The sequence below is a fragment of the Weizmannia sp. CD-2023 genome (genome assembly GCF_036225245.1).
In the GTDB taxonomy this organism is placed as follows: domain Bacteria; phylum Bacillota; class Bacilli; order Bacillales; family Bacillaceae_C; genus Weizmannia; species Weizmannia faecalis.
In genome coordinates, this window is record NZ_JARTJQ010000082.1 from 1 (window position 1) to 49,984 (window position 49,984).

General features: G+C 48.6%; 49 protein-coding genes, 1 tRNA gene and 1 riboswitch. Of the genes, 44 read left to right on the forward strand and 6 right to left on the reverse strand.

The window, feature by feature from the left end; all coding sequences use genetic code 11:
* Nucleotides 1-190: 190 nt before the first annotated feature.
* Nucleotides 191-1,126 (reverse strand): ribonuclease HIII, encoded by a 936-nt coding sequence (gene rnhC, locus P9687_RS12110; protein WP_026684053.1) that lies wholly within the window; start codon nt 1,124-1,126, stop codon nt 191-193.
* Nucleotides 1,127-1,226: 100 nt separating this feature from the next.
* On the opposite strand from rnhC, the gene zapA reads away from it, so the two are divergent.
* From zapA to P9687_RS12170, 12 genes are all read left to right on the forward strand, one after another.
* Complete coding sequence (gene zapA, locus P9687_RS12115) at nt 1,227-1,517, forward strand: cell division protein ZapA (RefSeq protein WP_013859878.1); 291 nt, start codon at nt 1,227-1,229, stop codon at nt 1,515-1,517.
* Nucleotides 1,504-2,040 carry a CvpA family protein gene (locus tag P9687_RS12120; protein WP_080738175.1) on the forward strand — a complete coding sequence of 179 codons (537 nt, stop codon included), beginning with the start codon at nt 1,504-1,506 and terminating at the stop codon, nt 2,038-2,040. The genes zapA and P9687_RS12120 overlap by 14 nt, the downstream gene beginning before the upstream one ends.
* Nucleotides 2,041-2,318: 278 nt before the next feature.
* Nucleotides 2,319-4,037 (forward strand): DNA polymerase/3'-5' exonuclease PolX, encoded by a 1,719-nt coding sequence (polX, locus tag P9687_RS12125; protein ID WP_168986085.1) that lies wholly within the window; start codon nt 2,319-2,321, stop codon nt 4,035-4,037.
* A gap of 75 nt (nt 4,038-4,112) precedes the next feature.
* Nucleotides 4,113-6,473: an endonuclease MutS2 gene (locus tag P9687_RS12130; RefSeq protein ID WP_168986084.1), complete on the forward strand. Its 2,361-nt coding sequence runs from the start codon at nt 4,113-4,115 to the stop codon at nt 6,471-6,473.
* 236 nt (nt 6,474-6,709) lie between these two features.
* Nucleotides 6,710-8,407: an AMP-binding protein gene (locus P9687_RS12135; RefSeq protein ID WP_168986083.1), complete on the forward strand. Its 1,698-nt coding sequence runs from the start codon at nt 6,710-6,712 to the stop codon at nt 8,405-8,407.
* A gap of 141 nt (nt 8,408-8,548) precedes the next feature.
* Entirely contained in the window at nt 8,549-9,142 is a 594-nt protein-coding gene (locus P9687_RS12140; RefSeq protein ID WP_014097804.1) for a TetR/AcrR family transcriptional regulator, read from the forward strand.
* 33 nt (nt 9,143-9,175) lie between these two features.
* Entirely contained in the window at nt 9,176-9,949 is a 774-nt protein-coding gene (locus P9687_RS12145; RefSeq protein ID WP_328220565.1) for an enoyl-CoA hydratase, read from the forward strand.
* A 62-nt stretch (nt 9,950-10,011) separates the two neighbouring features.
* A complete protein-coding gene (locus tag P9687_RS12150) occupies nt 10,012-10,785 on the forward strand; it encodes an electron transfer flavoprotein subunit beta/FixA family protein (protein ID WP_035188319.1) in 774 nt (257 codons plus the stop codon).
* 30 nt (nt 10,786-10,815) lie between these two features.
* Nucleotides 10,816-11,796, forward strand: a complete 981-nt coding sequence (locus tag P9687_RS12155; protein WP_014097807.1) for an electron transfer flavoprotein subunit alpha/FixB family protein — start codon at nt 10,816-10,818, stop codon at nt 11,794-11,796.
* Nucleotides 11,797-11,982: 186 nt separating this feature from the next.
* Nucleotides 11,983-12,297, forward strand: a complete 315-nt coding sequence (gene trxA / locus P9687_RS12160; protein ID WP_014097808.1) for a thioredoxin — start codon at nt 11,983-11,985, stop codon at nt 12,295-12,297.
* 105 nt (nt 12,298-12,402) lie between these two features.
* On the forward strand, nt 12,403-14,175 hold the full coding sequence (gene uvrC / locus P9687_RS12165) for an excinuclease ABC subunit UvrC (RefSeq protein WP_014097809.1): 1,773 nt from the start codon (nt 12,403-12,405) through the stop codon (nt 14,173-14,175).
* Nucleotides 14,176-14,277: 102 nt separating this feature from the next.
* Nucleotides 14,278-14,455, forward strand: a riboswitch (Lysine riboswitch).
* A gap of 136 nt (nt 14,456-14,591) precedes the next feature.
* Nucleotides 14,592-15,821, forward strand: coding sequence for an aspartate kinase (locus tag P9687_RS12170; protein ID WP_014097810.1), 1,230 nt, complete (start codon nt 14,592-14,594; stop codon nt 15,819-15,821).
* Between the two features lie 32 nt (nt 15,822-15,853).
* On the opposite strand, the gene P9687_RS12175 is transcribed toward P9687_RS12170, so the two are convergent.
* Entirely contained in the window at nt 15,854-16,318 is a 465-nt protein-coding gene (locus tag P9687_RS12175; RefSeq protein WP_014097811.1) for a YslB family protein, read from the reverse strand.
* Between the two features lie 428 nt (nt 16,319-16,746).
* Between P9687_RS12175 and P9687_RS12180 the strand changes: the two genes are divergently transcribed.
* The 14 genes from P9687_RS12180 to P9687_RS12245 all read left to right on the forward strand — a co-directional run bounded on the left by P9687_RS12180 (nt 16,747) and on the right by P9687_RS12245 (nt 27,363).
* Nucleotides 16,747-17,355, forward strand: coding sequence for a succinate dehydrogenase cytochrome b558 subunit (locus P9687_RS12180; protein WP_035184462.1), 609 nt, complete (start codon nt 16,747-16,749; stop codon nt 17,353-17,355).
* A gap of 71 nt (nt 17,356-17,426) precedes the next feature.
* On the forward strand, nt 17,427-19,178 hold the full coding sequence (gene sdhA, locus P9687_RS12185) for a succinate dehydrogenase flavoprotein subunit (RefSeq protein ID WP_017551099.1): 1,752 nt from the start codon (nt 17,427-17,429) through the stop codon (nt 19,176-19,178).
* 72 nt (nt 19,179-19,250) lie between these two features.
* Nucleotides 19,251-20,018, forward strand: coding sequence for a succinate dehydrogenase iron-sulfur subunit (gene sdhB, locus P9687_RS12190; RefSeq protein WP_014097814.1), 768 nt, complete (start codon nt 19,251-19,253; stop codon nt 20,016-20,018).
* Nucleotides 20,019-20,115: 97 nt separating this feature from the next.
* The gene (locus tag P9687_RS12195) at nt 20,116-20,592 is read left to right on the forward strand and encodes an acyl-CoA thioesterase (RefSeq protein WP_014097815.1); all 477 of its coding nucleotides are present in this window, start codon (nt 20,116-20,118) and stop codon (nt 20,590-20,592) included.
* 359 nt (nt 20,593-20,951) lie between these two features.
* Entirely contained in the window at nt 20,952-21,176 is a 225-nt protein-coding gene (locus tag P9687_RS12200) for a helix-turn-helix domain-containing protein (protein WP_014097816.1), read from the forward strand.
* 285 nt (nt 21,177-21,461) lie between these two features.
* Nucleotides 21,462-21,647 (forward strand): hypothetical protein, encoded by a 186-nt coding sequence (locus P9687_RS12205; RefSeq protein ID WP_035184465.1) that lies wholly within the window; start codon nt 21,462-21,464, stop codon nt 21,645-21,647.
* A gap of 266 nt (nt 21,648-21,913) precedes the next feature.
* On the forward strand, nt 21,914-22,213 hold the full coding sequence (locus P9687_RS12210) for a DUF1648 domain-containing protein (RefSeq protein ID WP_026684041.1): 300 nt from the start codon (nt 21,914-21,916) through the stop codon (nt 22,211-22,213).
* A 12-nt stretch (nt 22,214-22,225) separates the two neighbouring features.
* Complete coding sequence (locus P9687_RS12215) at nt 22,226-23,314, forward strand: DUF2157 domain-containing protein (RefSeq protein WP_014097818.1); 1,089 nt, start codon at nt 22,226-22,228, stop codon at nt 23,312-23,314.
* The gene (locus P9687_RS12220) at nt 23,307-23,831 is read left to right on the forward strand and encodes a GDYXXLXY domain-containing protein (protein WP_328228517.1); all 525 of its coding nucleotides are present in this window, start codon (nt 23,307-23,309) and stop codon (nt 23,829-23,831) included. The genes P9687_RS12215 and P9687_RS12220 overlap by 8 nt, the downstream gene beginning before the upstream one ends.
* A gap of 441 nt (nt 23,832-24,272) precedes the next feature.
* Nucleotides 24,273-24,725, forward strand: coding sequence for a MarR family winged helix-turn-helix transcriptional regulator (locus P9687_RS12225; protein WP_013859856.1), 453 nt, complete (start codon nt 24,273-24,275; stop codon nt 24,723-24,725).
* A 10-nt stretch (nt 24,726-24,735) separates the two neighbouring features.
* Nucleotides 24,736-25,545, forward strand: a complete 810-nt coding sequence (racE, locus tag P9687_RS12230; protein ID WP_017551093.1) for a glutamate racemase — start codon at nt 24,736-24,738, stop codon at nt 25,543-25,545.
* A 91-nt stretch (nt 25,546-25,636) separates the two neighbouring features.
* A complete protein-coding gene (locus P9687_RS12235; RefSeq protein WP_014097822.1) occupies nt 25,637-25,852 on the forward strand; it encodes a hypothetical protein in 216 nt (71 codons plus the stop codon).
* Nucleotides 25,849-26,217 carry a spore coat protein gene (locus P9687_RS12240; protein WP_014097823.1) on the forward strand — a complete coding sequence of 123 codons (369 nt, stop codon included), beginning with the start codon at nt 25,849-25,851 and terminating at the stop codon, nt 26,215-26,217. The genes P9687_RS12235 and P9687_RS12240 overlap by 4 nt, the downstream gene beginning before the upstream one ends.
* 9 nt (nt 26,218-26,226) lie before the next feature.
* On the forward strand, nt 26,227-27,363 hold the full coding sequence (locus tag P9687_RS12245; RefSeq protein WP_017551092.1) for a zinc-dependent alcohol dehydrogenase: 1,137 nt from the start codon (nt 26,227-26,229) through the stop codon (nt 27,361-27,363).
* A 146-nt stretch (nt 27,364-27,509) separates the two neighbouring features.
* Here the strand turns inward: P9687_RS12245 and P9687_RS12250 are convergent, their stop codons facing one another.
* Together P9687_RS12250 and P9687_RS12255 are read right to left on the reverse strand one after the other, a co-directional pair.
* Nucleotides 27,510-27,812, reverse strand: coding sequence for a spore coat protein (locus P9687_RS12250; protein ID WP_014097825.1), 303 nt, complete (start codon nt 27,810-27,812; stop codon nt 27,510-27,512).
* Nucleotides 27,809-28,009 carry a hypothetical protein gene (locus P9687_RS12255; protein ID WP_014097826.1) on the reverse strand — a complete coding sequence of 67 codons (201 nt, stop codon included), beginning with the start codon at nt 28,007-28,009 and terminating at the stop codon, nt 27,809-27,811. Before P9687_RS12255 ends, P9687_RS12250 begins: the two co-directional genes overlap by 4 nt.
* 143 nt (nt 28,010-28,152) lie before the next feature.
* Here P9687_RS12255 and P9687_RS12260 point away from each other — a divergent pair, with 143 nt between their 5' ends.
* From P9687_RS12260 to P9687_RS12275, 4 genes are all read left to right on the forward strand, one after another.
* Complete coding sequence (locus P9687_RS12260) at nt 28,153-29,193, forward strand: GerMN domain-containing protein (protein ID WP_328228516.1); 1,041 nt, start codon at nt 28,153-28,155, stop codon at nt 29,191-29,193.
* 107 nt (nt 29,194-29,300) lie between these two features.
* Nucleotides 29,301-29,909: an XTP/dITP diphosphatase gene (locus P9687_RS12265; RefSeq protein WP_014097828.1), complete on the forward strand. Its 609-nt coding sequence runs from the start codon at nt 29,301-29,303 to the stop codon at nt 29,907-29,909.
* The gene (locus tag P9687_RS12270; protein ID WP_014097829.1) at nt 29,906-30,415 is read left to right on the forward strand and encodes a metallophosphoesterase; all 510 of its coding nucleotides are present in this window, start codon (nt 29,906-29,908) and stop codon (nt 30,413-30,415) included. The genes P9687_RS12265 and P9687_RS12270 overlap by 4 nt, the downstream gene beginning before the upstream one ends.
* 243 nt (nt 30,416-30,658) lie before the next feature.
* Nucleotides 30,659-30,732 (forward strand) — tRNA-Arg (locus P9687_RS12275).
* 221 nt (nt 30,733-30,953) lie between these two features.
* On the opposite strand, the gene P9687_RS12280 is transcribed toward P9687_RS12275, so the two are convergent.
* Complete coding sequence (locus P9687_RS12280) at nt 30,954-31,250, reverse strand: hypothetical protein (RefSeq protein WP_061086562.1); 297 nt, start codon at nt 31,248-31,250, stop codon at nt 30,954-30,956.
* A 134-nt stretch (nt 31,251-31,384) separates the two neighbouring features.
* Between P9687_RS12280 and P9687_RS12285 the strand changes: the two genes are divergently transcribed.
* The 7 genes from P9687_RS12285 (at nt 31,385) to yihA (ending at nt 40,921) form a co-directional block, all read left to right on the forward strand.
* Nucleotides 31,385-31,828 carry a YndM family protein gene (locus P9687_RS12285; protein WP_061577107.1) on the forward strand — a complete coding sequence of 148 codons (444 nt, stop codon included), beginning with the start codon at nt 31,385-31,387 and terminating at the stop codon, nt 31,826-31,828.
* Between the two features lie 139 nt (nt 31,829-31,967).
* Complete coding sequence (locus tag P9687_RS12290) at nt 31,968-32,960, forward strand: tetratricopeptide repeat protein (RefSeq protein ID WP_026684037.1); 993 nt, start codon at nt 31,968-31,970, stop codon at nt 32,958-32,960.
* Between the two features lie 163 nt (nt 32,961-33,123).
* On the forward strand, nt 33,124-34,410 hold the full coding sequence (tig, locus tag P9687_RS12295) for a trigger factor (RefSeq protein ID WP_035188299.1): 1,287 nt from the start codon (nt 33,124-33,126) through the stop codon (nt 34,408-34,410).
* Between the two features lie 368 nt (nt 34,411-34,778).
* Nucleotides 34,779-36,047, forward strand: coding sequence for an ATP-dependent protease ATP-binding subunit ClpX (gene clpX, locus P9687_RS12300; RefSeq protein ID WP_014097835.1), 1,269 nt, complete (start codon nt 34,779-34,781; stop codon nt 36,045-36,047).
* Nucleotides 36,048-36,337: 290 nt separating this feature from the next.
* Nucleotides 36,338-37,975: an ATP-dependent protease LonB gene (gene lonB, locus P9687_RS12305; RefSeq protein WP_168986076.1), complete on the forward strand. Its 1,638-nt coding sequence runs from the start codon at nt 36,338-36,340 to the stop codon at nt 37,973-37,975.
* Between the two features lie 40 nt (nt 37,976-38,015).
* On the forward strand, nt 38,016-40,340 hold the full coding sequence (gene lon / locus P9687_RS12310) for an endopeptidase La (protein WP_168986075.1): 2,325 nt from the start codon (nt 38,016-38,018) through the stop codon (nt 40,338-40,340).
* A complete protein-coding gene (gene yihA / locus P9687_RS12315; RefSeq protein WP_014097838.1) occupies nt 40,337-40,921 on the forward strand; it encodes a ribosome biogenesis GTP-binding protein YihA/YsxC in 585 nt (194 codons plus the stop codon). Before lon ends, yihA begins: the two co-directional genes overlap by 4 nt.
* A gap of 176 nt (nt 40,922-41,097) precedes the next feature.
* Here yihA and P9687_RS12320 read toward each other — a convergent pair whose 3' ends face one another.
* Nucleotides 41,098-41,592: a LiaI-LiaF-like domain-containing protein gene (locus P9687_RS12320; RefSeq protein ID WP_014097839.1), complete on the reverse strand. Its 495-nt coding sequence runs from the start codon at nt 41,590-41,592 to the stop codon at nt 41,098-41,100.
* Nucleotides 41,593-41,777: 185 nt separating this feature from the next.
* Here P9687_RS12320 and hemA point away from each other — a divergent pair, with 185 nt between their 5' ends.
* From hemA to P9687_RS12355, 7 genes are all read left to right on the forward strand, one after another.
* Complete coding sequence (gene hemA, locus P9687_RS12325) at nt 41,778-43,109, forward strand: glutamyl-tRNA reductase (RefSeq protein ID WP_168986074.1); 1,332 nt, start codon at nt 41,778-41,780, stop codon at nt 43,107-43,109.
* Between the two features lie 15 nt (nt 43,110-43,124).
* Complete coding sequence (ccsA, locus tag P9687_RS12330; protein ID WP_168986073.1) at nt 43,125-43,949, forward strand: cytochrome c biogenesis protein CcsA; 825 nt, start codon at nt 43,125-43,127, stop codon at nt 43,947-43,949.
* Between the two features lie 12 nt (nt 43,950-43,961).
* Nucleotides 43,962-44,894 (forward strand): hydroxymethylbilane synthase, encoded by a 933-nt coding sequence (gene hemC / locus P9687_RS12335; protein WP_168986072.1) that lies wholly within the window; start codon nt 43,962-43,964, stop codon nt 44,892-44,894.
* Nucleotides 44,891-45,679, forward strand: a complete 789-nt coding sequence (locus P9687_RS12340) for a uroporphyrinogen-III synthase (protein ID WP_168986071.1) — start codon at nt 44,891-44,893, stop codon at nt 45,677-45,679. Before hemC ends, P9687_RS12340 begins: the two co-directional genes overlap by 4 nt.
* Nucleotides 45,680-45,914: 235 nt before the next feature.
* The gene (gene hemB, locus P9687_RS12345) at nt 45,915-46,892 is read left to right on the forward strand and encodes a porphobilinogen synthase (protein ID WP_168986070.1); all 978 of its coding nucleotides are present in this window, start codon (nt 45,915-45,917) and stop codon (nt 46,890-46,892) included.
* Nucleotides 46,893-46,907: 15 nt separating this feature from the next.
* Nucleotides 46,908-48,197, forward strand: coding sequence for a glutamate-1-semialdehyde 2,1-aminomutase (hemL, locus tag P9687_RS12350; protein ID WP_168986069.1), 1,290 nt, complete (start codon nt 46,908-46,910; stop codon nt 48,195-48,197).
* 378 nt (nt 48,198-48,575) lie between these two features.
* Nucleotides 48,576-49,984 (forward strand): stage VI sporulation protein D (locus tag P9687_RS12355; RefSeq protein ID WP_328228899.1); only part of this gene is annotated, 1,409 nt, incomplete at its 3' end.

Consider the following 49,984-nt stretch of genomic DNA (forward strand, 5'->3'; position numbering starts at 1 on the left):
CTTAACATAGAGCGCGTCTACGTTAAGGAAGCAAGCAAAAACGAAGTCCCTCCTTCCCATAGCCCCCGTCTACGTTAAGATGCACGGGAAAATTCATCCGTTTCCGTTTCCTTCGCTTAACGTCCCTCCTCGTTCGCCTTTCCTTCAAAATTTATCGCCTATCGTCACCCCATGTCTTTCCCACCATCCTTTATTTCACGCCCGCGATCCGCTTTGCTTTTTCCGTATTGGCAAAATGCAGTTTGACAAAATGTGGCAGCGCGGCCATGCCTTTTTCCTTGATGAGCCGTGCGGCAGCCCGGTCCACCTGTGCACCGGCGCCCCTTGGCAAAACAAATCCGGCTTCTTTGCTCAAGTTTTCAAACTCCCGGACAAAAGCATAGCGTGCGAGAATTGAAGCGGCCGCAACCGCAAGATGGACGCTTTCCCCTTTTGTGCTAAAATAGACGCCGTCACGCATGACGATTTTTTCGTTCTGCAAATACCGATAATAAGTGGACGCTTCTGCGAACTGATCAATTAAAATTGCATCCGGTTTTGCCGGCGCAATTTTTTGGGCGGTATTGTACAAAGCCCGGTTATGGAGCAATGCTTTGATTTTTCCTTGCGACATGCCCGATTGCTGGAGCCGGTTGTATTTTTCGTTCGGTAAAATGAGTAGGCTGTACGGAACAAAGGTGAGCAGTTCTTTCGCTAATCCGGCAATCTGACTGTCTGTTAATCCTTTTGAATCTTTTACGCCCAGTTCTTTTAAAAGCGGGAGCTGTTTCTTTTCAACGTAACAGCTGACGACCGTCATCGGCCCGAAAAAGTCGCCTGTTCCGACTTCATCCGATCCAATGACGGAAAGCTCTCCGATATCAGGAGGCAGCGGGTTGCCGGAAGATTTTGCGCTCCGGGCGGCATCCGGCTTCTTTTCCAGCGGCTGTCCCCATTTTGACGCTTCCGTTTCTGCGGCCGGCCCTTGAAATAAAACTTTTCCGGACTTATAGCCGGTAATGGAGCAGCCTGGTATTTTTGCGGCAAAAACGGCGCAGGACGGAACTTTTCCTGACAGGCTGTTTTGATAAGATTGTTTCATTTTTTGCATGGTTGAAGCTGAAACGAGAATGACAGTATTTGACATTTTGATTCCTCCGGCAGTTTCAGGATCTCCTTGAATTTGTTCGACATTGTTAGACAAAGGCTTTTCCGTCATGCTATGATAGAGAATAGGATTCTTACAAATGGGGAGGCAGGCAACATTGGAAAAAACCCGAATTACTGTTGGCATATACGGACAGCAATATACCATAATCGGAACGGATCCGGCAAGCCATATTCGCCTGGTTGCCTCGATGGTTGATGAAAGAATGCGGGAAATAAGCGCGAAGAATCCTTCATTAGATACTGGCAAAGTGGCTGTGCTGACAGCCGTAAATGCTGTCCATGATTATATAAAACTGAAAGAGCAGTATGAGCTGCTTGAACAGCACTATTTACAATTGTTGAAAAAGGATGAAGATGAAAATGGTTAATTTGATCATCATCATTTTGCTTATGCTTGGATTCCTGAACGGGAAGCGGAAAGGATTTATATTGCAGGCTGTCCACCTTACAGGGTTTGTAATTGCCTCCGCAGTTGCGTACATATTGTATGATGACCTGGCGGAAAAATTGAAGCTAATGATTCCGTATCCTTCTTTTAACAGCGACAGCTCATTTGCCCTTCTGATGCACGAGGGCAATATGGAAACGGCATTTTACCGGATCATTGCGTTTGCCATCCTTTTCTTTGCCGTTAGGATACTTCTAAATATTGTCGGGTCATCCCTTACCTTTTTGGCCCAGCTCCCGGTACTCAAACAAGTCAATGGATGGGCGGGCGGCATCCTCGGGTTTGCCGAGCTGTACTTGATCATTTTTATCGTTTTATATATTGGATCCTTGCTGCCGGTGGATGAGATCCAATCCGCGCTCAAGGCATCCGCAGTCGCAGAAGGCATGATTAAAAATACACCTTATATTTCAGCTCTTGTGGCGTCATGGTGGGTGAAATAGAAACCCGGGCGGCACGTTTACCATTTGCAAACGGGTTGAAAATGGGTTTTTCAAAACAGCACTTCTCGCGACGGGGGAGTGTTTCTTTATGGAGGGGATCGCCCGTGTACATGCTGGTTTTTTCCGGACGGGGCTTGAATGCCGGGCACGGATTCAAATACTTCCCATGCTGCTGGAAAAAATGTGCGGCCATTGGAAGGGCGCTTTCCCAATCATCGTAGCGGGAAAACGGTAAAAACCCGATCCTTCACTTAATAAGTTAAAAAGGGGGCAGGCGAATGCGGACAAATAAACGCAGTGTCATCCGGCTGCTGGAACAAATTGCGGTTTACTTGGAATTGAAAGGCGAAAACCATTTTAAAATCGCGGCTTACCGCAGGGCTGCATCTGCCTTGGAAGCGGATGGGCGTGACTTGTCAGAAATCAGCCGTTTTACGGATATTCCTCATATTGGAAAAACAACCGCTTCCGTCATCGAAGAGTTCGTGGAAACAGGGCGGTCCACCCTGCTTGAACAATTAAAAGACGAAGTCCCAAAAGGGCTGGTTCCGCTCATGCAGATACAGGGCCTTGGTGCCAGAAAAATATCAAGGCTTTACAGGGAGCTCGGCATTACAGATGCGGATTCTTTACGAAAGGCTTGTGAAGAAGGAAAAGTTGAAAGGTTAAAAGGGTTTGGAAAAACGACGCAGTCCAATATTTTGCACGCGCTTGACCAGCTTTCGGGGAAACCGGCCTATACCATCGGCCGGCTGCTGCCGGTTCTTCTGCTGATCGAAGAAACGCTGTCCGGAAACAGGAAAATAGAAACCTATTCGCGCGCCGGCAGCATCCGCCGGTTTGAAGAAAGAATAGAAGAACTTGATTATGTCATCTCCACATTCGATCCAAAATCGGTTGCGGAGGACATTCTTCAAATGAACGAAGTCGTGGAAGCTGTTTCTATCCGGAGTTTAAAAGTGACGGCTAAATTAAAAGGGGAAGCCGGCTTACGGATCAATTTCCGGATCGCAAAGCCCGACCTGTATGCGTTGACGCTTATTCTTTCAACAGGGCCGGATGCGCATCTGGAAAAAATGCAGCAGATTGCCGGCCTTCATGGCGAGCGGCTGACACAATCCGGCGTCAAAATCCCGAAGACAGGCGAATTGCTCCGTTTTCCGAGCGAGGCTTCGTTCTATCATCATTATGGGCTGCCTTACATCCCCCCGGAAATCCGCGCTGACGGCAGCGAAGTGGAAACCTATAAGGGGACGCCTTTTGTCCAGCTTGATGATATAAAGGGCGACCTGCACATGCACACTGTCTGGTCGGACGGGAAAGATTCGCTTGAAGACATGGTCAATGCATGCAGAAAAAGAGGGTACGAATATATCGCGATCACGGACCATTCCAAATATTTAAAAGTGGCCGGCGGGCTTTCACGTGAACGTTTGATCAGGCAAATGAATGAAATCCGCCGGTTAAATGAGAAATATCCGGATATCCTGATTTTATCCGGCATTGAGATGGACATTTTGCCGGATGGGACTTTGGATTTTGATGATGATGTGCTGTCAGGCCTAGATTTCGTCATTGCTTCCATCCATTCGGGTTTTGGGAACAGCCGCGCGCAGATCATGAAACGGCTGCACAGCGCTTTATTCAACCCGCATGTGGACATGATTGCCCATCCGACCGGAAGATTAATCGGCAAAAGGCAGGGGTACGATGTTGATTTGGACCTGCTCTTCCAATGGGCAAAAGAAACCGGCACGATCCTTGAATTAAGCGGCGATCCCGCCCGATTGGACCTGTCCGCGGCCCGTGCACGAGAAGCGCAGGCGGCCGGTGTGAAAATCGCGATTAACACCGATGCACACGCAACCGCGGAACTGGGCAATATCGCTTTTGGTGTCGGGACCGCGAGAAAAGGCTGGATTGAAAGGAAAAATGTGGTCAATACGTATACGAAAGAACAACTCCTTGATTTTTTAAAACAGAAACATCAGCACTGACCCATTCCCGTTCTGCAATGAAAAGAGGGCAGTTTTCCGGAACGCTGGAATCCGGAATGCATGGAGGACGAATAGATGCAACATAAAATCATCAAAACACTCGAGTTTGATAAAATTAAAAATCTGCTGCTTGCGCACGCTTCTTCACCGCTTGGGGCCGAAAAAATTAAGGCCCTTTTCCCCTCCTCTTCCTACGAAGAAGTGGTCCGGATGCAGGAAGAGACGGATGAAGCGGCACAAGTACTGCGTTTAAAAGGGCATGTGCCGCTTTCAGGCATTTATGACATCCGCCGCCACCTGAAAAGAGCGGCGATCGGCGGCAGGCTGAACCCGCAGGAACTGGTGCAGATTGCGAGCACCATCCATGTCAGCCGTACGATGAAACGGTTTATTGAAGGAATCGCGGAAGAAGAAACAGCGCTGCCGATCTTAACCTTAACAAGCATGGCGGACAGAATTGCGGTCCTTACTCCGCTTGAACATGACATCCGGAATGCGGTGGATGAAAACGGGGAAATACTGGACACTGCAAGCGAAACGCTGCGCCAAATCCGCCACGGGCTGCGCGGCACGGAACGGCGCATCCGTGAAAAACTGGAAGGCTATATTCGCGGCAAAAATGCGGCGAAAATGCTGTCGGACGCGATTATTACGATCCGGAATGATCGCTATGTCATCCCGGTAAAACAGGAATACCGGGCAAATTACGGGGGAATCGTCCATGACCAGTCTTCTTCCGGGCAGACTTTGTTCATTGAGCCGCAATCGGTCGTGGACTTGAATAACCAGCTGCGTGAATGGCATTTAAAAGAACAGCAGGAGATTGAAAGGATTTTAAGTGAATTGTCCGCCGCAGTGGCAGCAGCCGGCGGGGAGCTTAACACTATCGTCGAAATTCTCGCCGATTTTGACTTTATGTTTGCCAAAGCTTTATACGGCCGGTCCATTAAAGGTTCGAAACCGGTGATCAACAACCACGGCGCCATCCGTATGTTCAAAGCCCGCCATCCGCTGCTTCCGGCTGATAAAGTGGTGCCGAATGATATTACGCTCGGGCAGGATTATACGACAATTGTAATAACCGGCCCGAATACAGGCGGAAAAACGATTACGCTGAAGACAATCGGGCTGTGCACGCTCATGGCGCAGGCCGGGCTGCAAATTCCCGCCTTGGACGGTTCGGAAATGGCTGTTTTTAAAGAAGTATTTGCCGATATCGGTGATGAACAGTCGATTGAGCAAAGCCTTAGCACCTTCTCCTCCCATATGACAAATATCGTTGAAATCCTGAAACGGGTCGACGATCAGTCGCTCGTCCTGTTTGATGAGCTCGGCGCCGGCACCGACCCGCAGGAAGGGGCTGCCCTTGCGATTTCAATTTTGGACGAAGTGTACAAAAGGGGGGCCCGCGTTGTCGCCACCACCCACTACCCGGAACTGAAGGCATACGCCTACAACCGCGAAGGTGTCGTCAATGCAAGCGTCGAGTTTGATGTGGAAACATTAAGCCCGACATACCGGCTTTTAATCGGCGTTCCCGGCCGGAGCAATGCGTTTGAAATCTCAAGGCGCCTCGGGCTCTCCCCGTCCGTTATTGCACACGCCCAATCATTAATCGGCGCGGACACGAACGAGGTCGAAAATATGATTGCCGCGCTCGAATCGGCGAGGCGCGAGGCGGAAAAAGAACGGCAGGAAGCGCAGAAACTGTTGGAGGATGCCGAGGGGCTGCACCATGATTTGCAAAAACAAATGAGACAGTTTTATGCCCGCCGCGATGAGCTGTATGGAAAAGCGGAGAAAAAAGCGGCAAAAGTGGTGGAAGAGGCAAAGGAAAAAGCGGAAGAGATTATCCGCGATTTGCGGAAAATGCAGCTTGAATCCAAAGCCAATGTGAAAGAACATGAACTGATTGATGCAAGAAAACAGTTGGAGGAACTGGCGCCGAAACTGGACCGCAAACCGGCGGCAAAGGCAAAGAAACAGCATGTCTACCAGCCGGGCGACGAAGTCAAAGTGCTCAGTTTCAACCAGAAAGGCACGCTGCTTGAACAAACGGCAGGCGGCGAGTGGCTCGTGCAAATGGGCATTTTGAAAATGAAAGTAAAAGAATCCGACATGGAATATATCCGGCCGCCGCAACAAAAACAGCCGGAGAAGCACCTGGCAACGGTCAGGGGGCGCGATTCCCATGTCAGCCTGGAACTCGACTTGCGCGGGGAGCGTTATGAAGATGCGCTCTTAAAAGTTGAAAAATATATTGATGATGCGCTTTTAGCTGGGTATCCGCGCGTTTCGATCATCCACGGGAAAGGAACAGGGGCGCTCCGGAACGGGGTACAGGAATTTTTGAAACATCACCGCGCCGTAAAACACATCCGCCTTGGGGAACCGGGCGAAGGCGGCAGCGGCGTCACGATTGTAGAATTCAAGTAATCTTCAAGGGCAAGGGGGAGGGCCTTTTGTTTCTCGAAAAGCTGGCAAAGGTTTTGCTTGTTTGCTGTGCTGTTTTTGCATTGCTTGGCGTCATTTATTTGTTTGTTGCAGATTAGCCCGTAACAAGGAGAAGGAGCGTATCCTTCTCCTGTTTCGGCTGCAAACAATTGTCAACGCTTTCAATTTTCGTTATAATAAAATAAGTCAATAAAAAATGCAAAATGGAGTTGATGCAAATGACAGACAGGCCGTGGCTGTCCCAGTATCCGCCGGAAATACCCGTTTCCCTTACGTATCCGCGAAAACCGGTTTGTGCATTTTTAACCGAAGCAGCTGAACAGTATCCTGACAAAAAAGCGCTCCATTTTATGGGGAAAGAAATGACATACCGTGAAGTGTATGAAGCGGCGCTCAAATTTGCCGGGTATTTAAAAAAACTCGGAGTGGAAAAAGGCGATAGGGTTGCCGTGCTGCTCCCGAATTCCCCGCAGGCCGTCATCGGTTTTTACGGCATCCTTTACACGGGCGGGATAGCCGTCATGACGAATCCGCTATATACGGAAAGGGAACTGGAATATCAGCTGAAAGACTCCGGCGCGAAGGCCATCCTGACAGTTGATTTCCTGTACCCGACAGTGGCAAAAGTATTTGAGAAAACCGATCTCGAACATATTATTGTAACCGCCATCAGCGAGTATTTGCCTTTTCCCAAAAACGTCATCTACCCGTTTCTGCAGAAAAAGCAAACGGGCGTCACAGTACGGGTTCAGCACGGCGGGCACCATCACTTGCTAAAGAACATCATGAAGGAAGAAATTCCGGAACCGCTTGACACGCCGTTCGATATCGAAGAGGACCTTGCGATTCTTCAGTACACCGGTGGCACAACCGGCGTGCCAAAAGGCGTCATGCTGACACATCTCAATTTGATTGCAAACGCGACAATGTGTGATGCCTGGATGTACAGGGCCAAAAAAGGGGAAGAAGTGGTGCTCGGCATGCTTCCGTTTTTCCATGTGTACGGCATGACGACCGTGCTGATTCTTTCTGTGATGCAGGGCTTTAAAATGATTTTAATTCCGCGCTTTGATGCGGAGTCACTGCTGAAGACGATTGAAAAACAGCGGCCAACTTTGTTTCCGGGTGCGCCAACCATTTATATCGGGCTTTTAAACCACCCGAAAATTAAGGAATATGATTTGTCATCGATTGAAGCATGCATCAGCGGTTCTGCCCCGCTGCCGGTAGAAGTTCAGCAGAAATTTGAAGGGGTGACCGGCGGCAAGCTTGTGGAAGGGTATGGCCTCAGTGAATCTTCTCCTGTCACCCATGCCAATTTTGTATGGGGAAAACGCGTCAAAGGCAGTATCGGCGTGCCATGGCCGGATACGGACTGCGAAATCCGCTCGCTCGAAGACGGCAGGCAGTTACCGCCCGGTGAAGTCGGCGAGCTGGCGGTAAAAGGGCCGCAAGTGATGAAAGGTTACTGGAACCGCCCGGAAGAAACGAAGGAAGTGCTAAAAGACGGGTGGCTATTTACGGGGGATTTGGCTTATATGGATGAAGAAGGTTATTTTTATATTGTCGACCGGAAAAAAGACATCATTATTGCAGGCGGCTATAATATTTATCCGCGTGAAGTCGAAGAAGTGCTGTATGAGCACCCTGCCGTTCAGGAAGCCGTGGTTGCCGGCGTGCCACACCCGTACCGCGGGGAAACCGTCAAAGCCTATATTGTGCTGAAAGACAATATGACAGTAACGGAAGAAGAACTGGACCGGTTTGCACGCCAATATCTGGCGGCATATAAAGTCCCGCGCATTTACGAATTCCGGGATGAACTGCCGAAAACGGCCGTTGGGAAAATTTTGCGGCGCTCATTGGTTGCAGAAGAAAAAGAAAAGATGGAAAATGGAGGAGAGAAGATCGGGTAAGGAAATTTTTTTATAAACAGGACTTGACAAATGCTGCATTCCTGTATAATATGAAAATATGAATGAATGGTCATTCATTTTCCGACCGTTCCAAACCGGTCGGCCAAATTGACAGATCATGAGATTGAAAGGTGATAGCCCGTGAGGAAAAACAGGCCAAAGTACAAACAAATTATTGATGCAGCAGTGGTGGTTATCGCACAACACGGCTATCATCAGGCACAGGTTTCAAAAATTGCAAAACAGGCGGGCGTAGCGGACGGCACGATTTATTTGTATTTTAAAAACAAAGAAGATATCCTGATTTCTTTGTTTGAAGAAAAGATGCAGCTGTTTATCGAAAAGGTTTCCGAATATATTGCAGGGGACCTTTCCCCTTCCGAAAAGTTGCTCAAGATGATCGAAAACCACTTCAAAGTCCTTGCCGCCGATCACCATTTGGCGGTCGTGACCCAGCTGGAACTGCGGCAGACCAATTTAGATCTGCGGCTTAAAATCAACAGCGTGCTGAAAGAATATTTGACGCTCGTTGACCAAATCATCCGCGAAGGCATGGAAAAAGGTGAATTCGATTCCGGGCTTGACGTCCGGCTCGTCCGGCAGATGATTTTCGGGACAGTCGATGAAACGGTAACGACATGGGTGATGAATAAAGAAAAATACGACCTCGTTTCACTGGCTGCTCCCGTCCACCAATTGATCATTAACGGCTGCGGCAAAAAAACGGCGGTTTAATGCCGCAGCTTTCACAAGGGGGTTTGAGACGGGATGGAATTTATTACGATCAAACGGGAAAATGCGGTCGCCTGCATTGAAATGAACAGGCCGCCTGCCAACGCGCTTGCGCAGGCCCTTTTAAAAGAACTTGCGCAAGCGTTTAGCCAGCTTGAAAACGATCCTGAAATCAGGGTCGTACTCCTTTACGGGAAAGGAAGATTTTTTTCGGCAGGAGCGGATATTAAAGAATTTGTCCAATTAAGGGAATCGGGCGGCTCCGATGCGCTTGCGGTTTCCGGTCAGGAATTATTCGAAAAAGTGGAAGCGTTCCCGAAACCGGTCATCGCCGCAATCCACGGCGCGGCACTTGGCGGCGGGCTCGAACTTGCGATGGCGTGCCATATCCGTCTTGTCACAGAAAATGCAAAACTCGGCCTCCCGGAACTGAGCCTCGGACTCGTGCCGGGTTTTGCCGGAACGCAGCGGCTGCCAAGGTATGTCGGACGCGGCAAAGCGTTTGAAATGCTGTGGACAAGCGAACCGCTGACCGGAACGGAGGCCGTGCAGCAGGGGCTTGCAAACCATGCTTATAAGGAAGAGGAATTGCTCCCGAAAGCAAAGGCGCTGGCTGAAAAAATTGCAAAGAAAAGCCCGCTGGCCCTGAAAGCCTCTATTGAACTCGTCAATTATTCAAAAACAAACGATTACGAAAAAGGCTTGGAGCAGGAATCCGCACGTTTTCTTGAGCTGTTCGGCTCAAAAGATGCAGAGGAAGGCATCAAAGCTTTTATTGAAAAAAGGGAACCGCGTTTTACAGGGGCCTAACATTTTTTGATTTGTATGCGCTTAAAAGATTTTATTTTTTAACGATTTAGGGAGGGAACGGCATGAATATCTTCGTATTATTAAAACGGACTTTTGACACAGAAGAAAAGATTGCGATTGCAAACGGCCGCATCCAGGATGACGGGGCAGAATATATCATCAACCCGTACGATGAATACGCCGTTGAAGAGGCCATCCAGGTACGCGATGCCCAGGGCGGCGAAGTCACAGTTGTCACAGTCGGCAATGAAGAAGCCGAAAAGCAATTGCGGACGGCACTTGCGATGGGTGCGGATAAAGCAGTCCTCATTAATATTGAAGACGATGTGGAAGCAAGCGACCAGGTCACAACGGCAAAAGTGCTCGCCGCTTATTTAAAAGAGCAGGAACCGGATCTCATTATCGGCGGGAATGTCGCCATTGACAACGCTTCCGGACAAGTCGGCCCGCGGGTGGCGGAGTTGCTCGGTATCCCGTATGTCACGACGATCACCAATCTGGAAATTGATGGCGACAAAGCGACGGTCACAAGAGATGTCGAAGGGGATTCCGAAATCATTGAAACGACCCTTCCGCTGCTCGTCACAGCGCAGCAGGGCTTAAATGAGCCGCGTTATCCTTCGCTCCCGGGGATCATGAAAGCGAAGAAAAAACCGCTTGAAGAGCTGGAACTGGATGACCTTGACCTTGAAGAAGAAGACGTGGAGCCGAAAACCAAAACGATCGAGGTTTACCTGCCACCGAAAAAAGAAGCAGGAAAAGTGCTTGAAGGCGAAATTGCCGACCAAGTAAAAGAACTTGTCCAATTATTGCATACCGAAGCAAAAGTGATTTAAGCGAAGAAACCGGAAATGGAGGGGATCAGCATGAGTCGAAAAGTATTAGTAGTGGGGGAAGTCCGTGACGGATCGCTCCGCAATGTATCATATGAAACCATTGCCGCCGGAAAAACGGTAGCAGAAGGCGGGGAAGTGGTCGGCGTTTTGATCGGGGACGCTGTGAAAGATTTGGGGAAAGACATGATTCAATACGGTGCTGACCGTGTTGCCGTGGTGGAAGACGAGAAGCTGAAAAGCTATTCTTCAGACGGTTTTTCCCAAGCATTGCTTGCGATTGTCGAATCTGAAAAGCCGGATGGCATCTTAATCGGCCATACGGCGCTTGGCAAAGACCTGGCCCCGAAAGTAGCGGCTAAATTGGATGCCGGCCTGATTTCGGACGCAACCGCAGTGGAATCAGCCGGGGAACATGTCGTCTTTACCCGCCCGATTTACTCCGGCAAGGCGTTTGAGAAAAAGATCGTAACAGACGGGGTCATCTTTGCGACCATTCGGCCGAACAACATCAGCCCGCTTGAAAAAGACGAATCGCGGACAGGGGACATTGAAACCGTCGAAGCGGAAATTAAAGATTTACGCACGATCATCAAAGAAGTGGTCCGGAAAGTAAGTGAAGGGGTTGACCTTTCGGAAGCGAAAGTCATCGTTTCAGGCGGCCGCGGCGTGAAAAGCGCGGACGGCTTCAAACCGCTGAAAGAGCTTGCCGATGTGCTCGGCGGCGCGGTTGGGGCTTCGCGCGGCGCATGTGACGCCGGCTACTGCGATTATTCCCTGCAAATCGGGCAGACGGGCAAAGTGGTTACACCGGATTTGTATATCGCATGCGGTATTTCCGGCGCCATCCAGCATTTGGCCGGCATGTCCAACTCAAAAGTGATTGTGGCCATTAACAAAGACCCGGAAGCGAACATCTTCAACGTGGCGGATTACGGCATCGTCGGCGACCTGTTCGAAGTGGTCCCGCTTCTCACAGAGGAAATCAAAAAACTAAAAGTCACATCGGCGTAATCCCGGGCCCGGACGAAAAAAATTCGTTCCGGGCCTGTTTTCTGTTGGATATTCGTGAAAAAAGGGTATAAAATAATAAAATCATTACTGCTTTTTCCGGACCGGACAAATTGTTCGCAACATATGATAAAGGATGATATACTTATCCCAAGCAGTAATAGTTTGATTTAGGAGGGTTCTTTCAATATGGCAATTACACATGCTACCGACGCGACTTTCGAGCAGGAAGTCAGCCAAGGTTTGGTATTAACGGATTTTTGGGCAACATGGTGTGGTCCGTGCAAAATGATTGCACCGGTACTTGAAGAAATTGATGCTGAAATGGGCGACAAGGTGAAAATCGTCAAAGTAGACGTGGATGAGAATCAGGAAACGACCAGCAAATTCGGCGTCATGAGCATTCCGACCCTTGTTCTCATGAAAGATGGCAAACCGGTCGACAAAGTGATCGGTTACCAGCCGAAAGAAGCTTTGCAAGAATTAGTGAACAAACATTTATAATACAATAAATGCGCGGCTTCAAGCCGTGCGCAAATGCATTTTAAAATCCGGGCCGGCTGTGGTCCGGGTTTTTTACAGAACGCAGGATTTTGAGGTGAAGAGAAATTGAACGAGACGATCCGCAATAAACTTGCCCTCCTGCCCGCCCAACCCGGCTGCTATTTAATGAAAGACAGACAGGGGACCATCATTTATGTCGGGAAGGCCAAAATTTTAAAAAACCGTGTCCGCTCTTACTTTTCCGGTTCGCATGACGCAAAAACGCAGCGGCTTGTCAGCGAGATCGAAGACTTTGAGTATATTGTCACTTCTTCCAATATTGAAGCCCTTATTCTTGAAATTAATTTAATCAAAAAGCATGACCCGAAATACAACATCATGCTGAAAGATGATAAAACATACCCGTATATTAAGCTGACCCATGAACGCCACCCGCGTCTGATCACCACCCGGAAAGTGAAAAAAGATAAAGGCAAATATTTCGGCCCGTATCCAAACGTGCAGGCGGCCAATGAAACAAAAAAGCTGCTGGACCGGTTGTATCCTTTGCGGAAATGCACCAATATGCCGGACCGCGTCTGCCTTTATTACCATTTGGGCCAGTGTCTTGCGCCGTGCGTCAATGAGGTGAAAGAAGAAACATACAAAGAGATCACCGATCAAATTACCCGCTTTTTGAACGGGGGTTACACGGAAATCAAAAAAGAACTGGAAGAAAAAATGCATGAGGCTGCAGAAAAGCTTGAATTTGAGCGGGCAAAAGAATACCGTGACCAGATCGCCAATATTGAAATGACGATGGAAAAACAGAAAATTACAATGACGGATTTTACGGACCGCGACATTTTCGGCTACGCAGTGGATAAAGGCTGGATGTGCGTCCAGGTCTTTTTCATGCGCCAAGGAAAGCTGATCGAACGGGATGTCTCGCTATTTCCGTCTTACGATGAGCCGGAGGAGGAATTTTTGAGCTATTTGGGGCAGTTTTACGCCAAACCGGAACATATTAAGCCGAAAGAAGTGCTGATTACGGAAAAAGCAGACCGGGAACTGGCGGAACAACTGCTCGAAATCAAAGTGCTCCAGCCGAAAAAAGGCCAGAAACGGGAACTCGTGTTAATGGCCGAGAAGAACGCAAAGATTGCATTGAAGGAAAAATTCGCGTTGATTGAACGGGACGAGGAACGAACGATCAAAGCCGTTGAAAATCTTGGCGAAAAGCTCGGCATCTACACGCCGCACCGGATTGAAGCGTTCGATAATTCGAATATCCAGGGGACAAACCCGGTTTCGGCGATGGTCGTGTTTGTGGACGGTAAGCCGGCAAAAAAAGAATACCGCAAATATAAAATCAAAACAGTGGAAGGACCGGATGATTATGAATCGATGCGCGAAGTGATCCGCCGCCGTTACATCCGTGCCCTAAGGGAAAACTTGCCGCTTCCGGATCTCATCATTATTGACGGCGGAAAAGGGCAAATTGACGCGGCAAGGGATGTGCTTGAAAATGAGCTCGGGCTTGAGATCCCGATCGGCGGCCTGGCAAAGGATGAGAAGCACAATACATCGCAGCTTTTGTTCGGCAACCCGCTGGAAGTTGTGCCGCTCGGGCGGAACAGCCAGGAATTTTACCTGCTTCAGCGCATCCAAGATGAAGTGCACCGGTTTGCGATTACCTTCCACAGGGAATTGCGCGGAAAATCCGCTTTTCAATCGGCGCTTGACGATATTCCGGGCATCGGGCCGAAACGGAAAAAACAACTGCTTCGCCACTTTGGCTCCTTGAAGAAAATGAAACAAGCAAAGCTGGAAGAATTTGTGGAAGCGGGCATCCCGCGTCCCGTATCCGAAGCATTAATCAAAAAATTACAAGAATAACCTGGCAGGGTTTTTCTGTATATGGTATAATCATGATAATTTCATATGGCAAGCTTTGTTTCAGACTTTCGGGAGCGGTCATCCCGGCGTCCGGCAAAGCCGTTACATGATAGAGGCGCAAAACTTAAGAGTAAGGAACGGGAGAAGATTGGGCTTCCGGGATCGTTTCTGAAAGGAAGTTTTGCCGAAGTGAAAATGGTCTCAATGCCGTTTTTGCTGGTTCTGTACTGAAAAAGTCCGGAACTGTCAGGATGAAATGTCTTGGAGCGCTATCTCACAGGAATGACTGCGTACCCGCGTATGCAAAAGCGATGAGATATCCGTTCTCATTGCTTTTTTTAAATGGGCGCCAAGTTGCTTTGCTTTCACTCTGACAGCCTCATTTTACTTATAAACTGCAGAAGGTGGCGGAGTTATTGGGAATCATTGTTCAGAAATTCGGGGGAACTTCGGTTGGAAATGTGGAAAGGATCCGGAATACGGTCAACCGGATTATTGAAGAAAAGGAAAAGGGCCATGATGTTGTCGTCGTTGTTTCCGCGATGGGCAAAACAACGGACCAGCTTGTCGGGCTTGCAAATGAACTTTCTGCGTATCCTGCAAAACGCGAAATGGATATGCTGCTTTCAACCGGCGAACAGGTGACGATTTCGCTTGTCGCCATGGCACTGATCGATCAAGGCTACGATGCCGTTTCTTATACCGGATGGCAGGCCGGCATTATAACGGAACCCGTGCACGGAAACGCCCGGATCACGGAAATCCGGACTGAAAAAATCAAATCCCGTCTGGCAGCCGGGCAAATTGTAATCGTCGCCGGGTTTCAGGGCATCACCCCAGAAGGCGAAATTGCGACACTCGGTAGGGGCGGCTCAGATACAACGGCAGTGGCGCTTGCAGCAGCGCTTCATGCGGACCGCTGCCTGATCTACACGGATGTAACCGGCGTGTTTACGTCCGACCCGCGCTATATTCCGAATGCCCGGAAGCTTAAGGCTGTATCCTATGATGAGATGCTTGAACTGGCGAGTCTCGGGGCGGGCGTTTTGCATGCAAGGGCAGTGGAGTTTGCCAAAAATGCGGCTGTGCCGCTGATCGTTTGTTCGAGCCTTGAAAGGGAGGAAGGCACGTTAATAGAGGAGGAAGTTTCGGTGGAAAAAAACTTAATTGTCCGCGGCGTTGCATTTGAAGATGGCATTACAAGGGTGACCATTTTCGGACTGGAAAACGGCTTCCGCAATTTGCCGGATATTTTTACGACACTGGCGGAACACCATATTGATGTCGATATCATTATCCAGAACCAGACAGCGGACCATAAAACGTATTTATCTTTTTCGATAAAAGATAAAGATCTGAAAGAAACGGCCGATCTTTTGGAAGCCGGGAAAGAAGCCCTCAGCATTGACCATTTTGAAACGGAAACCGGCCTCGCAAAAGTGTCCATCATCGGTTCGGGCATGGTTTCCAACCCGGGCGTTGCGGCAAAAATGTTCCAGGTGCTGGCAGACCACGGCATTGCCATTAAAATGATCAGCACGTCCGAAATCAAAGTGTCCACCGTTGTCGATGCAAAAGAAATGGTCCGGGCCGCCCGGTGCCTGCACGAAGCATTTGAACTGGATGCAGTGGAGCAAAATATATGAAAATATGAAAAAGCAGGGGAGCCCCTGCTTTTTCATATTGATTCCCCGGCCGGGTCTTTCGCATCCCACTGCACGGTGATCCGGACTTTTTTTGCTTTTTTTGCAACTTCCTCAACAGCTTCCGTGATCAGTTTTTTCTGCATCTGGTACTGCTCGGCTAAAAAACCGGCTTCAAGCTTGAATGTCGGCTCTTGACCTGCGCCCATATCCAGCTGCCGTTCAATCATCGGCCCGGATAACTCAAATTCGATATGATATTTCTCTTCTTTTTTGATCGATAACGTTCCCCAGCCGGCTTCTTTGAAAAAAGAAACCATTTCTTCATAGGTAAGCAGCTGGAATTTTCTTGCCAAATGTTTTCCGGCCCAGTATAGAATATCCGGTGTTTCCTTGCCGAGTATATCCGGAATTAATATATTACGCAACAGCTCATATCCGAATGCGGGCACCATTAGCTGTTCCGCAACGGTTTGTTCATTTCCGCCAGAAGATTTCACGCAATTCCCCTCTTTCTATATGCTATATTATATACAAAATAAAACCGGACTTAAAAGCATTTTTTGAGTGTACACAAAAATAATGGGAACTTTTTTTCGCCGGCTTCCGCGTCACATGGGGAAATTATGCCGGTTGCGGTAAAATCCGATGAAAAAAGACAAGCCTTGGATAAAAATTCCTTTTTTATGCAAAAGCATATGGCAAAAGAGCTATACTGAAAAAATTTTAAAAAATGGGAGAAAGACTGACAAATATGACAAATAAACGGTATTTTCAGCGCAAATTCGTGAATGCGTTTCCTTGACGCGCCCATTTGTCGGGAGTACAATAAAACTGTCACATAATTGTTATAAAATATTTATGCGGGAGGAAGCAATGCAAAATTTGTCTTCTTTGCATAAATTCACACTACAAAGGGGGATACAATGTGGCTGGAAATCGAGAGTTTTATAACCGCAAACTGCATTCTTTGCTGGGTGTTATACCCATCGGCTTATTTTTAGTCATCCACTTGACCGTGAACCACTATGCGGTAAACGGTGCTGCTGCCTTCAATAAAGCAGCCGGTTTTATGGAAAACCTGCCGTTTCTGCTTTTTGTGGAAGTAGTGTTCATTTATTTGCCGCTTTTGTTCCATGCAATTTACGGCTTATATATTTCGTTTACGGCATCGAGCAATGTCGGCACGATGGGCTACTTCCGGAACTGGATGTACCTTTTGCAAAGAATCAGCGGTGTGTTGGTCCTGATCTTTCTCGTATTTCACATCTATGAAACACGCATTCAAATGGCGTTTGGCAAGGAATTGAACTTTGATCTGATGGCAAATCTATTAGCAAATCGTTGGATGCTCGCCTGGTACATAATTGGGACAGTGGCTGCCGTTTTCCACTTTGCCAACGGTCTCTGGTCGTTCCTGGTCAGCTGGGGCATTACACAGTCACGCCGGTCACAGCAAATTTCCACATATGTGATGGTTGTGGTCTTTGTGCTGCTTTCTGTTGTCGGCGTCAGGGCTTTATTAGCATTTGCATAATGAAAAGATTCGAAAAATAGCAGTTTACTGGTTTGTAAGAGGCATCAAGTATGAAGAGGGAGTGAATCAAGTTGGCTAATGGCAAAATCATTGTTGTCGGCGGAGGGCTTGCCGGTTTGATGGCGACTGTAAAAATTGCAGAAGCAGGCCGGCAGGTTGATCTGTTTTCGCTAGTGCCGGTAAAAAGGTCGCACTCTGTTTGCGCACAGGGCGGCATTAACGGCGCTGTCAATACAAAAGGGGAAGGGGATTCGCCATGGATCCACTTTGACGATACGGTATACGGGGGCGACTTCCTTGCCAACCAGCCGCCGGTAAAAGCGATGTGCGAAGCGGCGCCGGGGATTATCCACCTGTTTGACCGGATGGGCGTCATGTTCAACCGCACGCCGGAAGGGCTTTTGGACTTCAGGCGTTTCGGCGGCACCCAGCACCACCGGACAGCATTTGCAGGCGCAACAACCGGTCAGCAGCTTTTATACGCATTGGATGAACAGGTAAGGCGCCATGAAGTGAACGGGCTTGTCACGAAATACGAAGGCTGGGAATTTCTTGGCATTATCAAAGACGATGAAGGCATTTGCCGCGGCATCGTTTCGCAAAACCTGACAACAATGGAAATCAAAGCTTTTCCTGCGGATGCCGTCATTATGGCATCGGGCGGCCTTGGCATTATTTTCGGGAAATCAACCAACTCGATGATCAATACCGGCTCGGCGGCTTCCATTGTATACCAGCAAGGCGCAACGTATGCGAACGGCGAATTTATCCAAATTCACCCGACTGCCATCCCGGGCGATGACAAACTGCGGCTGATGAGTGAATCCGCACGTGGGGAAGGCGGGCGCATCTGGACGTACAAAGACGGCAAACCGTGGTATTTCCTGGAAGAAAAATATCCGGCATACGGGAACCTCGTGCCGCGCGACATTGCAACCCGTGAAATTTTCCATGTCTGCGTGGACTTGAAACTCGGCATTAACGGCGAGAACATGGTTTATCTCGATTTGTCGCACAAAGACCCGCATGAACTGGACGTAAAACTGGGCGGGATTATTGAAATCTATGAAAAATTCGTCGGCGATGACCCGCATAAAGTGCCGATGAAAGTGTTCCCGGCCGTCCACTATTCCATGGGCGGATTATGGGTGGACTATAAACAGCATACGAGCATTCCGGGGCTGTTCGCAGCAGGCGAATGCGACTACTCGATGCACGGCGCGAACCGCTTAGGGGCAAACTCCCTGCTTTCTGCCATTTACGGCGGGATGGTAGCCGGCCCTGAAGCTGTCAACTACATCGACGGGCTTGAAAAGAGCACGGATGCACTGCCGTCAACCGTCTTTGAACGTGCTGTCCAAGAACAGGAGAAAAAATGGAACGATATTTTGTCGCTTGACGGAACCGAAAATGCCTATGTGCTGCATAAAGAACTGGGCGAATGGATGACAGACAATGTGACGGTTGTCCGTTACAATGACCGTCTGAAGAAAACGGACGAAAAGATTCAGGAATTAATGGAAAGATGGAAAAATATTAATGTTGTAGATACATCGAAATGGAGCAACCAGGCGGCTTCGTTTACACGGCAGCTGTATAACATGCTGCAGCTGGCGCGCGTCATCACGATCGGCGCTCTGAACCGCAATGAAAGCCGCGGTGCCCACTATAAACCTGATTTTCCGGACCGCAACGACGAAGAATGGCTGAAAACGACGATGGCAAATTATGACCCTGTGAACAATGAACCGGTCTTCAGCTATGAAGATGTAGATGTATCGCTGATCAAACCGCGCGTACGCGACTACACGAAGAAGCACTGATTCGGATCGGGCAAAAACGGATTTTTTCCGGCTTTTGCCCGGGTGATTTCATAAGGAAAGAGGAGAATAAGGATGGGTGAACAAAAAACCGTTACATTTATCATACAACGCCAGGATAATCCGGAATCAGAACCATATGACGAAACGTTTGAAGTTCCGTACCGGCCGAATATGAATGTCATTTCGGCCCTGATGGAAATCCGCCGGAATCCGGTCAATGCCAAAGGGGAAAAAACAACACCTGTTGTTTGGGAAATGAACTGTTTGGAAGAAGTTTGCGGTGCCTGTTCCATGGTGATTAACGGCAAACCACGCCAGGCTTGTTCAGCGCTTGTGGACAAACTGCAGCAGCCGATCCGCCTTGCCCCAATGCGGACATTCCCGGTTGTCAGAGATTTGCAAATTGACCGCGGCCGCATGTTTGACTCGCTGAAAAAAGTGAAAGCTTGGATTCCGATTGACGGCACTTACGACTTAGGGGAAGGGCCGCGCATGCCGGAGAAAAAAAGGCAGTGGGCTTATGAACTGGCAAAATGCATGACTTGCGGCGTATGTTTGGAAGCCTGCCCGAATGTCAACAGCCGTTCAAACTTTATCGGGCCAGCGCCGCTTTCGCAAGTACGGTTATTTAATGCGCACCCGACCGGCCATATGAACCGCGATGAACGACTTGAAGCGATCATGGGTGACGGCGGTCTTGCCAATTGCGGCAACTCGCAAAACTGTGTACAAGCCTGCCCGAAAGGTATCCCGCTGACAACATCCATCGCAGCATTAAACCGTGAAACAACCATCTATATGTTTAAAAAATTCTTTGGCAGTGACCATACGGTTGACTAATGCCAAAAGTGCCACATCAAAGCGGAAACAGTAGATGTGGCACTTCTTTTCAAATAAAAAATGAATGGTTGTTCACTCATTAAAAGGAGGTATCCCATTGAAAAAGCACATCTCTTATATTGATGACTGGAACGCCTGGGAAGAAGGATTTTCCTATTATCTCCCGGTCACGGTCCGTTTTTCTGAAACCGATATGTTTGGTCACATGAACAATACGGTTCCGTTTATTTATTTTGAACAAGCGCGGATTGAATTTCTCCAGCAACTCGGGTTTATGGGCGACTGGGCAAAAAAAGGCACCGGCTCCATCCCGGTCGTGGCGGATTTGCAGTGTGATTTTTTACAACAGGTTTTTTTCAATGACAAACTCCGCATTTATGTAAAAGTCTCAAAAATCGGCAACTCGTCCGTCGACTTGCACTACATGGCGAAAAATGAAGCGAATGAAATCTGTTTTACCGGGCGCGGGACAATGGTGCAGATCTCGGTCACAACCGGAAAAGGAATACCGTGGACTGCGGAAGAAAGAGCGAGGTTCGCCGACCCGCAAGCCGCCGTCTCATCCGTCAACTGAATGAAAGTAACCCGCCATAAAAAATAAGCTTAAGTGTTTACGTTGAGGACTGTTTTTTAGCGGAGAAAAGAGCGGCAATACTTGGTATATTTTATTGCTTTTACAACACTTGTTTGCCTGTTTTGCCATCTCCGGCCAGGACATAAATAGAATCTATATCTGCCAGTTTACAATGCCGGATAATGTTTCGTTTGCCTTTCATACAGAAAGGGTTCCGGCATCCGCCCTTTTTTTCGGATTTGTGCTGTTCCTTGCCTCGTCAAGTCACTCCCGGCCGCGCAAGAACATAAGATATCGTGACAACCAAAATACCCATCCCCGCGGTTTAGAGCTGGCGAAGGCAAGGAGGGTTATCATAGTTGAAGGACAACGATTTCACACATAAACCGCTGCTGACAAAAAGAGAAAAAGAAGTATTCGAGCTGTTAGTACAAGACAAGACAACAAAAGAAATCGCGAGCGAATTGTTTATCAGCGAAAAAACAGTTCGAAATCATATTTCCAACGCCATGCAGAAATTGGGAGTCAAGGGGCGCTCGCAAGCTGTTGTTGAATTACTCCGCATGGGGGAATTAAAGCTTTGAAACAAAATCGGCTGCAATGTTGCAGTCGATTTTGTGGTTTAAAGAAGGGATAGAAACGGGATGATTTTTGGACAAAGCGTTTACCCTTTCTGATTCCGTTTTTTACATTGATTGCATATTTTTAGATGAACCTGGAAATCTGCCGGCGGTTTTAGTAAAATGACCACAAGTGCACGTAGCGGAATCGTTTTCAATGGACGTTTGAATGAAGTTCCGATCGAAAATGGATCATGTTAAAAAGGCGGGCCGTTTAAACGCTGGATACCGTATAAGGAAATCACGAGGATGGAGAAACAAATGATGTTTTTACAGGTTTCCGGATGTTATCTTTTTTACAAGCCCGCCTCAATGAGACAGTGTGAAGATTTCTCCAAAGATGCCGGACGATTTGGGCTAAAATCAAACGCCGCTGTGCCCAATTTGCAAATAGACGCCCATACCGCAATGGATGCGCCACAAGCAGAAGAATGAAAGCCAGCCGGCACATATTTTCAGGATATATAGTTGAACTAAACATTACTACTTCTTTATACGTTGCCAGAAGCAATGTCTGTCCTGAACGTCATTGATTTTGGCACGTTTTATGTAGATTAATAAATTTATAGCTGCAAGCATCGCAATTTAACATACGGGCGAATGATATTTTGCCGGCATTTTGTTTCCGGCTTTTCCCGCCTGGAAAAATGATATGAACATTCGCCAAAATACAGTACAATAGCATGAAAGGATGTGAGTTTATGCGGTTTTTTCTCAAAGTGACGGATCCGGCATTTTTGCTTATTTTGATACTGGTTGCCGCGCTTGTATCCCTGATCGGGTTTGCATTTGCACCGGCGATCATTCCGTTCCATTTTAACGGATATTTACGGCCGGACGGATTTATAAATAAGTGGGCCGGTTTTTCCATTTTGCCTGTCGTGATGTGGCTTATCTGGCTACTCTCAAGGAAAGGAGTGTCATACAAAGCGTCACTGTGCATTCTATTTTTATTTATCATCCATGTCTTGCTTGTTCTGTATGCGCTTTTTTCAAAATGAGGGGGAGTCAAAATGAAAAGAAAGATTGGCAGAAAAAACTATGCATGGATGAAAAGCGAGCTTGCTTTTTTTGAAGAAGAAGGGACCATTACGCATACGCAAAAAGACGAGATGCTTGCACAGTATGAGGTTTCCCGGGGGGTGAGCCTTGTCCGCATTCTTGTCATGGTCGGGGCCCTTTTGCTTGGGGCGGGCATTTTCAGCTTTATTGCCAGCAATTGGGTCTATCTTGGCAAAACGGTCAAATTTCTCATCATCCTTGCTGCGATTGCAGGCGTGAACGGAGCGGCTATCAAACTGGAGAACAGCCATCCGAAAACAGCACGCGGCTTGTACTTTCTTGGTGTCCTGTTTTTCGGGGCGGGCATTTTTCTCACCGGGCAAATTTTTAACCTTGGCGGCTCATTCGGCCAGGCATTTTTATGGTGGGGGATTGGATCGCTGCCAATGGCCTATGTGCTGAAAGACAAATGGCTCTCCATTTTTGCCACAGTGCTTTTCCTTTTGTATTTGGATGCTGAAAATACCGGCATCGGGTACTTCGCTGTTCTCATTACCGCACTTTTAGCAGGATTACTTTACTGGATAAATGAAAAAACGGTTGCTTCCCGCCTGCTTCTGTTTTTCGTAAACGCGCTTTCGATTGCCGTGCTGTCCGTATTTCTGTTTAAACTCAGTGCATTCTTTCCCGCATACGGACATTTGGCTGCCTTTCTGCTTCTCTTTGTTGCCGGCTTCGTGATGCTGCGATTGCCGGTTCAGGAAGCGTACAGAGAAGTGATGCGGCTGGAAGGCCATTTACTTCACGGTTTGATGGGCATCCTGCTTACTTTTTCGTCTGTTTGGGAAGGTACGGTTTTTGGCAGCCACTTCAATTTAGCATTTTCAGTTGTGTACTTTCTGCTTGTCCTGTATTTTATCAAAACCGGCAGCCTTACCAATATCTTCATTCTCTGCATTTTTGTGCTGCGTTTTTACCTTGACTTTTCCTACGACTTTTTGCCGAAATCCATTGTTTTCATCATTGGCGGCCTAATTTTTATCGGTTTTGGCTTTTATTTTGAAAAGCAGCGGAAAGAAGGGGGAAACGGCCATGCATGATCTGGTGAAAAGAGGGCTTGCTGCGTTTGTTCCGATTGCCATTTTACTCGGGATGATTGTTTTGCCGTTATATACGGTTGCGGTGGGGGAACCGGTCAAACTGCAAATGGAACCGGTGGACCCGACGGATGCCTTCAGGGGCGATTATATACAGGTGAATCTTGAAGCGGAAACGGTACCGGCCAGCCGTCTGGACCGCAGTGCCATCGAGTATTTTGCGGGCCATAAAGGCGGGGAACTGACCGTGTATGCCCTGCTTAAAAAAGATGAAAAGGGCATTTGCCATGTGAAAAGTGTATCCGCCGAAAAGCCGCGGGGCGGAATATATTTAAAAGGGAAGGCTTACGAGTGGGAAGACGATGAGCAAAAAGTGTATATTGATTATCATCTTGATAAATTTTTTGTGACTCAACATAGCGGGAAAGAAATCGAGCAGGCGGCAACAAAAGGGCGCGCTGCAGCAGTGGTAAAAATTTACCGCGGCCGTGCCGTTATCACGAATCTCGTAACTGAGTGACGGCCTACCCGACCGAATTTCTCTTGCACGTTTTTTCACGCATATAGAAATCCGGTTGGGAAATGCCGGGCAAAAAATCCCCCTGCATCCCGCACCCGGTGCACGTTCGCAACAGCGCCATATGGTTTGAAACGGTGTTGCTTATGCAAGTCTACACCCACATAAATGTCGTTCGCAACAGCGCCATATGGTTTGAAACCGCACCGGGCCGTTTTCTTTTTCAAAAAATAGCGGACCGGAAGCTTGTTCAATATGCAAATTTTACCCGGACAGTGTTTTCACAACCCTATACCGGGCCGCTTTTCCTTCCACAGCTTTACTTGGAAAGCAATGGAACGAAACTATGTAAAAATCTGTCTTGAAATTTCGGGTGAAAAGGGTCAAAATAGCTTATAGTAAAACAGTCATCACCGTATTTTTGAGAGAGGGGCCGCTTTGGACATGGAACAGCAACCATACATACATGATCCGGAAGTTGTAGCACAAATTGAAAAAGATTTGCGTTACATATCCGGCATTGTCAAGCAAAAGGGCCGTGAATTATTAAGCGATTATAAAATCACGCCGCCACAGTTTCTGGCGCTTCAATGGCTTTTTGAGGAAGGCGATATGACGATCGGGGAACTGTCGAACCGAATGTACCTGGCTTTCAGTACAACGACAGACCTGATTGACCGGATGGAAAAAAATGAACTCGTCAGGCGCGTAAAAGATCCGCATGACAGGCGGGTCGTCCGCATCCATTTACTGGAAAAGGGACGGGTATTAATCGGCGAAGTGATCCGAAAACGGCAAGCTTACTTGCAAGGCGTATTGAGCCATTTTTCACCGGATGAACTGGTCAAATTAAAAAGCAACTTACTGCAATTGCATCAGGAAATGAAGACAGAATGAGGCGAGAAGTTTGAATGCACCAATTGGCGTGATTGATTCGGGGGTTGGCGGCCTGACCGTCGCAAAGGAAATGATGCGCCAGCTTCCGAATGAGACCATTTATTATGTGGGCGATACAGCACGATGCCCGTATGGACCGCGGCCGGTGGAAGAAGTCAAAAAATTCACTTGGCAGATGATCCGATTTCTGATGGACAAACAAATAAAAATGCTGGTCATCGCCTGCAATACGGCTACGGCAGTGATTTTGGACGAAGTCAGAGAAGAGCTGAAGATTCCGGTGCTCGGCGTCATTTATCCCGGCGCGCGGGCCGCTTTAAAACATACAAAAAATTTCCGGATCGGCGTGCTCGGCACGATCGGCACGATTAAAAGCCAGGCGTATGAACGGGCGTTAAAAAGCATCAATAAAAAAGTCAAGATTACGGCGCTTGCCTGCCCGAAATTTGTCCCGCTTGTGGAAAGCGGCCAGTACAACAGTCCGATTGCCAAAAAAATTGTTGCCGAAACTTTGTATCCAATCCAAAATTGCGGCATTGACACCGTCATTCTCGGATGTACCCATTATCCGCTCCTCGGGCCGATTATCCAAAACGTGATGGGCGCGGGCGTTTCGGTCATCAGTTCCGGGGAGGAAACCGCGCGAGAAGTGAGCACGCTTCTTTACTTCCATGACCTTTTTAATATGGAAGACACGCGGCAGAAGCACCGCTTTTACACTACCGGCTCGAGCAAAATATTTGCCGCACTTGCATCAGACTGGCTTGAACAGGATATTACTGGTGTGGAAACCATTCAATTGGGGGAGACGCTCTCCTGATTGGGTGGTTTTTTTGTTTTGCCTTCATCCAAGCCCGCATAGAAACGGCTGTGAATAGGCACAATAGCTTTTGAAAAACGGAGGTGGATATATGGAAAACAATGGTTTGGCTTACCACGAAACAAGGGAGCTCCATGAAATGCTCAATTTCAAAACCATTTGTTTATTAAAATCGAAAATGATGTCCGGCCTGGTATTCGACCAGGATTTGAAGGCATTGATGGAAAAAGATGTGCAGCAGGCAGAAGCAGCCATTCAAGAAATGAAAGCTTTATACAAGCTGAATCCGGGAGGGATGCTGCAATGATTCATGATTACTTGGAAATCGAAAACGCGGAAGGCATGCCAGAAATGGCGGATTCAGCGGTTGCACTTGAATTTTTGATGAGTATTAAAACCGGGATCCGGAATGCAGCGGCAGCCATTACGGAATCAAGAACGCCTGCGGTGAGGGCCGCATTCCAGAAACAGCTTGCAGAGGGCCTTTCCCTTCATGAAGAGGTTTCAAATTTCATGATGCAAAAAGGCTGGCTCCACCCGTATAACGTAGATGACCAGTACAAACTGGATATGAAATCCGCTGACATGGCGTTGATGATCGGCAAACTGAACCTGTTTCCCGGCAATACATCGCGCATGGGCATGATGGCGCAGATTGATGCGGACGAATAGGAGGAAAACATGAAAGCAGTCACTTTCCAGGGAATCAAAGATGTCAGAGTAAAAGATGTGCCGGAACCGAAAATAGAGAAAAAAGATGATATTATTGTGAAAATTACGTCATCGGCCATTTGCGGCTCCGATTTGCATCTCATCCACGGCATGATACCGAATTTTCCGGAAGACTATATCATCGGGCATGAGCCGCTCGGGATTGTCGAAGAAACCGGACCGGATGTCACGAAAGTCAAAAAAGGGGATAGGGTGATTATACCGTTCACTGTCGCCTGCGGGGAATGCTGGTATTGCACACACCATCTGGAAAGCCAGTGTGACAATGCGAATGCGAACGGCGAGATGGGCGGCTATTTTGGATATTCCCATCTGACAGGCGGCTATCCGGGGGGCCAGGCGGAATATTTACGCGTCCCGTATGCGAATTTTACACCGTTTAAAATTCCGGAAAACAGCGAAGTCAAAGATGAAGAACTCGTGTTGCTTTCAGATGCCGCTTCCACTGCGTTCTGGTCGGTGGACAATGCGGGTGTAAAAGACGGTGACACGGTTGTCGTGCTCGGCTGTGGACCGGTCGGCCTGCTTGCGCAAAAATTTGCATGGCTGAAAGGGGCGAAACGTGTCATTGCCGTTGATTATCTGGATTACCGGTTGCAGCATGCCAAGAAGTATAACAAAGTGGAAACCGTCAACTTTGAACAGCACGACAATACCGGCGAATATTTGAAAGAACTCACTAAAGGCGGTGCGGATGTTGTCATTGATGCAGTTGGCATGGACGGAAAAATGACACCGATGGAATATTTGACATCCGGGCTGAAACTCCAGGGCGGGGCGATGAGTGCGCTTGTCATCGCGTCACAGGCGGTGAGAAAAGGCGGCACCATCCAGGTAACAGGTGTTTACGGCGGCCGTTACAACGCATTTCCGCTCGGCGATATTTTCCAGCGCAATGTCAGCCTTCGCACGGGACAGGCGCCGGTCATTCATTATATGCCGTTTCTGTATGACCTTGTGGCGCAGGAAAAAGTCACACTCAGCGACATCGTGACGCATGTATTGCCGCTTGACCAGGCTGAAAAAGGATACGAAGTGTTTGATACAAGAACGGACAATTGCATAAAAGTGGTCCTCAAGCCGTAAAAAAAGCCCGGCGCTGCTTTTTTTAAAAGCAGGCCGGGTTTTTCGTGCCTGTCCTCTTCAAATGTGTAAAGCGAAAGCCAGCAGATAAGAGGGAGAAGGCCGGCTGCGCTTTAAACTGACGTAAAGTAAAGCAGTGGGTACGCCGTTTAATCGGGAAGGGGGATTTGTAAGGCGGTCCGGGCTGCCTGCATGTCGACATGCAACTGGTCCTCTATATGATAAGGGTGATAGTAACCCTTTTCAATCATAAAGTCCATGATCTTATCATGCATGTCAATGGCCGCCAGAAGCTGTGCGGAAAGAGCGGCTCTGGCTTCCGCTGTTGCCGCCTCGGTTACCGCAAACGCGAGCATCTTCACACCGGACTTTGTTGAAATGAGCAAGTCAGATGCAATGATGCTGTCTGACATGTCCCCCATCCCGATGATGTTTTGGAGAAAGCCGTTCATTTTTCTTCCCTCCCCAAAAGCGACATGAGTTGTTCGATATCCTGCTTCGCCTGCTTTGCATTCTGCCCGAGCAGTTCTTTTAAAGCCGGATCCTGTGCAATGGCCGACATGGTTGCGGATTTTGTTAAGCAGATGTTTTTAAACATTAATATTTCGTGCATATCAAGCGTTTCATGAACGCCCAGTGTCTGGTCCAAATCAATCCCTCCTGTTCAGCTGTATTTTTATTATGGAAAAGCGTGCCGTTTTTATTCTGCCCCGAAATTTTTGCATGTCCGGTCTAATTTTTCGGAATGCCAGTATACATAGTAGTACAAACAGTCTTCGGGAGGGGAAAGGGATGGTAAAAAAAGCAAAGGCAGCCGGCAAACTTGCCCTGGCGTTTGCGGCATGCAGCATCTGGATCTCGGGTTGCAGCCTGCTACCTGAGAAGCAGCCGGAAAAAATTGATCCACATCAAAGTGTTTCTGTAAAAGACGGAGCGAAACAAACCGCAAAAGCAAAGAAAGGGCAGGTGCTAACAGAGCTGTATTTGATTGATAAATACGGTTATGTCGTTCCACAAACGATCGCCTTGCCCGAAAGCAAAAGCATTGCAAAACAGGCACTGGAATACCTCGTGCAGGACGGCCCGGTTTCCAATTTGCTGCCGAACGGCTTCCGCGCGGTCCTTCCCGCGAATACGCAGTTGTCGGTAGATGTGAAAGACGGTTTGGCGACGGTCGACTTTTCGGGGGATTTCAAAGACTATCAAGCGCACGATGAACAAAAAATATTGGAATCGGTCACATGGACGCTGACCCAGTACGACTCCATTCAAAAGGTCTCGCTTAAAATGAATGGCAAAAAACTGAAGGCGATGCCGGTTGCGGGGACACCCGTAAGCCCGGATGGTTTGACAAGGGAGGCAGGCATCAATACGGATACAAAGTATGTTGCCGATATTACAAATACCCATCCGGTCACCGTTTATTATTTGGCGGAAACAGGGGAGCAAAGCTATTATGTGCCGGTAACGAAGCGCGTTGCGGACAGTAACAAGGACGATGTCGCAGCAGCGGTTGAAGAACTGGTTAAAGGTCCTTCCCCGGGTTCCCATCTTGTGTCCGGATTCATGGACGATGTCAAACTGAAGAAACAGCCGGAAGTGGCAAACGGGAAAGTGACGGTTGATTTTAATAAAGAAATTTTAGGGAGCCTCGATAAAAAGATGATCTCAAACGAAGTGCTCGATCCGCTCGTCCTGACGCTGACCGAGCAAAAAGGGATTAAAAGCGTTGCAGTCGAAGTGGACGGCAGTACAAAGCTTGTTACAGAAGACGGAAAATCGGTTTCAGAACCGGTGACAAGGCCGGAAAAAGTCAACACGGGTAGTTTTTAGCGTGGTTTTTTTGTTATACTATAGAATATGGGACAAAAGGGGTAGCCAGACTACCTCTTATTTGTATCGTGCATACATAATACATTTCCTTTAAAAGGGGGAGAAAATTGGCGGCTGTTTTGATTGCAACAAAAAACAAAGGTAAAGCAAAAGAATTTGCAGCTTTATTTTCCCGGTTCGAGCTCGAGGTGAAAACGTTTTTGGATATGGAAGGCGCACCGGACGTAGAGGAAACGGGGAAAACGTTTGAAGAAAATGCGATTTTAAAAGCGGAAGCGGCGGCCAATGCATACGGCATGATGGCAATTGCCGATGATTCGGGGCTTATGATCGATGCGCTTGGCGGCAGGCCGGGGGTTTATTCTGCACGCTATGCAGGGAAAGAGAAAAATGATGAGGCAAACATCGATAAGGTGCTTTCCGAGCTTGAAGGGGTACCGGATGAAAAACGTACAGCTTCTTTTTATTGTGCACTTGCGGTTGCCCGCCCTGGAAAAGAAACATTTACGGTGTCCGGGACGCTTCAGGGAAGGATCACGCGGGAAAGGATCGGAGAGAACGGATTCGGGTACGATCCCATTTTTATGCTTCCGTCCGGCAAAACGCTTGCCCAGCTTTCTGCCGAAGAAAAAAATAAAATCAGCCACCGTGCCCATGCACTGGCAAAACTTTCGGATGCACTGTATTCGATTTTAGGGGAGGAAGGCAAAAAATGAAACTGCTGATTGCAAGTGACAGCCACGGACTTACGGAAGAGCTGATCGAGCTTAAACGGCGGTACGGCGGGGAAATGGACGCGATGATCCATTGCGGCGATTCGGAGTTGCGAGCGGACGAGGAGGCCATCCGGGACTTTTTAACCGTGCGCGGCAATTGCGATTATGAGCGGAAATTTCCGCTTGATATCACGAAAGAAATTGGGGACAGCAAAATATTTGTCACCCACGGCCACCATTATAATGTAAAAATGACCCTGTTGAATTTGTCTTATAAAGCAAAAGAAGTGGGGGCGGATTTTGTTTTTTTCGGGCACTCCCATATTCTCGGTGCCGAGCTGATTGAAAATACTCTCTTCCTGAATCCCGGCAGCCTTTTGATGCCAAGGGGCAGGACGGAACGGACGTATGCGGTTGTGGAGAAAAACGGAAATACGATCCGTGTTTCATTTTATACGGACAAGCACCGCGAACTTGAGGATTTACGCCAGGAATTCTCGTTATGACGCCGGGAACTCCGGCTGCAGAGCAAGGCGGGTACGAAGCCGGGCCAATCCGGTTGCGGAAACCGCTGCCTGCTGCTGTACCCGCCCGTTGCAGGAAAAAATCGTGTTTTTTTCAAATTCATGATTGACATTTGCCCGCCTGCTGATTAAAATGAAATATGTTCGTAACAAACCTTATAAGGTTTGTTTTCAAGTGATTTTTGATTGAAATGGAAAATATTTGACAACAAACCATTTTAAAGTGTCCCAGTAGCTCAGCAGGATAGAGCATCGGCCTTCTAAGCCGCAGGTCGGGGGTTCGAATCCCTCCTGGGACGTAGCGCATTTTGAAGATAAACCCTTGATATGAAAGGGTTTTGGACAGCTAAGGGATGCTAACGCAGATTAGAACACTGTGGCAGTATCCCTTTTTTATCCCTGCAATTTTCCTACTTTGATCGAATCCCTCCTGAGACGTAGCGTATAACCGCAAAAAGGCCGGGCAGCAGGGATTTTCCCTTGTTGCCCGGCCTTTTGTGTAAAATGGCGGAAAGAGCAGTTATGATTTTTGCCCTTCTTTTTCCAGTTCTTTCATTTCTTTATGGGTTTGCGGAAATCCGTTTGCGATCCATTCGGAACGGTATGTGGAGTCCAGCTGTGTGAGCCCTTTTTCTTCCGGTACTTTGTCCGCATCCACACTTTCCATTTGGTCGATTTTTTTGCTGTTTCTCATATCCGTATCTTCCCAAGTTTCTGCCGAATCTTTTTGCCGTTTATTGCAAGCGGCCATGACCAGCACGGCTCCCCCGGCGGAAAGCAAAGTGCCTGAAATCAGATTCATCATTGACCTTTTCATCGAATCCCTCCATCATGTGTAGACTTGTTATTCATTACCCCTTTTTTCTTCTTTTAAATCATCACATCATGTTTCAATCCTTTTTCATTTGGACAAACTATAAGTAAAACTGCCTGTTTAAGGGAGGAATTGAAATGCGGAATGCAATGGTTTTACTGGCAAAATTTATCACGTGCATTGTCGCTTTTGCGGTTGCGCTTGACCTCTTTTTCGATGCGACGATCACAGATATTTTATCGTTCAGCCTGCTTGTCACAATCGTGTCTTATGTTGTCGGGGATGTGCTCCTTTTGCCACGCATTGGGAATTGGAAAGCAACCGTTGTTGATTTTTTGCTTGTTTATGCCAGTGTCTGGATTTTCGGGAACGTGGTGCTTGACAATTATTTGCAAATTGCATGGGGCAGCATCATTGCCGCCTGCCTAATTTCGGCTGCGGAAGTGCTCGTGCACAGGTTTTTGCATCATGATGCCCCAAGCGCTGAAAAAGCGGCAAAAAGGCAAAATCAACGCCTTGCTTACGGCACGGAAATGGCTGAGGAAGAGGACATCCATCATATCAGGCCGGACAAGAAATAAGCAAGCCGGACACGGAAGCTTTATGGCTTTCTGTGTTTGGCTTTTTTCATAATGGAAAGCCCCCTGGCAGTATAAACCCTTTGCAAAAAAACCGGTTCATGCTACACTAGTGACGATCTAAAAAAAGGCGGAATGGACAATGAAAAACGGAAAAAGCAATGTGGTGCCGTTCCCCCGTCTGAAAGAACGCCTCTTGGAGCGGGGACTCGAATCCATCAGCCAAAAAGAATATAAAGAAGCTGCCGCGCTGCTTCGCCAGGCACGCCGGCTTGACCATGACGATGGGGAAATCGGGACCGCCTACATGATTGCGCTCTATGAAGCCGGCGATTATGAAGGAGCGAAAGAACAAGGCAGACAAATGCTTCGTGAAGGAACCGGCGACTACTTCGAAATCCTCGATCTGTTTCTCATGATTCTTGTCCAGCTCGGTGAACATGAAGAAATCAGCAGTACCTTGCGCGCTCTGCTGGAAGAAAAAGAAGCCCCGCCGGACAAGCTGGACCATTATGAAAAACTGCTCGCTTTCAGTGAAAAGCGGATGCAGATGCCGAAACCGGAACGGGAGCCCGAGCATACGGACCGCAAGCTTTTTGAAACCGGGGACCAGGAAGAACAAATCTTGCGGGTTTCGCATCTTGTGCATGAAAATATCCGGCCGTATCTCGATGAAATCCGGGCATATATCCGGGATCCGGACAAACATCCGTTTATCCAGACCCTTTTGCTGAACGTTTTAAAAGAACAGGGGATCACGGATGAATTCGAGATGCAAAAACTCGGCAAGGCTGGCGCCGTAAATCCCGCGCATCTTTTGCCGATTTTTGAAACGCAGCTGTACAATCTTTTGATTACACGGCTTTCAAGGGATGTCGAACAAAAAAATCCGACCCTTTTTGCTCAGATTAAAACGGTTTTGGACCGGCATTTTTTCCTGCTGTACCCGTTTGAACTGGAGCCGGAAGATCCCGCGCTGTGGACGGCTGCCTACTACAGCATGGGCCTGAAGCTTTTCGGGCAGGAAGCGTATTTTGATAAAATCGCGATGTACTATTCGGTGGAGCCGGATACCTTACTTGAGGCCGTCCGCTATCTCGAAAGCCTTGAGGAAATTTCTTTGCCGAATCTGTAGGCTCATCATTGAAAGACAAAAAAGCTATGTTATAATTAAATGGTTGTAAACTGTCTTTTTTCAATCCGTATTTGAAAAAAGCAATAGACAAGGGAATCAGGAAACAGACCCGGTCTATTTCCTATTATTACATTATTATTTATAGATTGTTGGAGGGAAAGGTATGTCAGCAAAATGGGAAAAAACTGAAGGAAACCAGGGGATCCTGACAGTTGAAGTAGATGCTGAAACGGTTGATAAAAGTCTGGATAAAGCCTTCAAAAAAGTAGTGAAACAAATCAATGTCCCGGGTTTCCGGAAGGGCAAAATCCCGCGTCCTTTATTTGAAAAACGTTTCGGTGTGGAATCTCTTTACCAGGATGCACTGGATATGATCGTGCCTGGCGAATACGAAAAAGCGATCGAAGAAACCGGTATTGAACCGGTCGATACGCCGAATATTGATGTCGAACAAATGGAAAAAGGCAAACCGTTAATCTTTAAAGCGACTGTTACCGTGAAACCGGAAGTGAAACTTGGCGAATACAAAGGCCTTGAAGTCGAAAAACCGGATACAGAAGTAACGGACGAAGACGTGGAAGAAGAATTGAAGAAATTGCAGGAACGCCTTGCCGAACTCGTGATCAAAGAAGACGGCGAAGCGGAAATGGGCGACACGGTTGTCATCGACTTCGAAGGATTCGTTGACGGCGAAGCGTTTGAAGGCGGATCTGCGGAAAACTATTCGCTTGAACTTGGTTCGGGCAACTTCATCCCAGGTTTTGAAGAACAATTAGCAGGCGTAAAAACCGGCGATGAAAAAGAAATCGAAGTCACTTTCCCAGAAGAATACCACGCTAGTGAACTTGCAGGCAAAAAAGCTACTTTCAAGGTGAAAGTCCATGAAATCAAAGCGAAACACCTGCCTGAACTGGACGATGAATTCGCGCAGGATGCGGATGACGAAGTGGAAACGCTGGATGCATTAAAAGAAAAAATCCAAAAAGATTTAAAAGAATCGAAAGAACATGCAGCAAAACACGCGGTTGAAGATGCAGTGGTCGAAAAAGCTGCGGAAAATGCAGAAATGGACATTCCAGAAGCGATGATCAATACGGAATTAAACCGCATGCTGCAAGAATTCGAACAAAACTTGAGTGCCCAGGGGCTGAACCTCGAACTTTACTATCAGTTCTCCGGCCAGAATGAAGAAGCGCTCCGCAATCAGATGAAAGAAGATGCGGAAAAACGCGTCCGCTTTAATCTGACGCTTGAAGCGATTGCCAATGCGGAAAACCTTGAAGTATCCGATGAAGAAGTGGATGAAGAACTGAAGCGCATGTCCGAAATGTACGGCATGTCCGTTGACGATATCAGGCGGGTGCTCGGTTCTACGGACGGCATTAAAGCCGATCTGAAAGCGCGCAAAGCGATCGATTTTCTTGTGCAAAACAGCAAAACTGTTGCATAATATAAATAGAAATACAAGGCACGGCACTGGCTCGTGTCTTGTTTTCTAACCTGCGGGCTGTGCCAAAAAATACATAGAAGCCCATACTGTAAGATAAGCGCACCAGAAACTTAGCCGGTGCAATTTTTCAGGATGGAGAAGCATATTCGTCTGGTTTTTGGGAAAATCTGGAGTAGACAGGAATTTTACATATGCATGGAGAATGGTATAAGCAGTTTATTTCCTGCCGTCATCGTTTTGTGATACAATCCATATACAAATCACAGCAAAAGGGGTTTGTATAATGGTAAGCGGGAGTCATGAAGGGTCCCTGTTATTTCGGGAACTGCCAATGGAATGGAAGAAGTACAATATAAGGGGTGAATGGAATGTTCAAATTCAGCGATGAAAAACAGCAGTTAAAATGTTCTTTCTGCGGAAAATCGCAGGACCAGGTGCGAAAATTGGTCGCTGGTCCGGGTGTGTATATATGTGATGAATGTATTGAATTGTGCACGGAAATTGTTGAAGAAGAATTTGGCACAGAAGAAGAAGTGGAATTCAAAGACATTCCGAAGCCGCATGAAATCCGTGAAATTCTTGCGGAATACGTGATCGGCCAGGAACAGGCGAAAAAATCGCTTGCGGTTGCCGTATATAACCATTATAAACGGATTAATTCCAACAGCAAAATCGATGAAGTCGAACTGGCAAAAAGCAATATTTGCTTAATCGGGCCGACAGGGAGCGGGAAAACGCTGCTTGCGCAAACGCTGGCACGTATTTTAAATGTGCCGTTTGCGATTGCCGATGCCACATCGTTGACGGAAGCCGGTTATGTCGGGGAAGACGTCGAAAATATTTTGTTAAAGCTGATTCAAGCAGCTGATTATGATGTGGAAAAAGCGGAAAAAGGCATCATCTACATTGATGAGATTGATAAAATTGCCCGTAAATCGGAAAACCCTTCGATTACACGCGATGTTTCCGGCGAAGGCGTGCAGCAGGCGCTCCTGAAAATTCTGGAAGGCACGGTTGCGAGCGTTCCGCCTCAAGGAGGGCGCAAACATCCGCACCAGGAATTTATCCAGATTGACACAACCAATATTCTGTTTATTTGCGGCGGTGCGTTTGACGGCATCGACCAGATCATTAAACGCCGCCTCGGCAAAAAAGTGATCGGTTTCGGCACCGATTTAAAAAATGACGAACTCGATGAACAATCGCTCCTGAAGCACGTACTGCCGGAAGATTTGCTTTCTTTCGGGCTGATTCCAGAATTCATCGGCCGTCTTCCGGTTATTGCCACTTTGGAACAATTGGATGAAGAAGCATTGATTAAGATTTTGACCGAACCGAAAAATGCGCTGGTCAAGCAGTACAAAAAAATGTTGGAACTCGACCATGTAGAATTGGAATTCGAACAGGATGCGCTGAAGGAAATCGCGAAAAAAGCGATCGAAAGAAAAACGGGTGCACGCGGCTTGCGTTCCATTATTGAAGGCATTATGCTCGATGTCATGTTCGACTTGCCATCCCGGGAAGATATTGAAAAATGTATTGTTACAAAAGAATCCGTCCTGGACAAAGAATTCCCGAGGCTCGTGCTGAAAGATGGCACAGTCATTGAAGGCAGCGATCAGACAAAATCGGCATAAAGAAGCGGAGCCGGGCTGCCCGCCGGCAATCCGGTGTGAATATTCTTTTTTGAACAGGAACTGGTCTAAGGCAGCAACGTTAAATTTCGGTATTGGCACAGCACCGGCAAAATGAAAGGCGAAGCAGAATAAAGAAGCAATGGGCGAGCGGTGTGCTTGCCCTTTTTTCTTCCGCCCAGCCGTTCCCGGTTTTCAGAAATCCCCGTTTATTCCCTCCGGCAGCCGGAGATACTAGGTAAATAAGAAAGCGGCATGGTCAAGCTGCAACTGAAATGCTTGGAGGGAACAGGATGAATTGGACGGGGATTGCCTTATTGATCCAGCTATTTTTCGGGGTCATTATCGGGCTCTACTTTTGGAACTTGTTAAAAAGCCAAAAAACACAAAAAATAACGATAGACCGGGAATCAAAAAAGGAAATGGAACAGTTGCGGAAACTACGGGAAATTTCTTTATCTGTGCCGCTTTCGGAACGCGTCCGCCCGCAAGCATTCGCGGATATTGTGGGCCAGGAAGACGGCATGAAAGCACTGCGGGCGGCACTTTGCGGCCCAAACCCGCAGCACTGTATCATTTACGGGCCGCCCGGTGTCGGCAAAACGGCAGCGGCCCGGCTTGTGCTTGAGGAAGCCAAAAAAAATCCGAAATCCCCTTTTCAACACGACGCTGTTTTTGTTGAACTGGATGCCACAACAGCCCGCTTTGATGAGAGGGGCATTGCCGATCCTTTAATCGGTTCCGTTCACGACCCGATCTACCAGGGGGCGGGCGCCATGGGGCAGGCCGGCATCCCGCAGCCGAAGCAGGGTGCGGTCACCTCTGCCCACGGCGGCGTCCTGTTTATTGATGAAATCGGGGAATTGCACCCGGTTCAAATGAATAAATTATTGAAAGTACTGGAAGACAGGAAAGTTTTTTTGGAAAGTGCGTATTACAATCCTGAAAACCGGGAAATTCCGCATCATATCCATGATATTTTCCAAAACGGGCTACCTGCCGATTTCCGGCTGATCGGCGCAACGACCAGAACGCCGAACGAAATTCCGGCGGCCATCCGTTCGCGCTGCATGGAAGTGTTTTTTCGCGAACTTGACCGCAGCGAAATCAAACAGGTTGCAAAAAAGGCAGCTGATAAAATCCATATGGCAATCAGCGAAAACGGCCTGGACATTTTGGCGCAATATACCCAAAATGGCAGGGAAGCGGTCAATATGGTACAAATTGCTGCAGGGCTTGCGATCCAGGAAGGGCAGGATTTTATCCGGGAGGAGGACCTGGAATGGGTGGCAACAGCCAGCCAGTTGTCACCACGCTATGAGAAAAGGGCCCCTGAACAGCCGGCGGCCGGCCTTGTCAACGGGCTTGCCGTAACCGGGCCGAACACAGGGATGCTTCTTGAAATTGAAGTGGCGGCCATTCCGGCAAAAGAAAAGGGCAGCGTCAACATTACCGGGATTGTGGACGAAGAGAGCATCGGCGGCGAAGGGAAATCGGTCCGCCGAAAAAGCATGGCGAGAGGGTCCGCCGAAAACGTTATTACCGTTTTACGGACGATGGGTGTGCCCGCTGACCAGTATGACCTCCACGTCAATTTTCCGGGCGGGATTCCGGTTGACGGCCCTTCCGCCGGGATTGCGATGGCATGCGGCATTTATTCCGCCATTTATAAAATTCCTGTTGACCAGACAGTAGCCATGACAGGGGAAATCAGCCTGCACGGCAAGGTCAAACCGGTCGGCGGCGTGTATGCCAAAATAAAAGCAGCAAAACAGGCAGGCGCCAAAACGGTGATCATTCCTGCCGAAAACATGCAGGCCTCGTTCAAGGAAATCACCGGCATTGCGATCGTTTCGGCCCGGCAGCTGGAAGAAGTCCTGGATATCGCATTAAAGAAACATTTTAACGACAATGCGCTCATAGGGGGTTAATGGATAGCCCTAAAAGACGTATCAAGATAGGGGTGCTGAGATGACAACACAATCCGCATACACAGTTCCTTTGCTTCCTTTACGGGGGATTCTTGTGTATCCATCGATGGTTTTGCACTTGGACGTCGGCCGGGACTACTCTGTACAGGCCCTTGAAAACGCCATGATGCATGGCAGCGAAGTTTTCATGACGACACAAAAAGACGTTTCCATCGAAGAACCAAAACAGGAAGATTTATACCAAACCGGAACGCTCACAAAAGTGAACCAGATGATGAAACTGCAGAACGGGACCATCCGCGTGCTCGTGGAAGGCGTGCGGCGCGCAAAAATTGTATCTTTTGAAGATGAAGGCACCTTCTATTCCGTCGAAGTCGAAACATTTGATGAACGGTTTCTGCCGGATGCAGAAACGGAAGCGTTGATGCGCACGATGCTCGAATTTTTCAATCAGTACATCAGCCAGTCGAAAAAAATTTCGGGTGAAACCTTCCAGGCGGTCTCCGATATGGAAGACGGGGGCAAGGCGGCCGATATTATCGCATCCCATTTGCCGCTCCGCCTTCCGCAAAAGCAGGACATTCTCGAAACGATTGACATAAAAGAAAGAATTCGAAAGCTGATCGGGCTGATCAAAAATGAACAGGAAATTTTGCAGCTTGAAAAAGAAATCAGCCAGCAAGTGAAAAAGTCGATGGAGCGGACGCAAAAAGAATATTATTTGCGGGAACAAATGAAAGCCATCCAGAAAGAACTCGGGGATAAAGAAGGCAAAACGGCGGAAGTGCATGAGCTGCGCGAAAAAATTCTGAATGCCGGCATGCCCGAGCATGTGGCCAATACCGCGTTCAAAGAATTGGACCGGTATGAAAAAATTCCGGCCGCTTCGTCTGAAAGCGCGGTGATCCGCAATTATTTGGACTGGCTGATCACGCTCCCGTGGTCGAACGCTACAGAAGATGACCTCAACGTCGCAAAAGCGGAAAAGATTTTGAACGAAGACCACTACGGCCTTGAAAAAGTGAAGGAGCGCGTCCTTGAATACCTGGCGGTGCAGCAGCTGACCCGGTCGATCAAGGGGCCGATCCTTTGCCTTGCCGGGCCTCCGGGTGTCGGGAAAACGAGCCTGGCACGGTCAATTGCAAAATCTTTGGGCAGAAAATTTGTCCGCGTTTCGCTCGGCGGCGTGAGGGACGAATCGGAAATCCGCGGCCACCGCAGAACATATGTCGGCGCAATGCCGGGGCGGATCATCCAGGGCATGAAAAAAGCCGGCACGATAAATCCGGTTTTTTTGCTCGATGAAATCGATAAAATGGCCAGCGACTTTCGCGGCGACCCCTCAGCAGCGATGCTTGAGGTGCTTGATCCGGAACAGAACCATGCGTTCAGCGACCATTTTATTGAAGAGCCGTATGATTTGTCGAAAGTGATGTTCATTGCAACGGCCAACGATCTGTCTGCAGTTCCCGGCCCTTTGCGCGACCGGATGGAAATCATTTCGATCTCCGGTTATACGGAATTGGAAAAAATTGAAATTGCCAAGTCCCATCTGCTCCCTAAGCAAATAAAAGAAAACGGGCTTGCCCGCAATCAGCTGAGGATGGATGCGGAGGCTCTCCGCCTGATCGTGCGCCGCTATACGCGCGAAGCAGGCGTGCGCGGACTGGAACGGAGATTGGCCGAAGTTTGCAGGAAAACGGCGAAGATCATTGTATCCGGGAAAAGAAAACGGGTCACGGTCTCAGCAAAAAATATCGTTGACTTTCTGGGAAAGCCGCTTTTCCATTACGGGCAGGCCGAAATGGAAGACCAGGTTGGCGTGGCGACCGGGCTTGCCTACACGACTGTCGGCGGCGATACACTTCAGATCGAAGTGTCGCTTTCGCCGGGGAAAGGAAAGCTGGTCCTGACCGGAAAACTTGGGGATGTGATGAAAGAGTCCGCCCAGACCGCCTTCAGCTTTGTCCGCTCCAAAGCGGAAGCACTCGGGCTTGCGCCGGATTTCCATGAAAAGTATGATATTCATATCCACGTTCCGGAAGGCGCTGTGCCGAAGGATGGCCCTTCTGCCGGGATCACGATTGCGACCGCCCTGATTTCCGCACTGACGAAGCATGCCGTGCATAAGGAAGTCGGGATGACAGGCGAAATCACCCTGCGCGGCAGAGTACTCCCGATCGGCGGATTGAAGGAAAAGTCGCTCGGCGCACATAGAGCGGGACTGAAGAAAATTATTATTCCGAAAGAAAATGAGAGAGATTTGGATGACATTCCGGAAAGCGTGCGCGGGGATCTCCATTTTTACCCGGTCACGCATATGGATGAAGTCATTGAAATTGCCATTGCAGGTGAGGAGAAATGAAAGTAACGGAGGCAGAACTGGTCATCAGCGCGGTGCGGCAGGAGCAATATCCGGAAGGGCATTTGCCGGAAATAGCACTTGCCGGCCGTTCAAACGTCGGAAAGTCTTCCTTTATCAATAAAATGATCAACCGCAAAGCCCTTGCCAGAACCTCTTCCAAGCCGGGGAAAACCCAGACGCTGAACTTTTACAAAATCGAAAACAAATTATACTTTGTCGACGTTCCCGGCTACGGGTTTGCGAAGGTGTCGAAAAAAGAACGGGAAAAATGGGGCCGGATGATTGAGACGTACATGACGTCAAGAAAACAGCTGAAGACGGTCGTGCTCATTGTCGATGTCCGGCATCCGCCGACAAACGATGACTGTTTGATGTACAATTTTTTAAAGTACTATAAAATCCCGTGTATCGTCGTTGCCACAAAAGCTGACAAAATCCCGAAAGGCAAATGGGCATCTCATTTGAAAACAGCAAAAGAAACGCTGAATCTGGAAAAAGAAGACGAAATCATTTTATTTTCATCTGAAACAGGAGAGGGAAAGGACAAAGTGTGGGCTTCCCTGATGGAAAGAATTAAGTGAATAAAGCCCGGGGCCAGCATGCGGGCACCGGGCTTTTCTGCAGGATCCGGATCTAAAATCGTATTTTTTAGCGGTCCGGCCCCGGAAAATGCCGGTAATGAGCGCCTGGTTGTTTTTTTGGGCGCGCGGGGCTGTTTGGGTACTTGGCTTTTCATGCCGGACTGCACGGGCGGGTGTTATTTCCGCCCCCTTCTTTTCGCAAACAGCAGGTAGACGCCGATTACGACAAGCACGGCCGGCCAGAAATTGATCAGGGAAGAAACATTGTTTTCGACAAGGCCGAACCATCCCATTACTTTATCGGAAAACAGGAGCAATATGGATAGCACGAGAAACAACAGCCCGTAAAACGTGCCGTCCCCGGTTTTTTGCGAACGGAGCAAAAAGCCGATGGCAATAATGAGAACAAAGACCCCGATATTATCCGGCCAAATTGCGATTTTGCCGGCAAGGTGGAAGTGGAGGCCGAACCCGACGAGAATGACCCCCGGCAAAATCGATTCCCCGTCCCGGCCCCAGTAGCCTTCGCCTAAAAAAGCGAGCCCGACAATGATCAACAGCGTCGGCCATGTAAAGTAGTCCTTCATGCCGGTGAGGTCAAAACGCTGCAAATAAAAATACAGCCCGAACCCGATCAGGATAATCGCGGAAAAAATTTTGCGGCTTTTCAATGGGACACACTTCTTTCCTTCAATCTAGATGCTTGAAACCATCGCCTGTTTCTGCTATTTTACAGGTAGGAATGGTATTATTCCAAAAGAGAAAAACGAGCTTTTTTCTTCTATTCATCTTAACATAGATCAACATTCAATCCTATGCATTTGGCAAGATAAAATGGGGGTGCCGGAGGGCAACAATGAGAATACTTACTGTCGGATTAAATTATAAATCTGCGCCGGTTGAAATCCGCGAACAGCTGTCGTTTGATGAGGCGGACCTCGCGGATGCGATGGCGGCGCTGCAAAAGAAAAAGAGCATTTTGGAAAATGTCATCGTGTCTACATGCAATCGTACGGAAATTTATGCGGTTGCCGACCAGGCACACACCGGGCGTTATTATATTAAAGATTTTCTGTCAGAATGGTTCGGAATAGATAAGGAAGCATTTGCCCCCTATCTGTTTATTTATGAAGACAACGAAGCCATCGCGCATTTGTTTAAAGTGATTTGCGGGCTTGACTCGATGGTGCTCGGCGAAACGCAAATTCTCGGGCAGGTGAGGGACAGTTTTCTGCTGGCCCAAGCATCCGGTTCAACCGGCACCATTTTTAACCGCCTGTTCAAAGATGCGGTTACACTAGCGAAAAAGGCCCATACGGAAACGGAAATTGCTTCCAATGCTGTTTCGGTCAGTTATGCGGCTGTGGAGCTTGCAAAGAAAATTTTCGGCGACATGGCTGATAAAAAAGTGGTCATCATCGGCGCCGGCAAGATGGGCGAACTGGCTGCGGAAAACATTCACGGCAGCGGTGCCACCCGGATTACCGTCATCAACCGGACGCCGGAAAAAGCCGGGCTTCTTGCCGCACGCTTCGATGGCGAGGCACTCGGGCTGGCATCTTTGGAAACGGCGCTTTTGGACGCGGATATCGCGATTACCTCCACTTCGGCAAAAGGGTACATTCTTACAGCAGACAGGCTGAAACCCATTGAAAAGAAACGGAACGGGCGCCCGCTGCTGCTTGTTGATATTGCCGTGCCGCGCGATATTGATCCGGAAGCCGCGTCCCTTGAATCCGTTTTCCTGTATGATATTGACGACCTGGAAGGCATCGTGGAAGCCAATTTGAAAGAACGGGAAAAAGCCGCCCGGCAGATTGCGGACATGATTTCTGATGCCGTTTGCGCATTCAATGAATGGGTTCATACACTCGGGGTGGTGCCGGTGATCACGGCGCTTCGGGAAAAAGCGCTCGCGATCCAGGCGGAAACAATGAAAAGCATTGAACGGAAGCTGCCGGACTTAACAGAACGCGAACGGAAAGTCATCAGCAAACATACAAAAAGCATTATTAACCAGATGCTGAAAGATCCGATTCTGCAGGCAAAAGAAATGGCGGGTTCGCCGGATGCAGCCCGGAATCTGGAACTGTTCCGCCAAATTTTTAATTTAGAAACAGAAACGGGACAAGCGGGACCGGCAGCCGAAATGGCGCGGCATGCAGTCCGCCCGTCCTATTCGGGTTAACCGGGGAGCCCGGCAATGTATGCCGTATGGACGGACAGACTGCATGAAGGCATGATTTTGCTTTATGCAGCCAGTATTTTGCTTTATTTTCTTGACTTTCTCCACCGGAACCGGAAGGCCAACAAGGCTGCCTTCCGTTTTCTTTCCGTTGTCTGGGCATTGCAGACGGTTATATTTATCTTGTACATGGCTCACACCAGACGGTTCCCGGTCTTGACATTGTCTGAGGGGCTTTATTTTTATGCCTGGGCATTGCTGACGCTGTCTCTGGCCCTGAACCGCCTGCTGCGCGTTGACTTTACCGTGTTTTTTACAAACGTCATCGGCTTTTTTATCATGACGGTCCACGCTTTTGCCCCGGAGAAGGTCTCACAAGGGGCAGGAAGAATGGTATCGGAACTTTTGCTCATGCATATTACGATGACGCTGATCGCTTATGTGCTGTTTTCCCTGTCCTTTGTCTTTTCCGTTCTGTATTTATTACAATATAAGTGGCTGAAGGAAAAGAAATGGAGCCACAGAATCTGGCGCCTGAATGACCTTGCAAAACTGGAGCGGCTTTCGAAATGGATGAATGCCATTGCGGTTCCGGTCCTTTTGCTCGGGCTGATTCTCGGGCTATGGTGGGCATACTTGCGGCTTCCGGCCATTCACTGGCTTGATCCGAAAATTGTCGGGTCGTTTGTCGTGCTGCTTGTATACAGTTTTCTCCTGTATGCCGGCGAACGCCGCCGCATGTTCGGAAAAACACTGGCTTATTGGAATATGGCTGCTTTTTTAATCATTTTGATTAACTTTTTTCTAATTACAGGATTATCGGATTTTCATTTGTATTATTAGGAGGATTGCCGGATGAGAACAATTGTCGTAGGGTCGAGGCGGAGCAAACTTGCCCTGACGCAGACGAAATGGGTGGTGGCGAAGCTTGAACAGCTTGGGCTGCCTTTTCGTTTTGAAATCAGGGAAATCACCACAAAAGGCGATAAAGTGCTCGATGTCACCCTGTCCAAAGTCGGCGGGAAAGGCCTGTTTGTGAAAGAAATTGAAGATGCCATGTTGAATCATGAAATTGACATGGCTGTACATAGCATGAAGGACGTGCCGGCTGTGCTTCCGGACGGGCTTGTGATCGGCTGCATTCCGGAACGTGAAGATGTCCGGGATGCATTGATTTCCAAAAACGGCACCCCTTTTTCCAGCCTTAAGGAAGGGGCGGTTGTCGGGACAAGCAGCCTCCGCCGCGGCGCCCAGCTGCTTGCTGTAAGAAGCGATATCCGCATTAAGTCTGTTCGCGGCAATATTGATACAAGGCTGGAAAAATTAAAAAACGGGGATTACGATGCGATCGTCCTCGCGGCAGCCGGTTTAAAACGGATGGGCTGGAGTGCGGACACTGTCACTGAATTTTTTGACCCGGATATTTGCCTCCCTGCAATCGGACAGGGCGCGCTCGCTGTCGAATGTCGCGCCGATGACGGGGAACTGCTCGATGCGCTCCGGAAGCTTGAGAGCGCAGAAACGGCGGAAACGGTAAAGGCGGAGCGCGTCTTCCTTGATAAAATGGAAGGCGGCTGCCAGGTACCGATTGCCGGCCTTGCAAAGAAAACGGCAGAAGGCATTTCTCTCACTGCCCTTGTCGCTTCCCCTGATGGCAAAACGGTATATAAAGAAACAGTTGTCTCCCGCAACCCGGTAACGGCCGGAGAAAAGGCGGCAGATATTTTAAGCCGGCAAGGGGCAAAGACGCTGATTGAACAAGTGAAAGCGGAGCTCGGGCAGTCATGACGGCAAATGGGCCTTTAAGCGGGAAAAATATCCTGATCACAAGAGGCGGAAAAGACGGCGAAAAGCTCGCCGCACAAATTGAAGCGCTCGGCGGCACCCCTTTTGTCGTCCCGATGGTGTCCTTCCGTGCATATGCCGACCCGTCCGCACCTGTATTTTTGCGAAAACTCTCGGCATACGACTGGGTTGTGTTTACAAGCAAAAACGGGGTCCGTTATTTTTTGGAAGCATGCAGCCGTGCGGGGATAGCATGTGAGCATTTGAACATAAACTGGGCAGCCGTGGGAAAAAAGACGGCTGCCTGTATGGAACAGTCCGGTTTAAAGGTTTCTTTTGCGCCCAGGAAGTTTACGGCAAAAGATTTTGCCCAGGAATTTATGCGGAGCGGGCACCGTGCAACCCGCGTCCTTCTCCCGAAAGGAAACTTGGCCGGGACAGAAATTGCGGATTTTCTAAGAAAAAGCGGTATAATAGCAGAGGAATGGATTGTCTATGAGACGTATATGCCGGAGGGGGCAAAAGAAAAGCTTACCTGCTTGCTCGGGCGGGAGCACATCGATTTTGCCCTGTTTTTAAGCCCGTCCGCCTTCCGCCATTTTAAAGGCGCGCTTGAAGAAAGCGGCATGGATATCGCGGGGCTTTCAACCCAGATCGCAGTCATCGGCCCTTCAACAAGGCAGGCAGTGGAAAAAGCCGGAAGCCGTGCAGCGGTTTGCCCGGATGAATACACCGTCGAGGCCATGCTTGGGGCATTATGCGATTTTGTCCGTTTAGAAGAAAAATAGATAGAAACCGGCACGAACCCGGGATTGAAGTGGCCGGCCTAACAAACCGGCTGCCATGCATGGTTTGCCCGGAGAGATTACCAGCCGGGCGACGTTCGACACGAAGAAAACAAAATAGAAAAAGCGGGATTTACCGCGACCGTCGCAATCATTCCCAACAAGCCGGCTGCTGTGCAAACTTCCCGGATAAATATGCAATGCATTGCGGCATTCTACCAGTTTAGGAGGAAATAAAATGAAAGATTTACAGTTTGCCCGCCACCGCAGGCTCCGCCAAAGTGCCAATATGCGGGCTTTGGTGCGCGAAACGAATTTAACAGTGAACGACTTGATTTATCCGATTTTTGCAGTTGAAGGCGAAAACATTAAAAATGAAATTGCTTCGATGCCGGGTGTGTACCACTGGTCGCTGGATCGGCTCCATGAAATCATGGATGAAGTCGTTTCTGCCGGCATTAAATCCGTCATTTTATTCGGCGTACCGAACCATAAAGATGCAACCGGAACGGAAGCGTACCACGATCACGGCATCGTACAGGAAGCCATCCGTTTCATCAAGAAAAATTACCCGGATATCATTGTGATCGCGGATACCTGCCTGTGCGAGTACACCGATCATGGCCATTGCGGCGTTGTGGAAGACGGGAAAATTTTAAACGACCCGAGCCTTGATCTGCTTGCGAAAACGGCGGTCAGCCAGGCAAAAGCAGGCGCTGATATCATTGCGCCTTCGAATATGATGGATGGGTTTGTCGCCGCGATTCGCAAAGGGCTTGATGAAGCAGGTTTTGAAGATGTGCCGATCATGAGTTATGCGGTCAAATATGCATCCGCGTTTTACGGTCCGTTCCGCGAAGCTGCTGACAGCACACCCGCTTTCGGGGACCGGAAAACGTACCAGATGGATCCGGCCAACCGGCTCGAAGCATTGCGTGAAGCACAGTCGGATGTGGAAGAAGGGGCAGATTTTCTAATCGTAAAACCGACGCTTTCTTATCTTGATATCGTCCGTGATGTGCGCAATGAATTCCGCCTCCCGGTTGTCGGGTATAATGTGAGCGGGGAGTATTCCATGGTAAAAGGCGCCGCACAAAACGGCTGGATTGATGAAAAGGCGATTGTTCTTGAAATGATCACAAGCATGAAGCGTGCCGGCTGCGATCTCATCATTACCTATTTTTCACTCGATATTGCTCGCTGGCTTGCGGAATAAACGGGAGGTTGAAAGATGCGCTCATATGAAAATTCAATCGAAGCATACAAAGAAGCGGTCACATTAATGCCGGGCGGGGTGAACAGCCCTGTCCGTGCCTTTAAAGCGGTCGGCATGAACCCGATTTTTATGGACCACGGCAAAGGCGCAAAAATTTATGACATTGACGGAAACGAATATATTGATTACGTGCTGTCATGGGGGCCGCTCATCCTTGGCCATGCCAATCCTGGGGTCGTGGATGCGCTGAAAAAAACGGCCGAAAAAGGGACGAGTTTCGGCACGCCGACGATCATGGAAAATAAACTGGCGTCACTCGTGAAAGAACGCGTACCGTCGATTGAAATCGTCCGTATGGTCTCATCCGGCACGGAAGCCACAATGAGTGCTTTGCGCCTGGCAAGAGGTTATACAGGCCGGAATAAAATTTTAAAATTCGAAGGCAGCTACCATGGCCATGGCGATTCGCTCCTGATCAAAGCAGGGTCGGGCGTTGCCACACTGGGTCTGCCGGACAGCCCCGGCGTGCCGCTCGGAATCGCGCAAAATACCATTGCCGTCCCGTACAATGATCTGGAAGCCGTCCGTTCGGCATTCGAGCAGTACGGAGAAGATATTGCCTGCATCATCGTCGAACCGGTTGCCGGCAATATGGGCGTGGTTCCGCCGAAGCCCGGCTTTTTGCAAGGGTTGCGCGATGTCACATCAGCATACGGCGCCCTCCTGATCTTTGATGAAGTGATGACCGGTTTCCGTGTCGACTATCACTGTGCACAAGGCTATTTTGATGTAACGCCTGATTTGACCTGTCTCGGCAAAGTAATCGGCGGCGGCCTTCCTGTCGGCGCATTTGGCGGACGGGCCGAAATTATGGAAAAAATCGCACCGACCGGCCCTGTTTACCAGGCAGGAACTTTGTCCGGCAATCCGCTTGCGATGACGGCCGGATATGAAACATTGCGGCAGTTAACACCTGAAACGTATGCGGAATTCAGGCGAAAAGCCGACCGCCTCGAACAAGGTTTTCATGAGGCAGCGGTAAAATACGATATCCCGCATACCATTAACCGGGCGGGATCGATGATTGGCATCTTTTTCACCAATGAAGAAGTCAATAACTTTGCATCAGCAAGCACTTCGGATTTGGATCTGTTTGCCCGCTACTACCGCGGCATGGCGGAAAACGGCATTTTCCTCCCGCCTTCCCAATTCGAAGGCATCTTCTTGTCCGCCGCGCATACGGATGAAGATATTGACCATACCGTCGAAGCAGCAGAAAAAACATTTAAGGCAATCCGCGGGTAATCCTGCGGCTATGAACCGGCAAGTCCAAAAACGGATGAGCCGGTTTTTTTTGCGTTCTGTCCGCTGCGGGCGAGAGAGAAGTGGCAGTAGGGGTAAACATGCCGAATGCTCTGCGGGTACCCTAAGGTTTTTGACGGTAACGCTGAAAATGGATGGCCGAATCAGTTCGCCTAGCTCGACCAAATCCAAGTTTTTGAACGGGTAACCTGAAAATAGATGAGCCGGTTTTTCTCTCCCCATCCAATATTGCAGCGAAAAAGCTATTCAAGTGATTTACGGATGCTACGGTTTTTTTGCGATCATAAAAACCCCGATTGCTTCATACAGTGTAAATGACATATTCATTGGATTTGGAGGAATTGAAGGGAGGAACCCGCTTTGCCGCAAAATCAATCGTCCATACGATTTTCATTAGAAGAATTGATTTGGTTTAAAAAAGGACAGGAAGTTGAAGAACTTTTATCAATATCATTGGATCCCCATATCACCATACAGGAATTGGAGCAGTATGTCGTGATCAAAGGCAATCTCTATTTGGCTGGGGAGTATATCGGTTGCGGGGAAGAAGAAGGGGAAGATGTGCTGTTCAGGAAGTATGTGCAGGCGGTCCAGTACCGGGAAGAAGACGGCATATTTGAATTTTACCAATCTTTCCCGGTAGATGTGACCATTCCGAAGACGAGAATTGCGGATATTGAGGATCTGGACGTCAATATAGAAGGCTTTGACTATCAATTTCACGGAACCGATTGTTTAAAAATCAATGCGGATATTGCGATTGAGGGAATATTGCAAGACAGGGATGAGGAAGAGGACGAAGCCGAAACAGCGCCATACCCGGATTTGAACGGCCGGAAACCCTATTTGGATGAGCCGGACGCAACATATCAGGCGCCTTTTAGCCATTCCGAATGGAGTTTATCAGAACAAGAAGAAGAGAGCGCCGAACCGCCCCGCCATTTTATGGAAGAAGCGGAAAGCTTTGAAGAAGTGCCTTTGCGTGCAGATGAGGAAAAAGAAGAAGAGGATGAATCTCACGCTGACCCGGAATTGTATACACCTTTTACGATCGAATCGCGCGTGGTGCCGGAAGAATCGGTTGCTCAGCCGGAACCGTACACAAACGAACTGAATGTGCTAGCACCGGTCGAACTGCCGGAAGAAGAAGAGGAGAGTCTCTTGCCGGAAGCAGGCGGAAAAGGGCCGGAAAGTGCTTCATGGCAGGCGGAAACAGCCGCGCCGGTACGGGATGAATGGCATGCGGAACCGGAGTTTTCCGGTAAAAATGAGTCTGCATCGTTGGCAGAGAGCGAATTGGTGCAGAACGAATGGCATGCTGAAGCGGATCTTCCAGGAAAAAATGAGTCTGCATCATTGGCGGAGAGCGAACCGGTACGGGACGAATGGCATGCGGAACCGGAGTTTCCAGGAAAAAATGAGTCTGCATCGTTGGCAGAGAGCGAATTGGTGCAGAACGAATGGCATGCTGAAGAGGATCTTCCAGGAAAAAATGAGTTTGCATCATTGGCGGAGAGCGAACCGGTACGGGACGAATGGCATGCAGAACCGGGGTTTTCCGGCAAAAACGAGTCTGCATCCATAGCGGAAAGTGAACCGGTGCGGGATGAGTGGCACGCTGAGCCGGGATTTTCCGGCAAAAACGAATCCGCATCATTGGCGGAGAGCGGAGTGATGCAAAACGAGTGGCATGCTGAAGCGGATCTTCCCGGCAAAAACGAGTCTGCATCCATAGCGGAGAGCGAACCGGTGCGGGATGCGTGGCACGC

What these genes read in the sequence shown, in the direction of transcription:
- hemL (WP_168986069.1), top strand. Translation starts at nt 46,908, where the DNA reads ATGCGCTCATATGAAAATTCAATCGAAGCATACAAAGAAGCGGTCACA.
- P9687_RS12250 (WP_014097825.1), bottom strand. Translation starts at nt 27,812, where the DNA reads ATGAACGGCTTTCTCCAAAACATCATCGGGATGGGGGACATGTCAGAC.
- zapA (WP_013859878.1), top strand. Translation starts at nt 1,227, where the DNA reads ATGGGGAGGCAGGCAACATTGGAAAAAACCCGAATTACTGTTGGCATA.
- P9687_RS12280 (WP_061086562.1), bottom strand. Translation starts at nt 31,250, where the DNA reads ATGAAAAGGTCAATGATGAATCTGATTTCAGGCACTTTGCTTTCCGCC.
- P9687_RS12215 (WP_014097818.1), top strand. Translation starts at nt 22,226, where the DNA reads ATGAAAAGAAAGATTGGCAGAAAAAACTATGCATGGATGAAAAGCGAG.
- ccsA (WP_168986073.1), top strand. Translation starts at nt 43,125, where the DNA reads ATGTATGCCGTATGGACGGACAGACTGCATGAAGGCATGATTTTGCTT.
- yihA (WP_014097838.1), top strand. Translation starts at nt 40,337, where the DNA reads ATGAAAGTAACGGAGGCAGAACTGGTCATCAGCGCGGTGCGGCAGGAG.
- P9687_RS12130 (WP_168986084.1), top strand. Translation starts at nt 4,113, where the DNA reads ATGCAACATAAAATCATCAAAACACTCGAGTTTGATAAAATTAAAAAT.
- hemA (WP_168986074.1), top strand. Translation starts at nt 41,778, where the DNA reads ATGAGAATACTTACTGTCGGATTAAATTATAAATCTGCGCCGGTTGAA.
- hemB (WP_168986070.1), top strand. Translation starts at nt 45,915, where the DNA reads ATGAAAGATTTACAGTTTGCCCGCCACCGCAGGCTCCGCCAAAGTGCC.
- tig (WP_035188299.1), top strand. Translation starts at nt 33,124, where the DNA reads ATGTCAGCAAAATGGGAAAAAACTGAAGGAAACCAGGGGATCCTGACA.
- trxA (WP_014097808.1), top strand. Translation starts at nt 11,983, where the DNA reads ATGGCAATTACACATGCTACCGACGCGACTTTCGAGCAGGAAGTCAGC.
- rnhC (WP_026684053.1), bottom strand. Translation starts at nt 1,126, where the DNA reads ATGTCAAATACTGTCATTCTCGTTTCAGCTTCAACCATGCAAAAAATG.
- P9687_RS12220 (WP_328228517.1), top strand. Translation starts at nt 23,307, where the DNA reads ATGCATGATCTGGTGAAAAGAGGGCTTGCTGCGTTTGTTCCGATTGCC.
- P9687_RS12285 (WP_061577107.1), top strand. Translation starts at nt 31,385, where the DNA reads ATGCGGAATGCAATGGTTTTACTGGCAAAATTTATCACGTGCATTGTC.
- P9687_RS12135 (WP_168986083.1), top strand. Translation starts at nt 6,710, where the DNA reads ATGACAGACAGGCCGTGGCTGTCCCAGTATCCGCCGGAAATACCCGTT.
- P9687_RS12210 (WP_026684041.1), top strand. Translation starts at nt 21,914, where the DNA reads ATGCGGTTTTTTCTCAAAGTGACGGATCCGGCATTTTTGCTTATTTTG.
- P9687_RS12150 (WP_035188319.1), top strand. Translation starts at nt 10,012, where the DNA reads ATGAATATCTTCGTATTATTAAAACGGACTTTTGACACAGAAGAAAAG.
- sdhB (WP_014097814.1), top strand. Translation starts at nt 19,251, where the DNA reads ATGGGTGAACAAAAAACCGTTACATTTATCATACAACGCCAGGATAAT.
- P9687_RS12205 (WP_035184465.1), top strand. Translation starts at nt 21,462, where the DNA reads ATGGAGAAACAAATGATGTTTTTACAGGTTTCCGGATGTTATCTTTTT.
- lon (WP_168986075.1), top strand. Translation starts at nt 38,016, where the DNA reads ATGACAACACAATCCGCATACACAGTTCCTTTGCTTCCTTTACGGGGG.
- P9687_RS12145 (WP_328220565.1), top strand. Translation starts at nt 9,176, where the DNA reads ATGGAATTTATTACGATCAAACGGGAAAATGCGGTCGCCTGCATTGAA.
- P9687_RS12245 (WP_017551092.1), top strand. Translation starts at nt 26,227, where the DNA reads ATGAAAGCAGTCACTTTCCAGGGAATCAAAGATGTCAGAGTAAAAGAT.
- P9687_RS12260 (WP_328228516.1), top strand. Translation starts at nt 28,153, where the DNA reads ATGGTAAAAAAAGCAAAGGCAGCCGGCAAACTTGCCCTGGCGTTTGCG.
- P9687_RS12290 (WP_026684037.1), top strand. Translation starts at nt 31,968, where the DNA reads ATGAAAAACGGAAAAAGCAATGTGGTGCCGTTCCCCCGTCTGAAAGAA.
- polX (WP_168986085.1), top strand. Translation starts at nt 2,319, where the DNA reads ATGCGGACAAATAAACGCAGTGTCATCCGGCTGCTGGAACAAATTGCG.
- P9687_RS12340 (WP_168986071.1), top strand. Translation starts at nt 44,891, where the DNA reads ATGACGGCAAATGGGCCTTTAAGCGGGAAAAATATCCTGATCACAAGA.
- clpX (WP_014097835.1), top strand. Translation starts at nt 34,779, where the DNA reads ATGTTCAAATTCAGCGATGAAAAACAGCAGTTAAAATGTTCTTTCTGC.
- P9687_RS12240 (WP_014097823.1), top strand. Translation starts at nt 25,849, where the DNA reads ATGATTCATGATTACTTGGAAATCGAAAACGCGGAAGGCATGCCAGAA.
- P9687_RS12225 (WP_013859856.1), top strand. Translation starts at nt 24,273, where the DNA reads ATGGAACAGCAACCATACATACATGATCCGGAAGTTGTAGCACAAATT.
- P9687_RS12235 (WP_014097822.1), top strand. Translation starts at nt 25,637, where the DNA reads ATGGAAAACAATGGTTTGGCTTACCACGAAACAAGGGAGCTCCATGAA.
- P9687_RS12155 (WP_014097807.1), top strand. Translation starts at nt 10,816, where the DNA reads ATGAGTCGAAAAGTATTAGTAGTGGGGGAAGTCCGTGACGGATCGCTC.
- hemC (WP_168986072.1), top strand. Translation starts at nt 43,962, where the DNA reads ATGAGAACAATTGTCGTAGGGTCGAGGCGGAGCAAACTTGCCCTGACG.
- lonB (WP_168986076.1), top strand. Translation starts at nt 36,338, where the DNA reads ATGAATTGGACGGGGATTGCCTTATTGATCCAGCTATTTTTCGGGGTC.
- P9687_RS12120 (WP_080738175.1), top strand. Translation starts at nt 1,504, where the DNA reads ATGAAAATGGTTAATTTGATCATCATCATTTTGCTTATGCTTGGATTC.
- P9687_RS12270 (WP_014097829.1), top strand. Translation starts at nt 29,906, where the DNA reads ATGAAACTGCTGATTGCAAGTGACAGCCACGGACTTACGGAAGAGCTG.